The sequence below is a fragment of the Achromobacter sp. 413638 genome (assembly GCF_043119405.1).
GTDB lineage: Bacteria > Pseudomonadota > Gammaproteobacteria > Burkholderiales > Burkholderiaceae_B > Achromobacter.
Genome location: NZ_JBICCO010000043.1, coordinates 1 through 51351, shown reverse-complemented (window position 1 = coordinate 51351; position 51351 = coordinate 1). Strand labels below are relative to the sequence as shown.

44 protein-coding genes and 1 pseudogene are annotated in these 51351 nt (G+C 67.4%); 23 read left to right on the top strand and 22 right to left on the bottom strand.

Features of this window, described 5'->3' with window-relative positions:
• Nucleotides 1–216: 216 nt before the first annotated feature.
• From fdxA to ACEU5R_RS18060, 7 genes are all read right to left on the bottom strand, one after another.
• Nucleotides 217–546, bottom strand: a complete 330-nt coding sequence (gene fdxA, locus ACEU5R_RS18090; protein WP_103274531.1) for a ferredoxin — start codon at nucleotides 544–546, stop codon at nucleotides 217–219.
• Nucleotides 546–1319, bottom strand: a complete 774-nt coding sequence (locus ACEU5R_RS18085; protein ID WP_103274530.1) for an enoyl-CoA hydratase-related protein — start codon at nucleotides 1317–1319, stop codon at nucleotides 546–548. Before ACEU5R_RS18085 ends, fdxA begins: the two co-directional genes overlap by 1 nt.
• Nucleotides 1316–2506: a CaiB/BaiF CoA-transferase family protein gene (locus ACEU5R_RS18080; protein WP_233772446.1), complete on the bottom strand. Its 1191-nt coding sequence runs from the start codon at nucleotides 2504–2506 to the stop codon at nucleotides 1316–1318. The genes ACEU5R_RS18085 and ACEU5R_RS18080 overlap by 4 nt, the downstream gene beginning before the upstream one ends.
• On the bottom strand, nucleotides 2503–3888 hold the full coding sequence (locus ACEU5R_RS18075) for an FAD-dependent oxidoreductase (RefSeq protein WP_392411105.1): 1386 nt from the start codon (nucleotides 3886–3888) through the stop codon (nucleotides 2503–2505). Before ACEU5R_RS18075 ends, ACEU5R_RS18080 begins: the two co-directional genes overlap by 4 nt.
• Before the next feature lie 168 nt (nucleotides 3889–4056).
• On the bottom strand, nucleotides 4057–4896 hold the full coding sequence (locus ACEU5R_RS18070) for an ABC transporter permease (protein ID WP_103274528.1): 840 nt from the start codon (nucleotides 4894–4896) through the stop codon (nucleotides 4057–4059).
• Entirely contained in the window at nucleotides 4896–5714 is an 819-nt protein-coding gene (locus ACEU5R_RS18065; RefSeq protein ID WP_103274527.1) for an ABC transporter ATP-binding protein, read from the bottom strand. Before ACEU5R_RS18065 ends, ACEU5R_RS18070 begins: the two co-directional genes overlap by 1 nt.
• A 3-nt stretch (nucleotides 5715–5717) precedes the next feature.
• Complete coding sequence (locus tag ACEU5R_RS18060) at nucleotides 5718–6746, bottom strand: ABC transporter substrate-binding protein (protein WP_392411104.1); 1029 nt, start codon at nucleotides 6744–6746, stop codon at nucleotides 5718–5720.
• A gap of 313 nt (nucleotides 6747–7059) precedes the next feature.
• Here ACEU5R_RS18060 and ACEU5R_RS18055 point away from each other — a divergent pair, with 313 nt between their 5' ends.
• Nucleotides 7060–8187, top strand: coding sequence for a porin (locus ACEU5R_RS18055; protein ID WP_392411103.1), 1128 nt, complete (start codon nucleotides 7060–7062; stop codon nucleotides 8185–8187).
• Between the two features lie 269 nt (nucleotides 8188–8456).
• Nucleotides 8457–10271 carry a flavin monoamine oxidase family protein gene (locus ACEU5R_RS18050; protein ID WP_392411102.1) on the top strand — a complete coding sequence of 605 codons (1815 nt, stop codon included), beginning with the start codon at nucleotides 8457–8459 and terminating at the stop codon, nucleotides 10269–10271.
• Between the two features lie 165 nt (nucleotides 10272–10436).
• Here the strand turns inward: ACEU5R_RS18050 and ACEU5R_RS18045 are convergent, their stop codons facing one another.
• Nucleotides 10437–11369 (bottom strand): YicC/YloC family endoribonuclease, encoded by a 933-nt coding sequence (locus ACEU5R_RS18045; RefSeq protein ID WP_103274524.1) that lies wholly within the window; start codon nucleotides 11367–11369, stop codon nucleotides 10437–10439.
• Between the two features lie 201 nt (nucleotides 11370–11570).
• On the opposite strand from ACEU5R_RS18045, the gene rph reads away from it, so the two are divergent.
• A complete protein-coding gene (rph, locus tag ACEU5R_RS18040; protein WP_103274523.1) occupies nucleotides 11571–12308 on the top strand; it encodes a ribonuclease PH in 738 nt (245 codons plus the stop codon).
• Between the two features lie 85 nt (nucleotides 12309–12393).
• Here the strand turns inward: rph and ACEU5R_RS18035 are convergent, their stop codons facing one another.
• Together ACEU5R_RS18035 and ACEU5R_RS18030 are read right to left on the bottom strand one after the other, a co-directional pair.
• Nucleotides 12394–13770 carry an MmgE/PrpD family protein gene (locus ACEU5R_RS18035; RefSeq protein ID WP_392411106.1) on the bottom strand — a complete coding sequence of 459 codons (1377 nt, stop codon included), beginning with the start codon at nucleotides 13768–13770 and terminating at the stop codon, nucleotides 12394–12396.
• Nucleotides 13767–14927: an acyl-CoA dehydrogenase family protein gene (locus ACEU5R_RS18030; protein ID WP_392411100.1), complete on the bottom strand. Its 1161-nt coding sequence runs from the start codon at nucleotides 14925–14927 to the stop codon at nucleotides 13767–13769. The genes ACEU5R_RS18035 and ACEU5R_RS18030 overlap by 4 nt, the downstream gene beginning before the upstream one ends.
• Nucleotides 14928–15149: 222 nt before the next feature.
• On the opposite strand from ACEU5R_RS18030, the pseudogene ACEU5R_RS18025 reads away from it, so the two are divergent.
• Nucleotides 15150–16589: pseudogene (locus tag ACEU5R_RS18025) on the top strand (methyl-accepting chemotaxis protein); the annotation flags it as partial.
• 147 nt (nucleotides 16590–16736) lie between these two features.
• On the opposite strand, the gene ACEU5R_RS18020 reads toward ACEU5R_RS18025, so the two are convergent.
• Nucleotides 16737–18593 (bottom strand): EAL domain-containing protein, encoded by a 1857-nt coding sequence (locus tag ACEU5R_RS18020; RefSeq protein WP_392411099.1) that lies wholly within the window; start codon nucleotides 18591–18593, stop codon nucleotides 16737–16739.
• A gap of 170 nt (nucleotides 18594–18763) precedes the next feature.
• Here ACEU5R_RS18020 and rdgB point away from each other — a divergent pair, with 170 nt between their 5' ends.
• From rdgB to ntrC, 5 genes are all read left to right on the top strand, one after another.
• Nucleotides 18764–19387 (top strand): RdgB/HAM1 family non-canonical purine NTP pyrophosphatase, encoded by a 624-nt coding sequence (rdgB, locus tag ACEU5R_RS18015; RefSeq protein WP_392411097.1) that lies wholly within the window; start codon nucleotides 18764–18766, stop codon nucleotides 19385–19387.
• Between the two features lie 35 nt (nucleotides 19388–19422).
• Nucleotides 19423–20640, top strand: coding sequence for a radical SAM family heme chaperone HemW (gene hemW / locus ACEU5R_RS18010; RefSeq protein WP_103274520.1), 1218 nt, complete (start codon nucleotides 19423–19425; stop codon nucleotides 20638–20640).
• A gap of 184 nt (nucleotides 20641–20824) precedes the next feature.
• Nucleotides 20825–22237: a type I glutamate--ammonia ligase gene (gene glnA, locus ACEU5R_RS18005; RefSeq protein WP_103274519.1), complete on the top strand. Its 1413-nt coding sequence runs from the start codon at nucleotides 20825–20827 to the stop codon at nucleotides 22235–22237.
• Nucleotides 22238–22488: 251 nt separating this feature from the next.
• On the top strand, nucleotides 22489–23553 hold the full coding sequence (gene glnL, locus ACEU5R_RS18000; protein ID WP_103274517.1) for a nitrogen regulation protein NR(II): 1065 nt from the start codon (nucleotides 22489–22491) through the stop codon (nucleotides 23551–23553).
• The gene (gene ntrC, locus ACEU5R_RS17995; RefSeq protein ID WP_103274516.1) at nucleotides 23553–25055 is read left to right on the top strand and encodes a nitrogen regulation protein NR(I); all 1503 of its coding nucleotides are present in this window, start codon (nucleotides 23553–23555) and stop codon (nucleotides 25053–25055) included. Before glnL ends, ntrC begins: the two co-directional genes overlap by 1 nt.
• 27 nt (nucleotides 25056–25082) lie before the next feature.
• On the opposite strand, the gene ACEU5R_RS17990 is transcribed toward ntrC, so the two are convergent.
• Nucleotides 25083–26015: a LysR family transcriptional regulator gene (locus ACEU5R_RS17990; protein WP_392411096.1), complete on the bottom strand. Its 933-nt coding sequence runs from the start codon at nucleotides 26013–26015 to the stop codon at nucleotides 25083–25085.
• A 26-nt stretch (nucleotides 26016–26041) separates the two neighbouring features.
• The gene (locus ACEU5R_RS17985) at nucleotides 26042–26179 is read right to left on the bottom strand and encodes a hypothetical protein (RefSeq protein ID WP_392411093.1); all 138 of its coding nucleotides are present in this window, start codon (nucleotides 26177–26179) and stop codon (nucleotides 26042–26044) included.
• Between ACEU5R_RS17985 and ACEU5R_RS17980 the strand changes: the two genes are divergently transcribed.
• Both ACEU5R_RS17980 and ACEU5R_RS17975 read left to right on the top strand, forming a co-directional pair.
• Nucleotides 26178–26876, top strand: coding sequence for a pirin family protein (locus tag ACEU5R_RS17980; RefSeq protein ID WP_392411092.1), 699 nt, complete (start codon nucleotides 26178–26180; stop codon nucleotides 26874–26876). The genes ACEU5R_RS17985 and ACEU5R_RS17980 overlap by 2 nt on opposite strands.
• A 162-nt stretch (nucleotides 26877–27038) precedes the next feature.
• Nucleotides 27039–27944, top strand: a complete 906-nt coding sequence (locus tag ACEU5R_RS17975; RefSeq protein ID WP_392411090.1) for a pirin family protein — start codon at nucleotides 27039–27041, stop codon at nucleotides 27942–27944.
• Nucleotides 27945–28068: 124 nt separating this feature from the next.
• On the opposite strand, the gene prfH is transcribed toward ACEU5R_RS17975, so the two are convergent.
• Both prfH and ACEU5R_RS17965 read right to left on the bottom strand, forming a co-directional pair.
• A complete protein-coding gene (gene prfH / locus ACEU5R_RS17970; protein WP_103276488.1) occupies nucleotides 28069–28692 on the bottom strand; it encodes a peptide chain release factor H in 624 nt (207 codons plus the stop codon).
• Nucleotides 28692–29828: an RNA ligase RtcB family protein gene (locus ACEU5R_RS17965; RefSeq protein WP_392411089.1), complete on the bottom strand. Its 1137-nt coding sequence runs from the start codon at nucleotides 29826–29828 to the stop codon at nucleotides 28692–28694. The genes prfH and ACEU5R_RS17965 overlap by 1 nt, the downstream gene beginning before the upstream one ends.
• Nucleotides 29829–30450: 622 nt before the next feature.
• Between ACEU5R_RS17965 and ACEU5R_RS17960 the strand changes: the two genes are divergently transcribed.
• Nucleotides 30451–31428: a Bug family tripartite tricarboxylate transporter substrate binding protein gene (locus tag ACEU5R_RS17960; protein WP_392411088.1), complete on the top strand. Its 978-nt coding sequence runs from the start codon at nucleotides 30451–30453 to the stop codon at nucleotides 31426–31428.
• A gap of 86 nt (nucleotides 31429–31514) precedes the next feature.
• On the opposite strand, the gene ACEU5R_RS17955 is transcribed toward ACEU5R_RS17960, so the two are convergent.
• The 3 genes from ACEU5R_RS17955 to ACEU5R_RS17945 all read right to left on the bottom strand — a co-directional run bounded on the left by ACEU5R_RS17955 (nucleotide 31515) and on the right by ACEU5R_RS17945 (nucleotide 35180).
• A complete protein-coding gene (locus ACEU5R_RS17955) occupies nucleotides 31515–32297 on the bottom strand; it encodes an ABC transporter ATP-binding protein (RefSeq protein ID WP_369869793.1) in 783 nt (260 codons plus the stop codon).
• Between the two features lie 2 nt (nucleotides 32298–32299).
• Nucleotides 32300–33970: an ABC transporter permease gene (locus ACEU5R_RS17950; protein WP_392411087.1), complete on the bottom strand. Its 1671-nt coding sequence runs from the start codon at nucleotides 33968–33970 to the stop codon at nucleotides 32300–32302.
• Nucleotides 33971–34136: 166 nt separating this feature from the next.
• On the bottom strand, nucleotides 34137–35180 hold the full coding sequence (locus tag ACEU5R_RS17945; RefSeq protein WP_103274509.1) for a Fe(3+) ABC transporter substrate-binding protein: 1044 nt from the start codon (nucleotides 35178–35180) through the stop codon (nucleotides 34137–34139).
• Nucleotides 35181–35551: 371 nt separating this feature from the next.
• Here ACEU5R_RS17945 and ACEU5R_RS17940 point away from each other — a divergent pair, with 371 nt between their 5' ends.
• Complete coding sequence (locus ACEU5R_RS17940; RefSeq protein ID WP_103274508.1) at nucleotides 35552–36328, top strand: ferredoxin--NADP reductase; 777 nt, start codon at nucleotides 35552–35554, stop codon at nucleotides 36326–36328.
• 154 nt (nucleotides 36329–36482) lie between these two features.
• Here ACEU5R_RS17940 and ACEU5R_RS17935 read toward each other — a convergent pair whose 3' ends face one another.
• From ACEU5R_RS17935 to ACEU5R_RS17925, 3 genes are read right to left on the bottom strand one after another with little or no spacing between them, the layout of a single operon-like run.
• The gene (locus tag ACEU5R_RS17935) at nucleotides 36483–37448 is read right to left on the bottom strand and encodes a Bug family tripartite tricarboxylate transporter substrate binding protein (RefSeq protein WP_392411086.1); all 966 of its coding nucleotides are present in this window, start codon (nucleotides 37446–37448) and stop codon (nucleotides 36483–36485) included.
• A 34-nt stretch (nucleotides 37449–37482) separates the two neighbouring features.
• Nucleotides 37483–37866 carry a hypothetical protein gene (locus ACEU5R_RS17930; RefSeq protein ID WP_103274506.1) on the bottom strand — a complete coding sequence of 128 codons (384 nt, stop codon included), beginning with the start codon at nucleotides 37864–37866 and terminating at the stop codon, nucleotides 37483–37485.
• Nucleotides 37863–39221, bottom strand: coding sequence for an acyclic terpene utilization AtuA family protein (locus ACEU5R_RS17925; RefSeq protein WP_103274505.1), 1359 nt, complete (start codon nucleotides 39219–39221; stop codon nucleotides 37863–37865). The genes ACEU5R_RS17930 and ACEU5R_RS17925 overlap by 4 nt, the downstream gene beginning before the upstream one ends.
• A 94-nt stretch (nucleotides 39222–39315) precedes the next feature.
• Between ACEU5R_RS17925 and ACEU5R_RS17920 the strand changes: the two genes are divergently transcribed.
• From ACEU5R_RS17920 to ACEU5R_RS17900, 5 genes are all read left to right on the top strand, one after another.
• On the top strand, nucleotides 39316–40215 hold the full coding sequence (locus ACEU5R_RS17920; RefSeq protein WP_392411085.1) for a LysR family transcriptional regulator: 900 nt from the start codon (nucleotides 39316–39318) through the stop codon (nucleotides 40213–40215).
• A 221-nt stretch (nucleotides 40216–40436) separates the two neighbouring features.
• Entirely contained in the window at nucleotides 40437–40823 is a 387-nt protein-coding gene (locus ACEU5R_RS17915) for a Rid family detoxifying hydrolase (RefSeq protein WP_103274503.1), read from the top strand.
• Nucleotides 40824–40862: 39 nt separating this feature from the next.
• Nucleotides 40863–42953: an ATP-dependent DNA helicase RecG gene (gene recG, locus ACEU5R_RS17910; RefSeq protein ID WP_392411084.1), complete on the top strand. Its 2091-nt coding sequence runs from the start codon at nucleotides 40863–40865 to the stop codon at nucleotides 42951–42953.
• 60 nt (nucleotides 42954–43013) lie between these two features.
• The gene (locus ACEU5R_RS17905) at nucleotides 43014–43964 is read left to right on the top strand and encodes a LysR substrate-binding domain-containing protein (protein ID WP_103274501.1); all 951 of its coding nucleotides are present in this window, start codon (nucleotides 43014–43016) and stop codon (nucleotides 43962–43964) included.
• Between the two features lie 230 nt (nucleotides 43965–44194).
• Entirely contained in the window at nucleotides 44195–44695 is a 501-nt protein-coding gene (locus ACEU5R_RS17900) for a Dps family protein (protein WP_103274500.1), read from the top strand.
• 138 nt (nucleotides 44696–44833) lie between these two features.
• Here the strand turns inward: ACEU5R_RS17900 and ACEU5R_RS17895 are convergent, their stop codons facing one another.
• Nucleotides 44834–45439: an RBBP9/YdeN family alpha/beta hydrolase gene (locus tag ACEU5R_RS17895; RefSeq protein ID WP_392411081.1), complete on the bottom strand. Its 606-nt coding sequence runs from the start codon at nucleotides 45437–45439 to the stop codon at nucleotides 44834–44836.
• Nucleotides 45440–45707: 268 nt separating this feature from the next.
• Here ACEU5R_RS17895 and ACEU5R_RS17890 point away from each other — a divergent pair, with 268 nt between their 5' ends.
• The 5 genes from ACEU5R_RS17890 to ACEU5R_RS17870 all read left to right on the top strand — a co-directional run bounded on the left by ACEU5R_RS17890 (nucleotide 45708) and on the right by ACEU5R_RS17870 (nucleotide 51325).
• Nucleotides 45708–46835, top strand: a complete 1128-nt coding sequence (locus tag ACEU5R_RS17890; RefSeq protein ID WP_103274499.1) for a branched-chain amino acid ABC transporter substrate-binding protein — start codon at nucleotides 45708–45710, stop codon at nucleotides 46833–46835.
• A gap of 281 nt (nucleotides 46836–47116) precedes the next feature.
• Complete coding sequence (locus ACEU5R_RS17885) at nucleotides 47117–47818, top strand: response regulator (protein ID WP_392411079.1); 702 nt, start codon at nucleotides 47117–47119, stop codon at nucleotides 47816–47818.
• On the top strand, nucleotides 47811–49100 hold the full coding sequence (locus ACEU5R_RS17880) for an ATP-binding protein (RefSeq protein ID WP_392411078.1): 1290 nt from the start codon (nucleotides 47811–47813) through the stop codon (nucleotides 49098–49100). Before ACEU5R_RS17885 ends, ACEU5R_RS17880 begins: the two co-directional genes overlap by 8 nt.
• A gap of 198 nt (nucleotides 49101–49298) precedes the next feature.
• Nucleotides 49299–50360 (top strand): serine hydrolase, encoded by a 1062-nt coding sequence (locus ACEU5R_RS17875; protein WP_233772440.1) that lies wholly within the window; start codon nucleotides 49299–49301, stop codon nucleotides 50358–50360.
• 68 nt (nucleotides 50361–50428) lie between these two features.
• Nucleotides 50429–51325, top strand: coding sequence for a MipA/OmpV family protein (locus ACEU5R_RS17870; RefSeq protein ID WP_103274497.1), 897 nt, complete (start codon nucleotides 50429–50431; stop codon nucleotides 51323–51325).
• Nucleotides 51326–51351 lie beyond the last annotated feature (26 nt).

The following is a 51351-nucleotide window of genomic DNA, read 5'->3' as shown; positions in this document are numbered from 1 at the left end:
CGGGGTGGAGGCGTCATCGAGGGACGGCGCGGCCCGCCCCCCCCCCCCCCAACGGGCGACTTCGACAAAGTACTTCAGGACGCTGGCGTGCATGGAGAGTCTTCTGGTTGCAATCCCGGGATTCTGCCCGCGATCCCGGGCGCGCCGGCACTAGCATTGGCCCTAGTGTGCCGTCCCGCGGATACGCCCGCACGAAACTACGGGACGACACACTAGCTACCCGCGCGCCGGATAGGCCGCGACCATGGGATGGTCGCAGGCCGAGGGCTGCACGCCGTCCGCGCCGCCGGGCGAACCCAGGCCGCTTACGTCCGGTCCGAAGAACTCCCGGTTGACCGCCGCGAACACGGCTTCGTGAGGCGGCAGCTCCTGGGCGTCGTGGATCGCTTCGGTCGGACAGACGGACACGCAGATGCCGCAGCTGATGCACTCGTCCGGATGGATGTACAGCGTGCGCCCGCCCTCGTAGATGCAGTCGACGGGGCAGCATTTGACGCAGGCGCGGTCCTTGACGTCGATGCAGCCGGAAGCGATCACGTAGGTCATTATCTTCCCCGCCATTGTGGTTTGCGCTTCTGCTGGAACGCGAGCACGCCTTCGTGCGCGTCCTCGGATTGCAGGGCCGCGACCAGCGCCGGCAGGCGCAGCGCCTGGGCGTCGGCGGGCGACAGGGTGCCGGTCTTGCGCACCACCTGCTTGATGGCCTGCTGCGACAGCGGGGCGCAGGCCAGCAGGGCGTCGACCCATCGTTGCACCGCCTCGTCCAGGCCGGCGCGCGGGACCACTTCGTTGATCAGGCCGAGTTCGGCGGCCTCGCGCGCCGGGATTCGGCGACCGGTCAGCAGCATCGCCATCGCCTTGCGGTAGGGAATCTGCCGCTGCAGCAGCGTCATGCCGCCGTCCAGCGGCATGCGGCCCACCAGCGCCTCCGGCAGGCCGAAACTGGCTTCCTCGCAGGCCACCACGATGTCGCAGCCCAGCACCATCTCGAAGCCGCCGCCCAGCGCGAAACCGTTGACCCGGGCCACGACCGGCACGTTCAGGGTCTCGCGCAACGCGATGCCGCCGAAGCCGCCAGGGCGCGCCGCGCCCCAGTATTCCAGCCCGGTGGTGGTGGGGTTCTTCAGGTCCGCGCCCACGCAGAAGGCGCGCTCGCCTTCGCCGGTGAGCACGACCACGCGGACGTCGTCGCGGCCCTCGATCTCGGTCCAGATGCGTTGCAGCGCGGCCTCGGTGGCGAGGTCGACGGCGTTGAGCACGTCGGGCCGCGCCAGCGTCACCGTGGCGACATGGTTCTCGATTCGCAGATGCACGCTCATGGCGCCTCCTTGGCGGGGGTGTCCGGACCTTGCGCCAGCTCGCGCAGCACGTCCTCGTTATGCTGCCCGAGCCTGGGCGGCGCGCGGCGCAGGCTGACCCGCGCGCTGGACATCGTGATCGGGCTGTTGATGAAGCGCACGCGCTGGCCCTCGCCGTCGCCCTCGATCAGCATCTGGTTGTGCAGCGTCTGCGGGTCGACCAGCGCTTCGCGCAGATCCCGCACCGGCGAGCAGAGGATGTCGACCGCCTCCAGCCGCGCCAGCCAGTGCTCGCGGGTATTGCCGGCGTAGCGCTCGCGGAAGATGGCCTGCAGCGCCGCCTTGTTCTTGAACTGCTGCGTCAGGTCGCAATAGCGCGGATCGGCGGACAGGTCGTCGATTTCCAGCGCCGCGCAGATGTCGCGCAGCGGATTGGGCTTGAAGGCGCCCACCATCACCAGCGGCCCCGTGCGGGTGTCGTACACGCCGCACAGGGGCATGGCCGCCCAGTTGACCTCGGAATCGGCCATCAGGATCATGGCGGCTTCCTGCATCTGCATGGCCAGCATGGAGTTGTACAGGGACACGCTGATCTTCTGGCCCTGGCCGGTACGCGCGCGGTGCAGCAACGCCAGCAGGATGCCTTGCACCATGTGCATGCCGGCCGAATAGTCCGCCAGCGCCGTCGGGTAGACCGAGACAGGCACCGATGCGTCCGAGCGCCGCGCCATCACGCCGGATATCGCCTGGGCCAGCACGTCCTGGCCGCCCTTGAATGCGTAGGGGCCGGTTTCGCCATAGCCGGTGCCGACCGCGTAGATGACGCGCGGGTTGAGCGCCTTGCAATCGTCGTAGCCCAGGCCCATGCGCTCCATGACGCCGGCGCGGAAGTTGTTGACGACGACGTCGGCGCCGGCGATCAGCGCCTTCACCTGGGCCATGTGCGTCGGATCGCGCAGATCCAGCGCCACGCTGCGCTTGTTCCGGTTCAGGCTGCAGAAGATCGGGTTGTCGGCGCCGGCCACGGGTTCGAAGGTGGAGCGGCTGAGATCGCCCGCGCCCTTGCGCTCGATCTTGATGACGTCGGCGCCGTAGTCGCCCAGCGTCTGCGTGCAGACCGGCCCCATCATCACCTGGGTGAAATCGATCACGCGCACGCCGCTCAGCGGCAGGTCTTGTTGCATATCGCGGTTCTCCATGATGCTCATGCGGTTTCGGCCTGGCGTACGTAGGCGGCCAGGGCCGGGACGTCGGCGTTAGGGCCGGTCTGGTCGCCGGGATCGGCGCCCTGGGCGCGCAGCGTTTTCTGCAAGGCGCGCACATCGACATTGCGCGCGGTAACGCCCGCGCTCAGCGCCAGCGCGGCGGCGGTGCCGGCGGCTTCGCCCATCGCCATGCACGGCGGGATCTCGCGGGATATCTTCTGCGCCTGCGAGGTCGCCGAATAGTGCCGGCCGGCCACCAGCAGGTTGTCGATGCGCCTGGGCAGCAGGGCGCGGAACGGGTAGTAGTAGTCACGGCCGCGCGCGATGCTGTCGTCGAAGCGCACGCGCTGCACCACGTCTTCCTTGGTCATCACATACTCGCCTTCCAGCAGGCGGGTCTGGCGCACGCCGGTCTGCGGGGCCACGTCGACGACGAAGCAATGCTCGAAGCCGGGCAGCTTGCCGCGCACGAAGTCGACCAGCGCGTGGATGTGCTGGCGGCCCACGATTTCCGCGCGCGTCAGGTCTTCGACCTTGAGCCCGTCGATGCCGGCCATGTGCGGGCAGTTGCACCAGACCACGCCGGGCAGGGGCGTCTTCATCCACCAGATGCCCCACGAGCCGCCCAGCACGCGCTTGATCTGGCGATCAAGCTCGGCATAGGCCTCGGGCTCCTCGCGCTCGTAACGCTCGGCCGCCTCGGTGTCCACGCCACCCAGGCGGAACACGGTGGTGGTGATGTAGCTGTCGCTGATGTGCGGCGCGCCGGCAGAAGCGGCGACGTCCAGGTCGCCGGTGGCGTCGATCACCATGTCCGCCAGGATCGCCTCGCTGCCGTTCTTGGTTTCGCAGATGACGCCCTTGATCCGGTCGCCGTCGACCAGGGCCTGCGAGAACCAGGAATGCAGGCGTAGCTGCACGCCGGCCTGTTGCACCATTTCCAGCGCCACGCGCTTGTAGGCGTCCGGGTCGAAGGCGGCGGCGAAGCAGATGGGGTGGGGCGTCTTCTGACTATGGAAATCAAAGGTGCCCCAGCGGCCCCAGCGCCGGTACGCAGCGGGATCCTCGCCCCATTCGTCCGAGCGGGGGAAACGCGCCAGCCCCATCGCCGCCATGCGCTCGATCATGTCCAGGCAGTTGCCGCGCACCGAGATCTCGCGCAGATGGCTGTCCCACATGTCGTCCAGCACCAGCACCATGCCGCCGGAAGCCAGGCCGCCCAGATGGTTGTAGCGCTCCAGCAGAATGGTCCGGGCGCCGTTGCGCGCCGCCGCCAGGGCCGCGGACAGTCCGGCGGGTCCGCCGCCCACCACCACTACGTCCGCCTGCGCCGCGACCCGTGCGTCGCGGGCGGGCCGTTCAAGCCAATCGCCGATCTTTGTCATGTCTATCCTCCAGGCTGTGTTCCGAAAAAGTGTGCCGATCACTGGGCCTTCGCGCGCCATCGATGCGTGCGCTTGGGCTGCGGCGATCCCCGCCGGCCAGGGATGCCAGCGTTTCGGGGACCGCGTCCAGCGGGTTTGGGGGTGTCGGGCCGTGCCGCTACATGCCGCTCAATGCGACTGCTCGGGCTTCCATTTGATGAGCCAGCGCTCCACCAGGGTGATGATCAGGAAGAAGCTGCCGGACAAGGCCGCGCACAGGACGATCGCGGCATACAGCAAGGCCGAATCGAAGGCGTAGGTGGCCTGGATGATCATGGCGCCCACGCCTGCCGTGGCCCCGATCCATTCGCCGACCACCGCGCCGATCACCGACATGGAGGCGGCGATGCGCAGCGCCGAGAAGAGATAGGGCAGCGAGTTGTACAGCCGCAGCTTGAAGAAGATCTCGCGCTTGCTGGCCGACAGCACGCGCATCAGCTCCAGCGACTGGGGATTGACGTCTTCCAGCCCGCGAACCATGTTCACCAGCGTGGGGAAGAAGCACACCATGGCGGCGATCGTGATCTTGGGCTCGATGCCGTTGCCCATGATCAGCACCAGGATCGGCGCCTTGGCGACGATCGGGATCGAATTGATCATGCCGGCGACCGGATAGAAAATCTCCCGCAACGTCTTGCTGTGCACGAACACCGTCGCCAGCAGCGCCGCCAGCAGATTGCCGAGCAGGAATCCCCCGGCGGCCTCGAGCGCGGTCGGCATGAGGTTCTGCAGCAGGATGTCGCGCTTGTCGTACAGCGTTTGCAGCACCAGGCCCGGCGTGGGCGCGATGAAGGGCTTGACGTCGAAGATCGCCACCACCGCCCACCAGGCGGCCACGATGCCGAGGATGCCCAGCGCCGGCAGCGAGCGCGAACGCCAGAGGCTGCGGCGACGGCTGGCCCGGTAGGCGTCCGCCTCGGCGTCGACGCCGGGCTTGGCCAGATTCAGCTTCATTTCGGACGCGCTCATCAGCAGGTCTCCAGAACGCGCCGCAGATGCGCGGACAGTTGAACGAATTCCGCCGTGTCGCGGGTGGCCAGGGTGCGTTGCTCCGGCAGCATCACCGGCACGATCTCCTTGACCCGGCCGGGATTGGCGGCAAGCAGCAGCACGCGCTGGCCCAGGAAGGCCGCTTCGTGGATGCTGTGCGTGACGAACAGGATCGTCAGCCCCATCTCGCGCCAGACGCGGCGCAGTTCCTCGTTGAGGCGGTCGCGCGTGATCTCATCGAGCGCGCCGAACGGTTCGTCCATCAGCAGCACGCGCGGATCGCTCACCAGCGCGCGGGCAATCGCCACGCGCTGACGCATGCCGCCGGACATTTCATGGGGGTACGCGTCCTCGCGGCCCTTCAGGCCGACCAGTTCCAGCAGTTCGCGCGGCGTCGCCTTGCCGGCGCGCGAGCGGCCATTGGCAACCTCCAGCGGCAGCTCGACGTTCTGCAGCGCGGTGCGCCAGGGCAGCAGGGCCGCGTCCTGGAACACGAAGCCGATGTCGCGCCGGGCGCGCGCGGCGGACGGGGCGTCGTTGAGCACCTTGATCTCGCCGCGGCTGGGCTGCACCAGGTCGGCCACCACGCGCAGGAACGTGGATTTGCCACAGCCGGAGGGACCAAGCAGGGTCAGGAACTCGCCCGCCGGGACATCCAGGCTCAGGCCCTCGATCGCGGTCGTGCTGCGCCGGTCGCTGAAGAACCGGACATTGATGTCGCGGCAGCTGATCGACAGGTCCGGGCGCGCGCCGGCGGCGCCCGTCCTGGCGGATGGGGATTGAATCGCTTGTTGCATCGTTTACCCCGCCAGTCGCGCGGATTGGGTGGCCTGCAGGATGTCGAGCGTCATGATGTCCTCGACCTTGGGCGTGCGGGCGCGGAACTGCCCGAGCTGGGCATAGGCGGAGATCTGCTCCTGCCATACCGCCGGATCCATGCTGCCCCAGCCCTTGGCCTTGGTCTCGTCGTTGAAGACGTACTCCATGAATACGTCGATCGCGACGCGCTCGTCGGCCTGGTTCAGGCTGGGAAATTCCTTGACCAGCAGTTCCACCGCCTGGTCGCGATTGCGGTTGGCGTGGTGCCAGCCGCTGGCGGTCGCGCGCAGGAAGCGTTGCAACAGGTCGGGATGATCGCGCAACGTGTCCGTGTGCGCGTAATAGGGCAGGGCATACAGGCGCACGCCGGAGTCCCACAGGCTCATATCGACGCGCTCGGCGCCCAGCGCCTTGAGCGCCGAGACGTTGGTCTGCCAGCCGGCCACGGCGTCCACGCGGCCGCTGAGCAGGGGCATCATGTCCGAGCCGATCGGCACGATGCTGACCTGGTTCTCGGGGATCTGGTGCCGGGCCAGCATGGCCTTGAGCAGCACCATGCCGGTTGCGTGTATGCCGATGCGCTTGCCGATCATGTCCTGAGGCTTGCGGATCGGGTTCTTGCCCAGCGAAAAGAAGGCGTAGGGATGGCGCTGCACGCCGACGGCGAAGCACTTGATCGGGAGTCCCTCGGACACCGCCAGCATGACCGATGGGCTGGACGAGACCTGTCCGGTCTGCCCACGGCCCGAGGCCACGATGGCCACGCCATCGATATTGGGCCCGCCGGGCTCGATCTTGAGATCGATGCCTTCCCGTTCATAGAAGCCCAGCCGCTTGGCCACCACTTCGCCCACTTGCCCGCCGCCGGGAACCCAGCCCAGCTGCATGCTGATCGCCGAGCGCTGGGCGGCGGCCGCACGTACCGATAGCAGGGCGCCCAGTCCTCCCATCACGAGCGAGGCCTGCATCAGGCGCCGCCGCTTGGGATCGTTCAAATCCAGATCTTTCATTGCCCTTGTCTCCTTGGTTTTATGTGCCCGCCGCAGGCCTTGCGCGGGTGCCGGCTGTGCCGGTCGATGCGTTGTGAAATGCATTCTGGCCTTCGGGCAGTGCGCTGACAAGAACCGTTTTTCGAGCAATGCCGATGCCAAAATTAGAGCGCTCCGCAGCGGTCCGGCGCGTGTCGCGCGGCATGCGCCAGATCGCCGGGTGCGCGAAATATTCGAGTGGCCGTGGCAAAAATCTATGCTTCCTGCGGTGACTTTCCTGAGCCGACAATCCACGCAAATCTCGCCAACAAGAGATGCCAGGAGGAGACCCCACATGTTTTTCGCAGTCATGAAACGTAGCGTCATCGCGGCCGCGGCCGCGTCGCTGGCATGCGCCTCGGCGCATGCTGAGAACTCCAATGTCACGCTGTACGGCCTGCTGTCCACCGGCGTCGCCTACACCAACAACCAGGGCGGCAATTCCAGCGTGAAGGCGGTCAACGGCCCCATGCAGACGCCGCGCTGGGGACTGCGCGGCGTGGAAGACCTGGGCGACGGGCTGTCGACGGTCTTCGTGATGGAAAGCGGTTTCTCCATGACAAACGGCACCGCGTCGCAGAATGGCCGGATGTTCGGACGCCAGGTCTATGTCGGCCTGCAGTCGAACGACTACGGCACCATCACGCTGGGACGCCAGTACGACCTGGCCAATGCCGTACTGTGGCCCTATGAGTCCGCCACGCAATTCGCGGCCTATGGCACGCATATCGGCGACAGCGACAACGTGTTCAATACCTTCCGCGTCAACAACACGGTGATCTACAAAAGCCCCGTGTACGACGGGTTGCAGGTCTCGGGCATGTACAGCCTGGGCGGCCAGACGCAGTCGCAGTCGAACAATGCCTACGCGCTGGGCCTGAATTACCAGCGCGGAGGGCTGTCGCTGGGCACGATGTATGAAGTGGTGAACACGCCCAACAGTCCCACCAACCAGGATGGGGCGGTGGTGGCGGACTATGGCTTCAGCTCGCCCTTCGTCAAGAGCCCCGGCGGCGCGGGCGTGGACCGTCAGCGGATCTTCGGCGCGGGCGGCGCGTACAAGTTCGGCGCGCTGGGCGTATCGCTGCTCTATACGCATGTGCGCTTCGACTACCTGGACCGGACCCGGCTGGGGCTGAACAACGCCGAAGTGTCGACCACCTACAACCTGTCGCCGCGCCTGCTGCTCGGGCTTGCCTATATTTACACCTGGGGCGCGTACACGCCGTCGGACACCCGTCCGAAATGGCATCAGATCAATATTGGCGCGGACTATTTCCTGAGCAAGCGGACGGACCTGTATGTGACGGGCATCTATCAGCGCGCGGCCGGCGACGCGCAGTTCGCGCAGATCTATACGCTGTTGCCCTCATCGGGCAGGAGTCAGGTCTCGACGGTGGTGGGCATGCGGCACAGGTTCTGAGCTCGCCGGTTTCCGGTCCGGGGGGCATGCTTGATAGCAGGCAATTTCCTTGCCGGACCGGATTTGGCCTGGTTAATCATATTGATGTGCGTGAATATAATATTTGATGCGCCTAGATATTATGATTCTAACGGCGGTTATGTTTTATTATCAGAATAATCAATAATCATTTTAGATTCATTTTCCTGGTGTGTGGACCTAGCATAGGATCAGGTCGCTGGTGATATGCCGGCGTCTGTTCTGCCATTATCAACCTCAAGGAAAATGCAATGTCTTCCATACCCGCGCGCACCCTCAGAACCCCTCGGGCAAGGAGCACGGATGTCACCGCGCTCATCCCGGATTTTCCCTTTGAATATGGAAAGTTCCTGGACCGATCCGGCAGGAACGCACTGTGCACTGTTGCCAATGCCCATTATGGCAAGCAGGTCCTGGTCGTGGGCGCCGGAGTATCCGGAATGGTGTGCGCCTACGAACTGATGCGCATGGGCCTGCATCCCGTGGTGCTGGAGGCATCCGACCGCATTGGCGGTCGCCTGTATTCAAAGAAACTGGGAAACCCGGGCGATGGGGTTATCTGCGAACTGGGAGGCATGCGATTTCCCGTATCGGCCAAGGCGCTCTTTCATTATTTTGAAAAGGTGGGCGTGAAAGCCAATATGGGGGATTTTCCAAACCCCGGGACGGAAGCCGCGATCAGCACCGTTGTCGACTACCTGGGCGAGCCACCCCTCTATTACGAGGCCACGGGCAACGATTTTCCGAAGCCTCCCGAGTACGCCCAGATAGAAGAAGAATTCTTCACGACTTTTCTCGGCGGCGAGCCCTTCCATTTCGCCGAGATGGAAGCGGCCATGACGGAAGGCTCCATCGATCTCGTCAAGATAAAAACGCTCTGGAACAAGATCGTCGACGATAACGGCGCAACCTGGGACGACAAGAGCTTCCTTCGCGCCCTGCAGGAACTGTCCGGCTGGGACGAGGCGCAGATCAATCTGTTCGGCCAGATCGGCTTTGGAACGGGCGGGTGGAACACTGATTTCCCCAACTCGATCCTGGAACTGCTGCGTGTCATCTATGGCGGCCTGGATGCCGATCACCGGCTGGCCTATGACGGGGCCTCCAGCATGCCCGAGCGCTTGTGGTCCATGCCCGCGAGCACGCTGGGCGATGACGTGGCGCACTGGCCCGCGGGTACCAGCGTGGAAACGCTGACCCGGCAGGCGATGCCCGATCCGTTCTGCAAGGAAGTCCGGCATATCGCGCCCAAGCCGGGCGGTGGCTTCACGGTGAAGTTCGTCGACACGCGTACGCAGGAGGCGTTCAGCCGGGAATTCGACTGCGTTGTCTACACGCCCCATGTGCGCGTGCTCGACAAGCTGCGCTATGCCGATGGCGCCGCGAGCGTCGAGCAGATGAATCCGCTGCTGCCCGAGGGAACGTGGGAGGCGGTGATGAATACCCATTACATGCAGTCGACCAAGATCTTCGCGTCGACGACGACGCCGTTCTGGGAGGAACGCGATCCCGTCGACGGCAAGCGGAAAATGAGCGTCACCCTGTCCGACCGGCTGACCCGGGGCACCTACCTGGTGGACTATGGCCCCAGCCTGGGCGCCTATCGCGGCAGCGGAATGTTCCTTTCCTATACATGGAATGACGATGCGCTCAAATTCCAGGGGCATCTTCCCGCCCCGGAAACGCTGTGCACCAATCTGCTGGAATCCATCTATCCAAAGGCCGACATCAGCGGTTTTTACGCAGGCTCGGATACCTTCGCGAAAATGAGTTGGGAAAATGAGCCCCATTATCTTGGCGCGTTCAAGATGAATTTGCCTGGGCAGTATGAATATCAGCGGAGGATATTCTCCCAATTCATGCAGGGCATTGAAGACAATGCGCCGTATGGATTCATCCTGGCGGGCGACGATGTGTCGTGGACGGGAGGGTGGGCCGAAGGGGCCGTGACCACAGCGATCAATGCGGTTCACAAGGCCGCCGTCCTGTTTGGCGGCGGCAGCCAGACTGGCAATCCCGGCCCGATTGATGCTTGGGATACGCTCAAGCCCATAGTGCGGTCTTGATCCGCCGTTTGCATTGAACCCGAGGCCGCTCACGGCCTCATGGCGATCGCTTGGGATGGTTTTCTTCTGGCCTTGTGCACCGGGGCGTGATGCCTCGGTGCATTTTTTTGCCGTGTGCATGCGTCGCTGCCCGGAGGAGCGGCAGTTCTCGCCAACCGCCGCGCCTTACTCGATGTTCTGCGCCTGTTCCCGCATCTGCTCGATCAGCAGCTTCAGATCCATGGCCGCGCGCGTCACGTCCATGCTGCCGGCCTTGGAGCCCAGCGTATTGGCTTCGCGGTTCATTTCCTGGAACAGGAAATCCAGCCGCTTGCCGGCGCTGCCGGCGTTCTTCTTGCCCGACGCCGGCTTGCCGCCGCCGTCGCCCAGCAGGTGGCGCAGTTCTTCCAGATGCGAGCGCAGTCGCGACAGCTCTTCAGCCACGTCGATGCGCAGCGCGAACAGATTGGCTTCCTGGGCCAGCCGTTCGGACAGCTCGGCGCCCGAGATGTGATTGAAGCCGCCGGGGAAGGCGGTTTCCACGCTCTCGCGCAGCTTGGCGGCCAGCTTCTCGCGATGCTCGGCCAGCAATTGGGGCAGGTGGCTTTCCACGGTCTCGACGATGCGGCCCACGCCGTCGGCGCACTCGCGCATCATCGCGGCCAGGCGCTGGCCTTCGCGCTCGCGGCCTTCTTGCAACTGCGTCAGCGCCTGTTGGGCAGCCTGCAGGCAGGCGGCGCCCCAGACCTGGGGATCGAGCGCGTCGTTGCCGCGCTGGCCAGGCCAGTTGAACAATTCCACCAGGCGGGGCGAGGCGATGTCCGGCAGGATTCGGCGCGCGGCCTGCAGCTGCTCGGACAGCGTTTCGAGCCAGGCCGGGTCGAGCCGGGACATGTCGGCGCTGGCATTGCGCGTGAAGGACACGCGGATCTCGACCTTGCCGCGCGCCAGTTGCGCCGTCAGCAGTTCGCGCAGCGGCGTTTCCACATGGCGCAGCTCGTCGGGCAGGCGGAAATACAGGTCGAGGAAGCGGCTGTTGACGCTGCGCAGTTCGAGCGCCAGCGTGCCTTGCTCCAGGTCTGCCTTGGCGTTGCCGAAGGCGGTCATGCTGCGGATCATGGTGTGTCTATCCTGTTCTTTGCCGGAGGGATGGCGCGTCGCGGCCGCCTGCACAGGGCGTTCGCGGGCGCGCGAGCGCCAATATCGCGGCAGGATACTCCATGCCGCCGCTTTTTGCGGTGTTACCGGGCAGGGCGCCGGGTTTCGTCCGGACGCAAGCCCTTACAATGCCGCCATCTGAATTCTTGCCTTGGAGTCATCGTGACCACAACCCCCGCCATTGCCCGCCCGTCCGGCCGCGCCGTCGACGAATTGCGCCCCTTCAGCCTGGAGCGCGGCTTCACGCGCTATGCGGAAGGCTCCGTGCTGGTCAAGGCCGGCAATACGCATGTGCTGTGCACGGCGAGCGTGCTGGAGAAAGTGCCGCCGTTCCTCAAGGGCAAGGGCGAGGGCTGGGTCACCGCCGAGTACGGTATGTTGCCTCGCGCCACGCACACGCGCGGCGATCGCGAGGCCGCGCGCGGCAAGCAGAGCGGCCGCACCCAGGAAATCCAGCGCCTGATCGGCCGCAGCCTGCGGGCGGTGTTCGACATGCGCGCGCTGGGCGAGCGCACGCTGCACCTGGACTGCGATGTGCTGCAGGCCGATGGCGGCACGCGCTGCGCCAGCATCACCGGCGCCTGGGTGGCGGCGTCCGACGCGATCGCGCTGCTGATGAAGCGCGGCGACCTGGCCGCCAGCCCGATTCGCGACGCGGTGGCGGCGGTGTCCGTGGGGCTGGTGCAGGGCCGCCCGGTGCTGGACCTGGATTACGAGGAAGATTCGGCCTGCGACGCCGACGTCAACGTCATCATGACGGGCGGCGGCGCGTTCGTGGAAGTGCAGGGCACGGGCGAGGGCGCGACCTTCACCCGCGCAGAGCTGGACCGTATGCTGGAGCTGGCCGAGGGCGGCATCGCCGGGCTGGTGCGGGCACAGCGGGCCGCGCTGGCCGGCTGACTCAACCTTTGAGCGGGCTGGCGCGCGATGCGTGGCCAGTCCGCGACAGCCCAGGCCCGTTCCGGGCTGGGCCGTCCCGCCGGCTTCAACCCAGCAGCTGCCCCAGGGTCTGCGCCTTTTCAAGGCTCCACACCGTGTCGATCAGCGTGCGCAGTTCGCCTTCCGTGGCGGCGTCGGCGTAGCGTCCCAGGCGCAGCGTCTTGTCTTCGATCTCGGCGCGGGACAGCGTGTTGCCGGGATCGCCCTTGGGTTCGTCCACGCGGCTGCGCAACTGGCGCCCGTCGCGGGTATGGACCGTGACCTTGCCGATCCAGCGCTGCGGGTAGGCGGCGTCCACTTCGGGATCCAGCTCCATTACGACGCGTTGGCGGAACGCCGCCACCCGTTCATCGTCCAGTCCGGCGTCGAATTCCGCCAGCCCGGCGCGGCCCTGCAGCGCAACCAGCGCCAGCACCGTGCCCATCGAGAACTTGGATTGATGCACGGTGCGCGGATCGGTCACCGGCCCCAGCACGTCGATCGCGCCCTGGTGCACGTGCGTGACCACGCGCTCGATATCGTCCGGGCTCAGTCCATGCTCGCGCAGCGCCTGTTGCAGCGCATCGGCCGCCGGATGCGTGTGGCGGCAGGAGGCGTGGTACTTGAACGAGGTTTCGGCCAACGCCCAGCGCGTGCCCAGCCGGTCGCACAGCTTGGACGGATCGGCGTCGCGCGACATGCCCGCGGCCATGCCCTGGGGGCCTTCCAGGATGTGGCGGGCGCCGGTGAATCCGTCGCGCGCCAGGTAGGCGGCGGTCAGGCCGTCGGCGGCGGCCTTGGCGGTGTGCAGCTGCTTGGAATCGGCGGCGTCGCGCAGGAATTCCCATAACCCGGCCGCCTGGGTGCCGGCCGAGCCCAGCGCGTGCAGCATCTGCCCGGCGTCCAGGTTCAGCAGCCGGCCCACGGTGACGGCGGCGGCGATGGTGCCGGCGGTGCCGGTGGTGTGAAAGATCTTGTAGTGCGAACGGCCGAGAAATTCGCCGACGCGGATGCCGACCTCGTAGCCGGCCACGGCGGCGGTCAGCAGGTCGCGTCCCGAGCGCCCCAGCGCCTGGGCCACGGCCAGCGCTGGCGGGAACACCACGGCGGCGGGGTGGAACACCGAGCCGTTGTGCACGTCATCCTGCTCGACCACGTGCGCGGCGGCGGCATTGACCATGGCCGCGAACAGCGGCGTGGTGCGCCGGCGGGTGATCAGCACCTCGCTGGGGCCGTCGGCCGGGCCCATGGCGGCGGCATAGCGCTCGATCGCCAGCACCGCTGGCGCCGAGGCGCCAGCCAGGATGGAGGCCAGGCAGTCCAGCAGCAGATCCTCGGCGCGCCGCAGCACCGGCGCGGGAATGTCCTCGTAGCGCAGCCCGGCCGCGAAGGCGGCCAGCTCGGCGCTCAGGTGGGGGGTGTGGGAGGCGTTTGTCATCGTCAGAAGGAGCGGGGCAGGCCCAGAATGTGTTCGGCCACGTAGGACAGGATCAGGTTGGTGGAGATCGGCGCCACCTGATACAGACGGGTCTCGCGGAACTTGCGCTCCACATCGTATTCGTTGGCGAAGCCGAAGCCGCCGTGGAACTGCAGGCAGGCGTTGGCTGCTTCCCAGGAGGCGTCGGCGGCCAGCAGCTTGGCCATGTTGGCCTGCGCGCCGCAGGGCTCGTGGGCGTCGAACAGGCGGCAGGCTTCGAAGCGCATCAGGTTGGCGGCCTCGACGTTGACGTAGGCGCGCGCGATGGGAAACTGCACGCCCTGGTTCTGACCGATGGGGCGGCCGAACACGGTGCGCTCCTTGGCGTAGGCCGCGACCTTGTCGATGAACCAGTAGCCGTCGCCGATGCATTCGGCGGCGATCAGCGTGCGCTCGGCGTTCAGGCCGTCCAGGATGTACTTGAAACCCTTGCCTTCCTCGCCGATCAGGTTCTCGACCGGGATTTCCAGGTTGTCGAAGAACAGTTCGTTGGTCTCGTGATTGACCATGTTGGGAATCGGGCGCACCGTCATGCCGTGCTTGATCGCGTGGTGCAGATCCACCAGGAAGATCGACATGCCCTCGGACTTGCGCGTCACCTGATCCAGCGGCGTGGTGCGCGCCAGCAGGATCATCAGGTCGGAGTGCTGCACGCGCGAGATCCAGACCTTCTGGCCGTTGATCACGTAGCGGTCGCCTCGGCGCACGGCGGTGGTCTTGATCTTGGTGGTGTCGGTGCCGGTGGTGGGTTCGGTCACGCCCATCGACTGCAGGCGCAGCTCGCCGGTGGCGATGCGCGGCAGGTATTCGCGCTTCTGCGCCTCGGAGCCGTGGCGCAGCAGCGTGCCCATGTTGTACATCTGGCCGTGGCAGGCGCCGGAATTGCCGCCGCTGCGGTTGATTTCCTCCATGATGACCGAGGCCTCGGTCAGGCCCAGGCCGGAGCCGCCGTATTCCTGGGGGATCAGCGCGGCCAGCCAGCCGGCCTCGGTCAGCGCGCGGACGAATGTCTCGGGATAGCCGCGTTCTTCGTCGATCTTGCGGAAGTACTCGCCGGGGAACTGGGAACACAGGTCGCGCACGGCTTCGCGGATGTCCTGGTAGGCGTGGGTGGCTTGGGGCATGGGGGCTTCTTGGATCGTGATGGATGGAAATTCGGTACAGGATGGACTGTGCCGCAAGGCGCCGGGGCTGCCAATTCACAATTCATTAACACGGCCTTGCTCCGCGCCTAAGCGCGCGATCATGACAAGGGTTTGTCATGCAAGGGGCCGGGTTGTGTCAAGAATTTGCCAAACTGCGTCCGCATAATCATCCGCGATGTGCCCTGGAGGCAGGGCGATAGGATGAATATGCGGAAGAATCTGAGAGTCACCACGGCCTTGTCGGCGATCCTGGCCTTGTTCGTGGTGCTGTTCGCGGCGGCCGCCGCCGCGGGCATCGCGGTGCTGCGCGACAATCGCGCCGATATTGAAGCGCTGGGCAAGGGCAGCATCGAGCGCGCCAGCGACCTGGCCGACATGACCAGCCGGCTGTTCCAGGCGCGCGCGGCGCTGACCGATGCCAAGACGGCGATGGAAGGCGGGCTGGAAGAGGCGCGCAATGCCTCGCTCAAGCAGTCCGAGACCCTGCTCAAGCAGGCCGCCGACAGCCTGGCGCGGCTGCGCGCCAATCCGGACGCCAGCGCGCAGGGTGCGCCGCTGTTCGACCAGATGCTGGCCGCCTATGCGGCCTTCGCCGACCAGACCCTGGCGCCCATGCAGAAGGCGATACAGGGCTGGAACGGCATCGAGGTGAATCGCCTGGTCGACAAGGTGCTGCCGGGCAGCGGCAGCGCCTACGTCAGGCAGGCCGAGGCCTACCAGGCCTATGCCCGCCAGCGCGGCGAGGCGGCGGTGGCCGGCGCCAGCGATACCCTGGCCAGGGTCATCCTGGTGGCGGCGGTGGTGCTGGGGCTGGTGGTGCTGCTGGCCGTGCTGATCCGGCTGGCGTTCCGGCGCGGCATCCTGCGCCCGCTGAACGAGGCCGGCGCGCATTTCGACCGCATCGCCGACGGCGACCTGACCGGCGCGATCGCGCTGCGTGGCGACAACGAGATCGGCGTGCTGTATTCGGCCATGCGCCGCATGCAGACCGGCTTGACCGAGGCGGTGGCCTCGGTGCGCCACGGCGTCGAGGAGATCCATACCGGCTCGGGCGAGATCGCCGCGGGCGGCGCCGACATGTCCGACCGCACCGCGCGCCAGGCAGGCTCCTTGCAGGAAGCCGCCGCCAACATGACGCAACTGGCGCACACCGTGCAGCTGACCGCTGGCAACGCCGACCAGGCCAGCCGCCAGGCGCAGAGCGCCACGCAACTGGCCCAGCGCGGCGGCCAGGCGGTCGACGAAGTGGTGCAGAGCATGCGCGGCATCGCCGACAGCGCGCGGCGCATCGGTGAGATCGTGGGCGTGGTCGACAGCATCGCCTTCCAGACCAATATCCTGGCGCTGAACGCGGCGGTCGAGGCAGCGCGCGCCGGCGAGCAGGGCAAGGGCTTCGCCGTGGTCGCGGGCGAGGTGCGTTCGCTGGCGCAGCGCAGCGCGCAGGCGGCCAAGGAAATCAAGGGCCTGATCGACGATTCGGCGGCGCGGGTCGAGGCCGGCGTGCGTCAGGTGGGCCTGGCCGGCGACACGATGCGCGACATGATGGTGTCGGTGGACCGCGTGACGCAGATCGTGGCCGAGATCTCCAGCGCCACGGCCGAGCAGGCCGCGGGCATCGCCTCGGTCAACCTGGCCGTGGCCGACGTGGAGCGCTCCACGCAGGAGAACGCCGCCATGGTCGAGCAGACGGCGGCGGCGGCTGCCGCGCTGGAAAGTCAGGCGCAGGCCCTGCGGCGCGCCGTGGCGGTGTTCCAGATCGCCGAAGGCGAGGACGAGGCGCGGCAGGCCTCAGCCGCCGGCGAGCTGCGCCAGGGATCCGCCGCCATAGCGCTCGCTCACCAGCGACAGGTTCCCATGCTTGACCTTGTGCTTGACGTGCGCGGCGGCCGACGCGATGTCCTCCGGGCGGATGCGCTCGCATAGGGAAGGCGTGACCGTCAGCGCGCCCACGCCGAGGGTCACGAAGGGGAAGAAGCGCGGCACGCCGTAGCGGTCCTCGGCCTCGATGCCGCCGTTGCGGCGGCCTTCGTCGTCGTAGAGGTCCATGGCACGGTCGTTGAATTCGGCGATGATGCGCTGCACCCGCTCCATCCAGTCGGGGCTGCGCAGCAGCACCACGAAATCGTCGCCGCCGACATGACCGACGAAGTCGCGCAGCGGATCGCAATGCCGCTTGATGACCTCGGCGGTCAGCAGGATCATGTCGTCGCCGCGCCAGTAGCCATATACGTCGTTGAAGGGCTTGAAGTTGTTCAGGTCGCCATAACAGACGGTGAAGTCCTCGGCGTCGTCCAGCAGGGTGGCGATGTGCCGGCTGATGGGGATGTTGCCGGGCAGCGAGGTCAGCGGGTTGGCGTAGCGGGCGGCCTCGATGCGCATCTCGGTGACCGAGCGCACCAGCGTCTCGCCGGTGGCCAGGCCGTCGTAGCGGCCGTCGCGGGTGATGATCAGCCCGTCCATCAGGTAGCGCTGGTCTTCGGAGATCAGTACGTGGCTGAGCTGGTCGATCGATACGTTCAGATCGACCAGCACCGGCTCGCCGTTCATGAAGGTGGAGCAGGTGTCCCGGCCGAACAGCTCGCGCGTGTAGCGCTGCGCGTAGTGCTCGGAGAAATCGCGGCGGTTGATGATGCCGACCGGACGGTTGTCGGCGTCGATCACGGCCACGGCGTGCAGGTGCTTGTGTTCCATGAACAGGCGGTGCACGTCGTCATTGGTGTGCTTGTCCAGCAGGGCGGCGGGCGCCTCGACCTTCAGGCTGGCGGCGGTGCCGCCCGCCGAGCGTTGGGCCAGCGGCGTGGGCGTGCGCACCCGCAGCGAATCGCGCAGCGGCTGCGTCAGCTCGGTCAGCAGCGCCTCTTCGGGGCGGCCCAGCAGCCAGCCCTGGGCGTAGCGGATGTCCAGCTCGCGCACCACGGCCAGGTCCTCGGCCGTCTCGATGCCTTCGGCCACGATGGCGGTGCCCAGGTGCTGGGCGACCTTGAGGATGGCGCGCACCATGTTCTGCTTGCGGTCGTCCTGGCCGATGCCACGGAAGAAGTAGCGGTCGATCTTGACCAGATCGGGCTGCATCTCGGCCCACAACTGCAGGTTGGAATTGCCCACGCCGTAGTCGTCCAGCGCGATGCGCATGCCGTAGTCGCGCAGGCAGGCGAAGGCGCCGCCCAGCGCGGCCATGTGCTCGGACAGCGGATCCTGCTCGGTCAGCTCGACGATGATGCTGGTGGGTTCGAGCGCGCAATCCTTGAGCAGCCGCAGCGGCATTTCGTCGCCCCACAGCGTCCAGTAATGGATCAGGGCGGAGCCGGACAGGTTCAGGAACAGCTTGCCCTGGGCACGTGCTTCATGGAAGCCATGGGCGCCGGCGCGGAAGCTGGCCAGTTCCAGCTGGGGATGCAGGCCCTGGCGGCGGGCCTCGGCAAACAGGGCGTCGGGAAAGTGCAGCGCCGAGTCCAACGGGCCGCGGATCAGGCTTTCATGGCCGTAGATGCGGCTTTGGGCCAGGTCGATGACGGGTTGGAAGCGGGGTTGCAGGAGGCGTTCGCGCAAGATGCCGGCCAGACTGGCGTGACCAGACCCCACTGCCGGAATGGAATGGGGAGCGCCGGCCGCAACCGGCCGGGGCAAAGCGTGAAGAGAGTTCATCGCCGGTGCGTCAGATACGATCAGTGACAAGATTATCCATAGTGACAACAAAATATGTCTGTCTTGTTGCGCGATTGCCATATTCATCATTCTTCCTGCGCTGGCGCAACAGCGGCATGGCACGCCGGGGCGGGCAGGGCGGCGGCGGCCGGCTCCCTTACAATGCCGCCATGACTTCCCCCAAGATTCCCGAATCGCTGCGCCGCGTGGTGCTGGCGTCCAACAATGCCGGCAAGCTGCGTGAGTTTTCCGCCTTGTTCGCCCCGCTGGGCATGGAGCTGGTGCCCCAGGGCGAGCTGGGCGTGCCCGAGGCCGAAGAGCCGCACGTCACCTTCATCGAGAACGCGCTGGCCAAGGCCCGCCACGCCAGCCGCCTGACGGGGCTGCCGGCCCTGGCCGACGACTCCGGCCTGTGCGTGGCCGCGCTGCAGGGCGCGCCGGGCGTGTATTCGGCGCGCTACGCCAAGCTGCATGGCGGCGAGAAATCCGACCTGGCCAACAACGCGTTGCTGGTCCAGAAGCTGGCCGGCCTGGCCGACCGGCGCGCCTGGTACGTGGCGGTGCTGGCGCTGGTGCGGGCCGAGAACGATCCGTGTCCGCTCATCGGCGAAGGCCATTGGCATGGCGAGATCATCGACCAGCCCGAGGGCGCCAACGGCTTTGGCTACGATCCGCATTTCTACCTGCCCGACCTGGGCCTGACCGCCGCCTCGCTGGACCCGGCCGAAAAGAACAGCGTCAGCCACCGCGCCCGCGCGCTGCGCGAGCTGCTGGGCAAGCTCAACCAGGCCTGAGCGGCGCGTCGCCCTTCCTGCATCCGCATCGCAGCATGTCCATCACCATTCCCATCCGCGCTGAATCGGGCGCTTCGCGCCCGCGCCTGGCGACGGGCTCCGCCCTGACCAGCCTGCCGCCACTGTCGCTCTATGTGCACGTGCCCTGGTGCGTGCGCAAATGCCCGTACTGCGACTTCAATTCGCACGCCGCGCCGGGAGAGGGCATTCCGGAACGCGCCTACCTGGACGCGCTGCGCAGTGATCTGGAACAGGCGCTGCCCGGCATCTGGGGCCGGCAGGTCGTGTCGGTGTTCATCGGCGGCGGTACGCCCAGCCTGCTGTCGGCCGCCGGGCTGGACGAGCTGCTGGCGATGTTGCGCGCCTGCCTGAACCTGTGGCCGGACGCCGAGATCACGATGGAAGCCAACCCCGGCACCGCCGAGGCCAGCCGCTTCCGGGACTATGCCGCCAGCGGCGTGACGCGCTTTTCGCTGGGCATCCAGAGCTTCGATGACGTCCAGCTCAAGAAGCTGGGCCGCATCCACGACGCCGCCCAGGCCCGCGCCGCGATCGAGATGGCGCAGCGCGCCGTGTCGCGCGTCAACCTGGATCTGATGTTCGCCTTGCCGGGCCAGACGCTGGCGGCCTGTACGGACGATCTGCGCCAGGCGCTGGCCTTCGGCACCGAGCATCTGTCGCTCTATCACCTGACGATGGAGCCGAACACGGTGTTCGCCAAGTTCCCGCCCGAGGATTTGCCGGACGACGATACCAGCGCCGCCATGCAGGACCTGGTCGAAACCGAGCTGGCCACGGCGGGCCTGGCGCGCTACGAGGTGTCCGCCTACGCCCGGTCGGGCGCGCGTTGCCGTCATAACCTGAATTACTGGGAATTCGGCGACTACCTGGGCATCGGTCCGGGCGCGCATGGCAAGCTGTCTTTCCATGATCGCATCGTGCGCGAGGCGCGCCTGCGCAACCCGGAATCCTGGATGCAGGCCGCCGCCGCGCGCGACGGCAGCCATCTGGCCGAAAGCCGACAGGTCGGGCCGGACGAGCTGCCCTTCGAGTTCATGCTGAACGCCTTGCGCCTGAAGGACGGCGTGGCGGCGACCCTGTTCAGCGAGCGCACCGGCCTGTCGCTGGCCGTCATCGCGCACCAATTGGAGGCAGCGGCCAAACGCGGCCTGCTGGACGCCGATCCCACCCGCCTGCAGGCGACCTCCCTGGGCTGGCGCTTCCTGAACGATCTGCAGGAAATGTTCCTGTAGCAAAAAAGCACCAAGATGGGGCGTTCATGCCCCATTTTTTGCACCATATTGGTGCTACATTTTCCTTCTTACTCGCCGTTGTCCCCGGGGATTCCCTGAGGCCAAACCTGGCACGCTTATTGCTTCCCTCTTTCATGCCAGTCGAGCGGCAGCGCCCTCGACCCTTTTATCTAATGGAGATGACATGGCAAGCCCGAAAGACGTCCTGAAACAGATCGCCGACAACGAAGTCAAATTCGTCGACTTCCGCTTTACCGACACCGTGGGCCGCGAGCACCACGTGTCCGTGCCCACGAGCGCGATCGATGAAGACAAGCTGGAAAGCGGGCAAGCCTTCGACGGTTCGTCGATCGCCGGCTGGAAGGGCATCGAAGCCTCGGACATGCTGCTTATCCCCGACCTGTCCACCGCCAACATGGATCCGTTCCGCGAAGAGCCGACGCTGATCCTGTCCTGCGACGTGGTCGAACCTTCGGACCTGAAGGGCTATGACCGCGATCCGCGCTCGCTGGCCAAGCGCGCCGAAGCCTACCTGAAGTCCTCGGGCCTGGGCGATACCGCCTACTTCGGTCCGGAACCCGAATTCTTCGTGTTCGACGGCGTGACCTGGAACACCGACATGTCGGGCACCTTCGTCAAGATCAAGTCGGAAGAGGCCTCCTGGTCCACCGGCCTGGACTTCGAAGGCGGCAACACCGGCCATCGTCCCTCGGTCAAGGGCGGCTACTTCCCCGTGCCCCCGGTCGATTCGTTCCAGGACATGCGTTCGGAAATGTGCCTGCTGATGGAACAGATGGGCGTGCCGGTCGAAGTGCACCACCACGAAGTGGCGGGCGCCGGCCAGCTGGAAATCGGCACCAAGTTCAGCACGCTGGTGCAGCGCGCCGACTGGACGCAGATCACCAAGTACATCATTCATAACGTGGCTCACGCCTACGGCAAGACCGCCACCTTCATGCCCAAGCCCATCGTCGGCGACAACGGTTCGGGCATGCACGTGCACCAGTCCATCTGGAAGGACGGCCAGAACCTGTTCGCGGGCAACGGCTACGCCGGCCTGTCGGACTTCGCGCTGTACTACATCGGCGGCATCATCAAGCACGCCCGCGCGCTGAACGCCATCACCAACCCGGGCACCAACTCGTACAAGCGCCTGGTTCCGCACTACGAAGCCCCGGTCAAGCTGGCCTACTCGGCCCGCAACCGCTCGGCCTCGATCCGCATCCCCTACGTCGGCAACCCGAAGGGCCGCCGCGTCGAGGCGCGCTTCCCGGACCCCCTGGCCAACCCGTACCTGGCCTTCTCGGCCCTGATGATGGCCGGCCTGGACGGCGTGCAGAACAAGATCCACCCGGGCGATCCGGCCGACAAGAACCTGTACGACCTGCCGCCGGAAGAAGACGCCAAGATCCCGACCGTGTGCGCCTCGCTGGAAGAAGCGCTGGAAGCCCTGGACAAGGACCGCGAGTTCCTGACCCGTGGCGGCGTGTTCAGCAACGACATGCTCAACGCCTACATCGACCTGAAGATGGGCGATGTGAACCGTCTGCGCATGACGACGCACCCGATCGAGTTCGACATGTACTACAGCCTATGAGGTGACGCCCACCCCCGAAGCGCCTTCGGCGCTTCCCCCTCAAGGGGGCGCAGCCAGCGGACCGGCAAAGCCGGCTCCGCGCTGCCTGGGGTGGGGAGGGCTCTGCCGAGTCGTGGCGTTGTCTCCTCCCTTGAGTCGTTTGTCTCCATCGGGTTTGCGGCGGGCCGGCCTGGCCGGCTTTGCCGCGCTCCGGATGGAGTTGTGTTGATTTCTTGCGTTGCGGGTGGCGCGTAGCGCGATGGGTAACTGAGATGAATGTAGAAGCTCTAGACCTGCTCGCCACGTCCGTTTTCCTGGTGAACGGGCGCGGCCACATCGAATACGCCAATGCCGCCGCCGAGGATCTGTTCGGGCGGTCGCGCAAGCAGCTGTGCGGGCAGTCGGCCGCCACGCTGTTCGACAGCCCCGAGCACATACAGTCCTCCATCGATCGCGCCGCCGGCGGCCGCTATGCCGACGTCAGGCAGCTGGCGTTCCTGCGCCGCGCCATGGAATCGGTGGAAGTGTCGGTCACGACCGTCGGGCTGACGGGCCAGCGCTGGCCCGTGCTGATCGAGGCGCGCGAGATCGAGCAGCGCGTGCTGGCCGATCGCAGTCATCGCCTGGTCGAGGAGATCGAGGCGCACCGCGAATTGCTGCGCAATCTCGCGCATGAAGTGAAGAATCCGCTGGGCGGCCTGCGCGGCGCCGCCCAGTTGCTGGAGGCCGAGCTGCCCAACGCGGCGCTGGCCGAGTACACCCAGGTCATCATTTCCGAAGCCGACCGCCTGCAGGCGCTGGTGGACCGCCTGAGCGGACCGCAGCGCGTGCCGCTGAACGCGCGGCCGGTGAACATCCACGAGATCTGCGAGCGCGTCTGCGCGCTGATACAGGCCGAGTTTCGCGACGAGATCACGCTGCTGCGCGACTACGACGCTTCCGTGCCCGACCTGAAGGGCGATGCGGCCCGGCTGATGCAGGCGGTGCTGAACGTGGCCCGCAACGCCGCGCAGGAACTGGTGGCGCGTCCCAGGGACGCCGGCGTGGAGCATGGCCTGGTGACGCTGCGCACGCGGGTGGCGAGGCAGGTCATGCTGGCGCACCGGCAGCACCGGCTGGCGCTGGTGCTCTCGATCATTGACAACGGTCCGGGCGTGCCCGAGCACATCCGCGACCGCATTTTCCATCCGCTGGTGACAGCCCGTGCCGGCGGCACGGGACTGGGCCTGAGCCTGGCTCAGGACTTCGTGCAGCAGCACGGCGGCATCATCGAATTCGAATCCCGGCCCGGGCGCACCGAGTTCCGCCTGGTCCTTCCGATGGAGCCCGCACACTGATGAAACCCGTATGGATCGTCGACGATGACCAGGCCATCCGCTGGGTTCTTGAAAAGGCCCTGGCGCGCGCTGGCATCCCCACCCGCAGTTTTTCCCAATCGGCCGACGTGCTGGATGCCTTGGCGCGCGACGTCCCGTCGGCGCTCGTGTCGGACATACGCATGCCGGGCGGCAATGGGCTGGAGCTGTTGCGCCAGCTGAAGGAACGCCACGCCGGCCTGCCCGTGATCGTGATGACGGCCTTTGCCGACCTGGACAGCACGGTATCCGCCTTCCAGGGCGGCGCGTTCGACTACCTGGCCAAGCCCTTCGATGTGAACGAGGCGGTGGCGCTGATCCAGCGCGCGATGCAGGAGTCCTCGCAGCAGGATGAGGCCGCGCCCGGGCAGGACGAGACGCAGAACAACGAGCGCTGGATGATGACGCAGTCCTCGTCCACCGCCATGCAGGAAGTCTTTCGCGCCATCGGCCGGCTGGCCCAGTCCAAGGTCACGGTGCTGATCACGGGCGAGTCCGGCACCGGCAAGGAGCTGGTGGCGCGGGCGCTGCACGGCCATGGCGTGCGCGCCGGCGGCCCCTTCGTCGCGCTGAACGCCGCGGCGATTCCGCGCGACCTGCTGGAGGCCGAGCTGTTCGGCCACGAACGCGGCGCCTTCACCGGCGCCAACACGCTGCGCCGCGGTCGCTTCGAGGAAGCGCACGGCGGCACGCTGTTCCTGGACGAGATCGGCGACATGCCGATCGAGCTGCAGACCCGCCTGTTGCGCGTGCTGGCCGAAGGCAGCTTCTACCGCGTGGGCGGCGCCCAGCCGGTGCGCGTGGACGTGCGCATCGTCGCGGCCACCCACCAGCCGCTGGAGCAGCGGGTGGAGCAGGGCCTGTTCCGCGAGGATCTGTTCCACCGCCTGAATGTGATCCGGCTGCGCCTGCCGCCCTTGCGTGAGCGCACCGAGGACATTCCGGCGCTGGCCAATCACTTCCTGACGGCCAGCGCCCGCGCGCTGGGCGTGCCGGTCAAGCGCCTGACGCCCGAGGCGCTGGCGGTGCTGACCCGGTTCGACTTCCCCGGCAACGTGCGTCAGCTGGAGAATTTCTGTCACTGGCTGACCGTGATGGCGCCGGGGCAGACGGTGGAACCCGCCGATCTGCCGCCCGAAATCCGGGCGGTGGATTCGCAGCAGGCATCCGGCGCGCCGGCGACGCAGCGCCCTCCCGTGGCCGCCATCGGCACGGTGTTGCCGACCGCGATGCCGGCGCAGGCCGAGCCGGATGCGGCGACGCCGCGCAACTGGCAGGATCCCTTGTTGCGCGACGCGCAGCATCGGCTGGAGCGCGGCGAGCCTGCCGTCATGGCCACGCTGACGCGCCAGTTCGAAAAGATCCTGCTGCAAAGCGCGCTGGATGCCAGCCGTGGCCGACGGGTCGAGGCCGCGACGCGGCTGGGCATTGGCCGCAACACCATCACGCGCAAGCTGCGCGAGCTGGGCATCGAGGACGACTGAGGCACGGGCGCGGCATCGCGCCCGCCTTCAACCCAGCCCGAGCAGGCTTTCGCACAGCCGGGGCGACTTGAGCTTTTCCAGCCACCACTTCAATGCCTCGCCCGGCGGCTCCGCCCGCCACGCATAGGCCACATGCTCCGTCAGGGGCATGCCTTCCTCCGTCTCGCAGATCGTCAGGAGGCCTTGCGCCAGATACGGCGCGGCCAGCGTCACCGGCAGATAGCCGCAGCCCAGGCCGCGCACCTGCGCGTCGATCTTGGCCTGCATCGTGGGCATGACCAGCACGGGCTGCTCCGACAGGATCCCGCGCGTCTGCGGCGGCAGGCCGCGGCTGGTATCGGCCACCACCACCGCGCTATAGCGGTTGAGATCGGCCGGGCCCAGCGGGCGGTCCAGCGCCGCCAGCGGATGGCTGGCCGCCACGCAGAACGCGAACTGCACCTGGCCCATGGCCTGCGAGCGATACGGGCCGGTCGGCTCGCCGGCCGCGCCGGCGCCGACGACCAGATCGGCGCGGCCGGAGGTCAGCGCGTCCCAGTTGCCGCTCAGCACCTCGGTGGAAAAACGCAGCGCGGTGGCGCTGCGCAGCGCCTGGAATTCCTCGATCAGGTCATACAGCGGGCGCCATGGCAGCACGGCGCTGACCGCGATGCGCAGCTCCACCTCCCAGCCCGTGGCGATGCGTTTGACGCGGCAGGCCAGGTCGTCGAGCGATTGCAGGACGTGGCGGCCTTCGCGCAGCAGCGCCTCGCCGGCTGGGGTGAGCCGCGCGCGCTGCCCGCTGCGGTCGAACAGCAGCACGTCCAGTCCGTCCTCCAGCTTGCGGATGGCGTAGGTCACCGCCGAGGGCACCTTGCCCTGTTCGCGGGCGGCCTTGGCGAAGCTGCCGTGGCGCGCGATGGCGTCCACCAGGGTCAGCAGCTCGGGGGTGATGGGCTGGGAGAGCGGGGTCGTGGTCATGCATTCAAAAATTATGAACGTTGTCTTCAAAAACGGGCGACAAAGCAGGCTGCCGTCAGGCGCAGAATATCACTCATGCCGGTTGTGCAGCCAGAAACCGAACGGCGATTCCCGCCAGCAGGTACGGCACAACCATTCATTTTATTGAAATAGGAGTCAGCCATGCTTACCATCCGCCGCAGCGCCGAACGGGGCCATGCCAACCACGGTTGGCTCGACTCGTTCCACACCTTTTCTTTTGCCAACTACTACGACCCGGCGCACATGGGCTTTGGCGCGCTGCGCGTGATCAACGATGACCGCATCGCCGCGGGTCGCGGTTTCGGCACCCATGGGCACCGCGACATGGAGATCATCACCTATGTGCTCGACGGCGCCGTCGCCCACAAGGACAGCATGGGCAGCGGCTCGACCATCCGGCCGGGCAACGTGCAGCGCATGAGCGCGGGCCGGGGTGTGCTGCATTCGGAGTTCAACCCGCTGCCGGATGCCGAAACGCATCTGCTGCAGATCTGGATCGAGCCTGACGTGGCCGGCATCGCGCCGGAGTACGAGGAGCGTGAATTCAGCGATGCGCAGAAGCGCGGCCGCCTGCAGGCGCTGGTGTCGCCGGATGGCGCCGAGGGCTCGATGAAGATCCATCAGGACGCGCGGCTGTACGCGGGCCTGTTCGAGGGCGATGAAAGCGCCGAGCTGCCGCTGGCGGCGGGGCGTCGTGCCTGGGTGCACGTGGCCCGGGGCGAGATCGTCGCCAATGGCCAGACGCTGAAGGCCGGCGATGCGCTGGCGCTCAGCGATGAGGTCGCCGTGAAGCTGTCGAACGGCAAGGACGCCGAAGTGCTGGTGTTTGACTTGAAGTAGAAGACCCCCCCGAGCGCTTGCGCGCTCCCCCAGGGGCGCCGCTACGGACCGGCGGAGCCGGATCCGTGCGGCCCCGGTGGGGGGAGGGCGTGCCACTATTGATGGGTGGCGTGTGTTACTAAGATGGAATGCAGTTGCAGGATTCAATTGGGAGAAATGACCATGACGACCTTGTCTGATGACGGCGCGAGCCAGATTGAAACGGTGGTGGTGCCGCGCAGCAGCGATCTGGGCGGATTCGAGGTTCGGCGGGCGCTGCCTTCGGCGCAGAAGCGCACCGTCGGGCCTTTCGTGTTCATGGACCATATGGGGCCGGTCGAGTTCAGGGCCGGCAGCGGCATCGATGTGCGGCCGCATCCGCATATCGGGCTGTCCACGGTCACGTATCTGTACGAAGGGTCGATGGTGCATCGCGATGGCGCGGGGCATACGCAGACCATCCTGCCGGGCGAGGTGAACTGGATGACGGCGGGCCGGGGCATCGTGCACTCGGAGCGCTCGTCGCCCGAAAGCCGGCAGGCTGATCAGCGGCTCTGTGGCCTGCAGATCTGGGTGGGGCTGCCCAAGCAGCACGAGGAGACCGATCCCGGTTTCGTCCATTACGGGCTGGACGCGCAGCCGGTGGTGGAAGGCGAGGGCGTGCGCGCCCAGGTGGTGGCCGGCGAGCTGTTCGGCAAGACTTCCAGCGTCAAGACGCTGTCGCCGCTGTTCTACGGGGATATCCAGATGCGCGCGGGCTCGACCCTGGTGCTGCCGGCCGAGCATGAAGAGCGTGCGGCCTATCTGGCCACGGGTTCGATCGAGGTCGAGGGGCAGGTGTTCGAAAGCGGCCGCCTAGTCGTGTTCGCGCCGGGCAGGCCGGTGCAGATCCGCGCGGTGAGCGATGCGCGCTACGCGGTGCTGGGCGGCGAACCGCTGGACGGTCCCCGCTTCCTCTGGTGGAACTTCGTGTCCAGCAGCAAGGATCGCATCGAGCAGGCCAAAGAGGACTGGCAGCGCGATCGTTTCGGCCAGACGGTGCCGGGCGATGAGACGGAGTTCATTCCCTTGCCGCCGCCCAAGGCCTGACGGGCATGAGAGATGCTTCCCTGTACAGCGTGCGCCTGCCGCAGAGGGGCTGACGGTTTTGAAAAAACGGCCGGTGACTCGCGTCCCGGCCGTTTCACGCCTGTGCAAGACGCCTGGGCGCGGACTACGCGCCGTCGGCCGGCTCGAAGGCGGCGCCCTTGAACACCCGCTTTGGACTGCCGCGCTCCACCTCATGATGGAATTGGCGGCGGCGGGCGCGTTGCGCCGCGTCCCGCGCCTGCTCGTGGCTGGCCAGCCGATGCGCGATCAACAGCACGGCGAGGCGCTTGTTGGCATGCTGGCTGCGCTCGGTCTGTACCTTCACGCTGATGCCGGTGGCGACGTGCGTGGCGCGCACGGCGGATTCCGTCTTGTTGACGTGCTGGCCGCCAGGTCCGGACGAGCGTGTCGTTTCAAAGCGTATGTCGGCGGCCAGGCTGGGCGCGGGCGCTTCGCAGCGCAAGACGCCGATGAACCAGTTCTTGCGCGGATGGGACGGACGGTAAGGGCTGGGGCAGGTCCATTGGATCGAGCCCTCCCAGTTCGCCGCCAGCGACGCCGCGCCGTCGCCGTCCAGGCTCAGCAGCACGGAGCGGTAAGTGCCGGCCTTGCCGCCGCTTTCGCTTTCGACTATGTCCACATCGACCGAGCGTGCCTGCGCTTCGCGCGACAGTCGCGCCAGCGCCTTGGCCACTGCCAGGCAGCACTCGTCCGGCCCCTGGGCCGAGGATAGTTGCAGCAGGATCATCAGCAGCATCCTCCCCGGGTCTTGTAGGTCAGCACCGGGCGCAGTTTGGCCAGCACCGTCAGCAGGCCGGCCTGTTCCAGGCTGGCGATGATGCTGTCCACCGGCTTGTAGGCTTCGGGCGCTTCTTCGTAGATCAGCTGCTTGTCCTCGCAGATGACGTGGCTGCCCAGCCGGGTCTTGGCGAGTTGCGCGGGGCTGTAGCGCTTGAACAGCCGGTCCTTGCACTCGCTGCGCATCCACTTGCGGCCCGCGCCATGCGCCAGCGAGTACAGGCTGGCCGCGCTGGGAACCGGCGCCACCAGATAGCTGAAGTCGCCGCGCGAGCCCGGGATCACGACCAGCCCGCCATCGGACGGCGTGGCGCCCTTGCGGTGCAGCCAGCCCTGTTCGCCCTGGACCTCGGCGCGCGTGACCAGGTTGTGGTGCACGTCCAGCACCTGTTCGCCTTCCGTGCCGAGCCGGTCCAGCATGCGGCGAGCGACCAACTGCCGGTTGGCCTGGGCGTAGCGCAGGGCGGCGTCGTGCCGGGCCAGGTAGGCCTGGCAATCAGCGCTGTCTTCGGCAAGGCCGTCGTGGCCGTGCCGCTGGACATGCTCTTCCAGGATGGCGCGGCCCAGGCCACGCGACCCGCTGTGGACCAGCAGGACGAGTCGGTCCAGATCCAGCCCCAGCGCGTCGACCGCCTGCGGGTCGCAGACGGTGTCGATGCGCTGCAATTCGGCGAAGTGGTTGCCGCCGCCTATGGTGCCCAGCGCCTGCCGATGGCCGACATCGGCGGGCGCCAGCTCGTCCACCAGCGGCTGCCAGCAGTCATTCAGCGGTCCGTCGATATCGCCGAGCCGCTTTTCCAGCTTGGCCGTCGCGGCCTTGCGGGCGTCGATGCCGGTGCTCCATAGCGACATGCCGCAGCCGATATCGCCGCCGATCAGGGCAGGGTACAGGCGTCCGGTGGAGAAGAAGGCGGCGCCCACCGGATAGCCGCGACCCGGATGCAGGTCGGGCATGCCGGCGACGCGGCGCATGCCGGCGAGCCTGGCGGTCGTGTGTAGTTGCTGGATCGCGTTGCCTTCGATCCAGGTGTCGTCCGAGGCGATCAGCGTGACGCGCTCGGACAGTGCTTGAATGCAATTGCCCATGGAATTTCCATAATCAGGTCTTGGAAAGGGCTTGCTTCCATCGGCATCGGTGCCGCAAGGCGCGGCCACGGCTCACCGGCGCGGCGTATGGCGCGGACGCGGCGATCGCGGCGCACTGCCAGGCAGTGGCCGTGCGGGCGTGATGCGTATGAAAGACCCTGTATGGCAGGACCGGACCAGGGCAGTGCGAATGTCTTGCCGGCTAGTCTGCGGCAAGAAGAATTCAGTCGGGCTGGACGCGGCCTGCAAGGCGGGAAGTCTGTTGTTGTTGCATGATGATTCCTCCTGTGCAGTTCGGTTGATGGGGGTGAGGACGTCGCGCGGATGGCCATACGTGGCGTGGGTGGCGTGCGCGGCGCGGCTTCCTCGGCGGACGTTCGTTGGCGCCGATAAGGGGCGTTGCGCGGGCGTCAGGCCGGAAAGAGCGCAACTCTATCATTGAACTTCGCGGCCTGTCTCGCGGTTGCGGCAAGCCAGGGCCTCATGCGCGTCAATACGTATGAATTGCGCCACAGTGCGCGCGTGCGCGCGGCGCGGCCAGGGCTGGCGCCGCGCAGTATGATGCGCCTCCGGCATCGAGCACAACGCGATCGCCGCGAGACAACAACGGGATGGAGACATCATGCAACGCTTTACCTTGAGCGCGCTGCGCGGCCTGGCCGCGCTGGCGCTGGTCCACGGCGCGGCCGCCGCGCAGGCCGCCGGCTATCCGGCCAAGCCCATCGTATTCATCGTGCCCTACACCGCGGGCGGCACCACCGATCTGGTGGCGCGCACCGCGGGCCAGAAGGTCGCGGAGAAACTGGGCCAGCCCGTCATCGTCGAGAACCGTCCGGGCGCGGGCGGCAACATCGGCATGGACGCCGTGGCCAAGGCCGCGCCGGACGGCTACACCATCGGCTTCGGCGCCATTTCCACCAATGCGCTCAATCCCTTCGTCTATCCGTCGATGCCGTTCGATCCGACCAAGGACTTCACCGGCATCAGCATGCTGGGCGCGTCCTCGGTGGTGCTGGAGACCGGCCCCTCGATCAAGGTCGACAGCGTCAAGGATCTGGTCGCCTATGCCAAGCAGCATCCGGGCACCGCGTTCGGCACGCCGGGAACGGGCACGTCGATGCATCTGGCGGGCGTGATGTTCGATCAGCTGACCGGCGCCGGCATGCAGCACATTCCCTACAAGGGCAGCGCGCAAGGCATCAACGATCTGCTGGGCGGCCATCTGCCCATCATGTTCGACAACCTGCCGGCCTCGTTGCCGCATATCAAGTCGGGCAAGGTCCGCGCGCTGGCCGTGACCGGCAGCAAGCGCGCGCCGGCTCTACCGGACGTGCCGACGCTGGCCGAGCTGGGCTATGGCGCGGCCGTGGTCGATCCGTGGTTCGCGGTCTATGGTCCCGCCAAGATGCCGCCGGAGATCACCAAGACCCTGAGCGAGGCCTTCCAGGCCGCGCTGGCCATGCCCGAGGTCAAGACCAAGCTGGAGCAGGCGGGCTTCATGCCGTATGGCTCGACGCCGGAAGAGGTGGAAAAGCTGACACGCAACCAGCACGAGGCCTTCAAGGCCTTGTCGCAGAAGGTGAAGCTGTCGGCGGATTGACGCCGGGACGGAAGTGACGGCGGCCTGGATGGGCGCGCCGTTCTCGCGGGCGGCCCGGACCCTGGTCCTGGCCGCCCGCGTTGCGTTCAGCGGCCGCGCGCGAAGACCTGCTCGCGCTGCTCTTCCAGCGCCTCGCTGCGGATGAAGTCGCGCACGAAGGCGTCGGCCGGGTGATGATGCAGGTTGTATGGCGTGTCCCACTGCGCGATGCGGCCCTTGCTCATCACGCCGATGCGGTCGGCGATGGCGAAGGCCTCGGCCTGATTGTGCGTGACCAGGATGGCGGTGTGGCCGGTGGCCTTCAGGATCTCGCGCACCTCGAAGGCCAGCCGCTCGCGCGTGTCCACGTCCAGGTTGGAGAAAGGCTCGTCCAGCAGCAGCAGCTCGGGCGAGGGCGCCAGCGCCCGGGCCAGCGCCACGCGCTGCTGCTGGCCGCCGGAGATCTCGTGCGGATAGCTGGCAGCGGCATGGTTCAGCCCCACCAGTTCCAGCATTTCCTCGACTCTCCGCGCGCGCGCCGCGCGGTCCAGCCTGCGCAGGCCGAAAGCCACGTTCTGCGCCACCGTCAGGTGCGGGAACAGCGCGTAGTCCTGAAACATCATGCCGACCCGGCGCGACTCGGGCGCGACCTGCATGTCCGGGGTGGAGATGACCGTGCCGTCCAGCAGGATGCGGCCGGCGCGCAGCGGTTCGAAGCCGGCGATGGCGCGCAGCACTGTGGTCTTGCCGCAGCCGGATTCGCCCAGCAGGCAGCCGATGTGGCCGGCGGGCAGCGACAGCGTCAGGTCCCGCACCACGTCGCGCACGCCCTTGGGCGTGTCGTAGGCCAGCGAGATATGGTCGATTTCGAGCAGATCGGACGACAAGATGTTCAATGTCCCATTTTCAGATTGGTGCGCGCCAGCAGGATGACGGGCAACAGGCCCGCCAGCACGATGGCCAGCGCGGCGACCGCGCCTTCCTCGTAGGTGCCCCGGGCCGCCTCGGCGTACAGCCAGGTGGCCAGCGTGTCGAAGTTCATCGGGCGCAGCAGCAGGGTGGCGGGCAGTTCCTTCATGGCGTCCACGAACACCAGCAGCGCGCTGGCCGCCAGGGCCGGACGCAGCAGCGGCAAGTGGACGCGGCGCAGCGTGCCGGCGGACGTCTCGCCCAGCATGCGCGACGCCTGTTCCAACGACGGCGGAATGCGGGCCAGGCCCGCTTCGATGGCGCCGGTGGAGATAGCGAGGAAGCGGATCGCATAGGCGCACACCAGCGCGCCCATGGAGCCCATCAGCAATAGACCGCCGCCGCCGAACAGGCGGCCCACGGCGGTGTCGATCCAGACGAAGGGCGTGAGCAGCCCGATGGCGAGCACCGTGCCGGGCACGGCGTAGCCCAGGCTGGCGATGCGGCCGCAGGCGCGTCCGGGATTGAAGGCGGCGCTTTCGCGCAGCGTGCGTCCGGCCCAGGCGACGGTCAGGCCGCACAGCAGGGTCACGACGGTTGCGCAGAAGGCCACGGTCAGCGTATTGCGCAGCCCGACCAGCAGCTGGCCCGACACGCCGCCGACCAGATGCAGGCGCTTGTAGGTTTCCACCACCAGGTACAGCGCAGGGGCGACGAAGCCCAGCAGCACGGGAATCCAGCCCAGCGCCGCGGCGACCAGCGCCGCCGGACCGCGCAGGCGGCGCGGCTGCATCGGGCGCATGCGCTGGGTGTTGGCGTAGCGCTGGCGCTTGCGTCCATGCCGTTCCAGCAGGATCAGGCCGACGACGATGGCCAGCATGGTCAGCGCGATCTGGGCCGCGCCGGCCAGGTCGGAACGCGTGACCCAGGTGGTGTAGACCGAGACGGTCAGCGTCTGCACGCCCAGGAATTCCGAGGCGCCGATATCGTTCAGCGTTTCCAGCAGGGCCAGGCTCATGCCGACCACGATGGCCGGACGCGCCAGCGGCAGCGCCACCCGGAAGAACACGCCGGCGCGGCCGGCGCCGAGGCTGCGCGCGGCTTCCAGCAGGCTGGCGGCCTGCGTCATGAACATCACGCGCGTGCTCAGGTACACATAGGGATACAGCACGAAGCCCAGCACGAAGATCGCGCCCTGGATCGAGCGCAGGTCGGGCAGGCGGAACTGGCGCGGGCTGTCGTAGCCCAGGATGGCGCGCAGGCCGGTCTGGATGGGGCCGATGGGATGCAGCAGGTCCAGGTAGGCGAAGGCGATGATGTAGGTGGGCACGGCCAGCGGCAGCAGCAGCGCCCAGGTCAGCGTGCGGCGCGTGGGGAACTCGTAGGCGGTCACCAGCCAGGCCGAGCCGGTGCCCAGCAGGGCCACCAGCGCGCCCACGCCGGCCAGCAGGATGAGGGTGTTGGCCAGCGCCTGGGGCAGCACGTAGCTGGCCAGGTGTTGCCAATGGGCCAGGTCGCCGCCCAGCGCCCACCAGCCCAGGGTCAGCAGCGGCGCGAGCACCGCCAGGGCAATCAGGGCGGCGCCGGCGAGCCAGCCGGCGCCGCGTTCCGTCCAGCGCAGCCGCAGCGGCCGGGACAGGGATTCAGTGTGCATGCTTGTACGTCGATAGCTTCAAGTTCTGGCGTCCGGCGCGTCCGGCTTCCTGAGCGGCAAGGCCTGCCGTCGTCCGCCGGGCATGGAGCCGGGGCGGGCGAGGGCAGGCCTGGAGACCGCCGGGACCGCGCGCCGGAGCCGCGCCCGAGGGCGCGGCCACCGTGCATCAGTTGTCGAAGCCGACCTTGTCGACCAGCTCGCTGGCCTGCTTGCGATGCTTGGCGATTTCGGTCAGGGGCAGCGGGTCGATCTTGAGCTCGCCGAAGCTGGCGATCACGGGGTCGAGCTTCACGCCCTTGCGCACTGGGTATTCATAGTTGGCCTGGGCATACAGCGCCTGGGCGGGCTCGGACACCAGGTAATCCAGCAGTTTAATGGCGTTGGCCTTGTTGGGCGCATGCGCGGCCACGGCGGCGCCGCTGACGTTGACGTGCGTGCCGCCGCTCTTGGCGTTGGCGAAGGTCGGACGGATCACCTTGATGGCGTCGCCCCACTTGCGGGCGTCGGTGCCGGCTTCGGCGTTCTTCATGTGGCCCACGTAGTAGGCGTTGGCCAGGCCGATGTCGCAGATGCCGCCCAGGATGTCGCGGGCCACGTCGCGGTCGCCGCCGGCGGCCTTGCGGGCCAGGTTGGCCTTCACGCCGCGCAGCCATTTCTCGGTGGCTTCGGCGCCGTCGTGCGCGATCATGGAGGCGATCATCGCGGTGTTGTAGGGGTGCTGGCCGGAGCGGATGCAGACCTTGCCCTTCCACTTGGGATCGGCCAGGTCTTCATAGCGGAAGGATTCCAGCTTCAGGTCTTTTTCGACGTACAGCACGCGGTCGCGCAGCGACAGGGCGTACCACTTGCCGTCGGCGCCGCGCAGGTTGGCGGGGATGACGGATTCCAGCGTTTCGGACTTGACCGGCTGGGTCACGCCGCCGTCGACCAGGTCCAGCAGGTTGCCGATGTCCACGGTCATCAGCACGTCGGCCGGCGACTTGGCGCCTTCGGCCTTGACCCGCTCGAGCAGGCCGTCCTTGACGAAGACGGTGTTGACCTTGATGCCGCTTTCCTTGGTGAAGGCGTCCAGCAGCGGTTGGATCAGCTTGGGCTCGCGGGTGGTGTAGAGGCTGACTTCCTCGGCGGCCTGGGCCTGCACGGCGAAGGCGGCGGCGCCGGCCAGGGCCAGGACGCGCAGCAGGGAATTCAGTTGGGGACGCTTGGACATGAAACAACTCCGGCAAGAGGGCGCGGGAAGGGCTGCCTTCCTGCGAGGTGTGCCTGCGGCCTGAGCACATGGCCGGGCCGCATAACGAAAATGATTATCAAATGGAAGTGCGACGATACCAGGAAGATTTCCACCGTTCAACTGCGCGTAAGGAGGTGTGACCGGCGCTTGATCCCCATCAATACGGCATAAGCGTATTACGGAATAATGAGAGCAATTATCATCGAGACCCTGTAGAATAGGGTCAACCCTAATGCCGACCGCCGCCTTTTCACTCTTGCCAGCTTTTGAGTGCGGCTCGGAAACCATCCTCGCGGAGCGCGGACGGGCCGCAAGCCCGGCAACGCCGAACCGCCCATAATTGATACGACATGGCTGCTTTCAATACTGAGCGCGTGCTGAGCGTGCACCACTGGAACGACACCCTGTTCTCCTTCACCACCACGCGTGACGCGGCCTTGCGGTTCCACAACGGCCACTTCGTCATGATCGGCCTGGAAGTCGAAGGCAAGCCGCTGCTGCGGGCCTACAGCATCGCCAGCGCGAACTACGAAGAAAACCTCGAGTTCCTGAGCATCAAGGTGCAGAACGGCCCGCTGACGTCGCGGCTGCAGCATCTGAAGGAAGGCGACACCATCCTGGTCAGCCGCAAGCCCGTCGGCACGCTGGTGGTCGACGACCTCAAGCCCGGCAAGCACCTGTTCCTGTTCGGCACCGGCACCGGCCTGGCGCCCTTCATGAGCATCATCAAGGATCCGGACGTCTACGAACGCTTCGACAAGGTCATCCTGGTCCACGGCGTGCGCTGGGTCAGCGAGCTGGCCTATGCCGACTTCATCGGCAACGAGCTGCCCAATAACGAATTCTTTGGCGAGATCGTGCGCGACAAGCTGGTCTATTACCCGACCGTCACGCGCGAGCCTTTCCGCAATCAGGGCCGTATCACCGAACTGCTGGAAAACGGCAAGCTCTGCCAGGACATCGGCATTCCCCAGATCAACCCCGAGACCGACCGCGCCATGATCTGCGGCAGCCCGCATATGCTGGCCGACATCAGCGCCATGCTGGACGCGCGCGGCTTCACCGTGTCCCCGGGTGTGGGACAGCCGGGTGACTACGTGGTGGAACGCGCGTTCGTCGACAAATAAAGCGCCGCGCCGATCCCGCCGCACAGCGTGTTCGCCGAAGTACAAAAAGCCCATCGCATGCGATGGGCTTTTTGCTGGGCGCGGCGTATATCCGACCCACGCCGCGCGGCCGGTACGCGGAGCACCGGGCGCCGCGCATGCCGGCGCGTCGTGCTCACTCGGGCTGGATCCCCGCCTTCTTGATGATGTCTCCCCATTTCGCCGCTTCCGCCTGCTGGAAGCGGGCCAGCTCTTCGGGCGTGGAGCTGGCGGGGTCGGTGCCCGTCTGCGCATAGAACTGCTTGGCCGGCCCGCTTTGCGTGGCCTTGACCAGCAGTTCGTTCAGGCGCCTGGCCACGTCCGGCGGCGTGCCCGCCGGCGCGTAGGCCGCGAACCAATAACCCATTTCATAGCCCGGCACGCCGGCTTCCGCGATGGTCGGCACCTCGGGCGCCAACGGCGAGCGGGCTAGTCCCGTGACGCCCAGGGCGCGCAGCTTGCCGGACTTGACCTGGGGCAGGCCGGTGGCGGTGTCGGTGATCATCATGTCGATCTGGCCGCCCAGCAGATCCGTGACGGCCAGCGGATTGCTCTTGTAGGGTACGTGCAGCAGCTGCACATTGGCCATCTGTTGCAGCAGCTCGCCGGCGATGCGGCTGCTGGAGCTGCCGCTGCCGAAGCTGAGCTTGCCGGGCGACTGGCGCGCCTGCGCGATAAAGTCGCCGACGCTCTTGGCCGCCGAATTCGGATTGACCACCATGATCTGGCCGCCCTTGCCCAGCAGCGTCAGCGGCGCATAGTCCTCGACGGGCCGGTAGGTCAGCGTCTTGTACAGATGCTGGTTGGCGGCGTGCGTGGTGTTGGTGGTGATGAGCACGGTATAGCCGTCGGGCGCGGCGCGCGCGGCGGCGGCCGCGCCGATCATGGCGCTGGCGCCGGGCTTGTTCTCGATCACCACGGCCTGGCCGGTCTGCTCCGTGACGCCCTGGCCGATGGCGCGCCCGATCTGGTCGGTGGCGCTGCCGGCCGCGAAGGGCACGATGAAGGTGATGGGCTTGGCGGGGAAGGACTGGGCCGAGGCGGCCAGCGGCAGGGCGGCTGCCAGCAGCAAGGCGAGCCGGTTCCGAAGGGGCGTGCGCATCGTGTGTCTCCTGTGTGTGTTCTTGTAGGGTGGATCAGGCGGCCGCTGGGCGGTCGCCAGGTATGTCGGGCAGACGGGCGGCCAGCGCGGGGCTGACCTGCACCGTCATGTCCAGCAATCGGAAGGACAGGCTCTTGCCGTGAGCGTCCAGGTTGAGCGCGTCGTTGACGCCGCCATCCAGCGCGTTTTCCAGCACGAAGTTCATCGCGTGCAGGCTGGGCAGCAGGTAGCGGACCACGCGGCGCGGATGGCGGCTGGCGAACCAGGCCGCCACGCGGGCTTCGCTGACCTGGGCGGCCAGGATCGCGTAGCATTCCGGGTCCCAGGCGATCAGGCTCAGGTTCGAGATGTCGCCCTTGTCGCCCGAACGGCCATGGCCGAGGCGATACAGGGGCACGCTGACGAGGTCGGCGCTCATTGCGGGATCTCCTCCAGGAAGCGCCAGCCGGCGCGCACCGCGTCGCGCGGGATGGTGCAGGACATCATGTTCAGGCGCGGCCGCAGGGCGGTGCGCACGCCGCCGCCGCCGGCCGGGCCGCAGGTGTAGAGCGCGGTCACTTCGCGCAGCAGCCGTTCGGCCTGGGCGCGCTCGGCGTGCGTCGCGGCCAGGCGCAGGCGCACGTCGCGCGCCCGGCCTTCAGGCAAGCCGGCCAGCATGTCGCCGCCGTCGTCGCCCAGCACGCTGACCACGCCGATGAGATCGGCGCGCAGTCGCAGCGCCGCGCCCAGGCGCCGGCGCACGATGTCCGCCGCCTGCCGGGCACGCGCTTCGGCCTGCACGCCGGCGTAGGAAATCTCCGCCTCGGCCAGCCAGCCGCCGCGATAGCAGACGTTGACCTTCAGTTCATCGGGACGGGCATGACCGGTGACGCCTTGCACCGCCACGCGGTCGGCGCCCAGCTCGACCACGCGGGCCTGGCTCAGGTCGGCGGTCACGTCCGGCGTCAGATAGCGGGCGGGATCGTGGACTTCGTACAGCAGCTGTTCCTTGGCCGTGCGGGCATCGACCATGCCGCCGGTGCCGTCGGCCTTGCCGATGACGAACTCGCCATCGGACTGGATCTCGGCGATGGGGAAGCCGGCTTGGTGCAGATCGGGCACGTCCTTCAAGCCCGGCACGCTGAAGTAGCCGCCCGTGACCTGCAGGCCGCATTCCAGCATGTGGCCGGCGATGGTGGCGCGTCCCAGACGGGGCCAATCGGCCGCGTCCCAGCCGAAATGGGCCAGCGCCGGTCCCAGCGTCAGCGAAGGATCCGCCACGCGGCCGGCGACCACGATCTGCGCGCCCGCGACCAGCGCCTGGGCGATCTCGGCCGCGCCCAGGTAGGCGGTCGCGCTGACCACGTCCAGGCCGTCCAGCGCCCCGCCCAGCCGTTGGCGCAGCAGGTCGCGCTGCCCGGGCGCGTCCAACGCATCGCCGTGCACCACCGCGATACGCGGCGCGGCCAGGCCCTGCCGCGCGGCCAGTTCCGCGATGCGCCGCGCCGCGCCCTGCGGGTTGGCCGCGCCGAAATTGCTGACGATGGCGATGCCGTGGCGCTGGCAGTCGCCCAGCACGGGGCCGACCAGATCATCCAGCAGCGGCTCGTAGCCAAGGCGCGGATCCTCGTTGCGCGCCAGCTGCGCCAGCGCCAAGGTGCGTTCGGCCAGCGTCTCGAAGATCAGCGTGCCGCCGCCGCGCGCGGCCAGCGTGCGCACCACGGCGGGCGCGCCGTCGCTGCGGTCGCCGGAGAAGCCGGAGGCGCAGCCGATATGAAGGGGAGAGCGGGGCATGGCGTTCATGGACGGGCACAGGTTGGGGGCCACTATAGGCAGCGTCCAGTCATCCGTAAAATAGAAATATCGGATCAATTCATAGAGAAAAGCCATGAATCTCTCTGCCCGCCAGCTGCGCGCCTTCGTGGCCCTGGCCGACGAGAAGCACTTCACGCGGGCGGCGCAGCGCTGTCACCTGACGCAGCCCGCCTTCAGCGCCCTGATCCGCCAGCTGGAAGACAGCGCCGGCCTGCGCCTGTTCGACCGCGACACACGCAACGTCGAGCTGACGGCGGAAGGGCGCGTGCTGGAGGCCTCGGCGCGCCGCCTGCTCGCCGACATGGAACTGGCCATGGATGATCTGCGCGACCACGCCGCGCGGCGCCGGGGCCGGGTGACGCTGGCCGCGTTGCCGTCGCTGGCGGCGGGCTGGCTGCCCGGCCTGCTGGCGGGCTTCCGTGAGCGGCATCCCGGCATTTCGATCGACCTGCGCGACGCCCTGCTGGATCCCTGCCTGGACATGGTTCGCAGCGGGCAGGCGGATTTCGCGGTGGCCTCGGAGCGGCCGGACATGAGCGAGCTGGCGAGCGAATTCCTATACGCCGACCGCTATTTCCTGGTGTGCCGTGGCGATCATCCATTGGCTCAGGTGGAGCAGGCGCGATTGCGCGACATCGCGCGCTATCCTCTGATCCAGCTGGCGCGCGGCAGCAGCGTGCGCAAGCACCTGGACGTGGCATTAGGCGCGGCCGCGCCACCGCCGGTGTTCGAGGTGGAGCATCTGGCCACTGTGACCGGCCTGGTCAGGGCGGGGCTGGGCGTGTCGGTGGTGCCGGCGATGACATTGTTCCATTTCGGCGGCGAGGACTTGCGCATCGTGCCGCTGGCCGGACGCGCGCTGACGCGGCCCCTGCACTTGGTGCGGCGCGAGGGGCGCAGCCTGTCGGTGGCGGCGCAGGCCTTGTATGACCTGCTGCGGGAGCGGCGCGTCGAGCTGGGTGGAGAGGGATAGACTGGCGGGAGGCCCTGTGGGACGGGCACAGGCCGTACATCATGCTGTCATCGGCGTGGGTAACATGACAGGGCCGCGGCCTTGCCGCCATCGTTTGCCGCGTCGCTTCAGTGGTGGACCCGCCGCGCACCGTGGCGGCAAGCCGGAGCTTTCGCAATATGCTATTGGTGATTAAAATCCGATAGTTCAAGCATCTGTACGACCTTACAAGGATTCCGCCCATGAGCAAGCAAATCATCCACACCGACGCCGCGCCCGCCGCCGTCGGCCCTTACTCGCAAGCGGTCGCCGTCAGCGGCGGCAAGACGGTCTATCTGTCCGGCCAGATCGGCCTGGAGCCCGGCACCGGCGATCTGGTGTCCGAGAACTTCGACGCCCAGGTCCGCCAGGCGTTCGCCAACATGCAGGAAGTCATCAAGGCGGCCGGCGGCACGCTGGACAACGTCGTCAAGCTGACCCTGTTCCTGACCGACCTGGGCAAGTTCGCGGCCGCCAACGCCATCATGGCCGAGATCATTCCTCAGCCTTTCCCGGCGCGCTCCACCATCGGCGTGGCCAGCCTGCCCAAGGGCGCGCAGTTCGAGGTCGAGGCCATCCTGGTCCTGTAAGCACCACCGGGGCATTTCATTACCGAGGCGCGTTCCTCCATGCCGGCCGCCGCAGCGGCACCCAAGCGCGCGAGCGCTGCCAAGGGCGGCGCCGGCAAACCGCTGACGGATACGGAGCGCAAGCTCCGCAATCTGGGTCTGGTGTCGCCCGAAGACTTCGTGCTGCATTTGCCGCTGCGCTATGAAGACGAGACCCGCGTGGTTCCGATCGCCTCGTTGCGGCCGGGCTTTTCCGCGCAGGTCGAAGGCGAGATCACCAAATCCGAGGTCCTGTACCGCCCCAGGCGTCAGCTGACGGCCACGCTGGCCGACGACAGCGGTGAGCTGCAATTGCGCTGGCTGAATTTCTACCCTAGCCAGCAGAAGCAGGTGACCGTGGGCAAGCGTCTGCGCGCGCGCGGCGAGGTCCGCGGCGGCCTGTTCGGCCGCGAGATGGTGCACCCGCGCATGGTCAACGCCGATGCGCCGCTGCCCACCGCGCTCACTCCCGTCTATCCCAGCACCGAAGGCCTGCCGCAGCTGACGCTGCGCCGCGCCATCGCGCAGGCGCTGGATCGCGCCGACCTGTCCGACACCCTGCCGCCGGTGGCGCGCGAGCGCTATGCGCTGCCGCTGTTCGAGCCCGCCATCCGCGCGCTGCACACGCCGGCGCAGGGCGAGTCGGAGCAGGCGCTGCTGGAACGGGTTCACCCGGCATGGCGGCGCATCAAGTTCGACGAGCTGCTGGCGCAGCAACTGTCGTTGGCCGCCGCCCGGGCCGCGCGGCGCGTCAAGGAAGCCGCGCCGCTGCCGCCCAGCGACGCGCCGGACGGGGTGGTGGCCCGGCTGTACGAAACCCTGCCGTTCAAGTTGACTGGCGCGCAGCAGCGCGTCGTGCGGGAAATCGCCGCGGACCTGGCGCAGCCGTATCCGATGCATCGCCTGTTGCAGGGCGACGTGGGCAGCGGCAAGACCGTGGTCGCGGCCATCGCCGCGGCCCAGGCCATCGCGGCCGGGGCCCAGGTGGCGTTGATGGCGCCCACCGAAATCCTGGCCGAACAGCACTTCCGCAAGCTCGCCGCGTGGTTGCAGCCGCTGGGCGTGAACATCGCCTGGATGACCGGCAGCCTGACGGCCAAGGCGCGGCGCGAGGCCGCCGCCGCCGTGGCCGAGGGCAGCGTGCAGCTGGTGGTCGGCACGCAGGCGCTGATCCAGGACCATGTCGAATTCCACCGGCTGGGCCTGTCCATCGTCGACGAGCAGCATCGCTTCGGCGTGGGCCAGCGCCTGGCGCTGACCAAGAAGGGCGAAACCGTGCGCGGCCGCATCGTGCCGCACCAGCTCAACATGAGCGCCACGCCCATCCCGCGCACGCTGGCCATGACGTTCTTCGCCGATCTCGACGTGTCGGTCATCGACGAGCTGCCGCCCGGCCGCACGCCGGTGGTGACCAAACTGGTTTCGGACGCGCGCCGCGAGGAGGTCATCGCGCACATCGCCCAGGCGGCGCGCGCCGGCCGTCAGGCCTACTGGGTCTGCCCGCTGGTCGAGGAAAGCGAGGCGCTGGAATTGCAGACCGCCGTCGATACCTACGAAGGCATGCGGGCCGATCTGCCGGACCTGCGCATCGGCCTGGTGCATGGCCGCCTGCCGCAGGCCGAGAAGGCGGCGGTGATGCAGGCGTTCCGCGAAGGCGAGGTCGACCTGCTGGTGGCCACCACCGTCATCGAGGTGGGCGTGGATGTGCCCAATGCGTCGATGATGGTGATCGAGCACGCCGAGCGCTTCGGCCTGGCCCAGCTGCACCAGCTGCGCGGGCGGGTAGGGCGCGGCACTGCCGAATCGGTCTGCGTGCTGCTCTATCAGACGCCGCTGTCGCAGATCGCGCGCGAGCGCCTGCGCGCCATGTTCGAGACATCCGACGGCTTCGAGATCGCCCGGCGCGACCTGGAGCAGCGCGGCCCCGGGGAATTCCTGGGCACGCGGCAGTCCGGCATGGCGCTGCTGCGCTTCGCCGACCTGGAGACCGACGCGGCCATCGCCGAGGATGCGCGCGACGCGGCGGTCTGGCTGCGGGCCGAGCATCCCGACGCGGTCCAGGCGCACCTGGCGCGCTGGATGCGCGGTCGCGAGGACTTCCTGCGCACCTAGATGAACCACCCTAAACTTTTCGCCGACGGCCCGCTGGCCGCCGCATAACCCGGGGGGCGTATGACTCTCACCGAACTCAAGTACATCGTGGCGGTGGCACGCGAGCGCCATTTTGGTCGGGCTGCGGAGGCCTGTTTCGTCAGTCAGCCCACGCTTTCCGTCGCCATCCGCAAGCTCGAGGACGAGCTGGGCGTGACCCTGTTCGAACGCGGCGGCGCCGAGGTCGGCGTGACGCCGATCGGGCAGCGCATCGTGGCGCAGGCGCAGAAGGTGCTGGAGGAAAGCGCCAGTATCAAGGAGATCGCGCGCCAGGGCCACGATCCGCTGGCCGGGCCGCTGCGCGTGGGCGTGATCCATACCATCGGTCCCTACCTGCTGCCGCGCCTGGTGCCCGAGCAGATCCGTCGCACGCCGCAGATGCCGCTGCTACTGCAGGAAAACTTCACCGTGCGCCTGGTCGAGTTGCTGCGCCAGGGCGAGATCGATTGCGCCATCATGGCCTTGCCTTTGCCGGAGGCCGGCCTGGTCATGCAGCCGCTATACGATGAACCCTTCGTGGTGGCCGTGCCCAACGACCATGAACTGGCGAAGCAGGCCGCCGTCGACGCGCAGGACCTGAAGCAACAGACCATGCTGCTGCTGGGCAGCGGCCATTGCTTCCGCGACCAGGTGCTGGAGGTCTGTCCCGAGCTGTCGCGCTTTTCCGCGGCCAGCGACGGCATCCAGCGCACCTTCGAGGGCTCGTCGCTGGAAACGATCCGCCACATGGTGGCGGCGGGCATCGGCGTCACCGTGCTGCCGGTGACCGCTGTGCCGGAGCAACCTCCCTCGAACAGCCTGCTGCGTTACTTGCCGTTCGAAGGCCAGGTGCCGGAACGCCGCGTGGTGCTGGCCTGGCGCCGCAGCTTTCCGCGACTCGCGGCGATCGAGGCGCTGGCGCAGGCCGTCTATGAATGCGGGCTGCCGGGCGTGCAGATGCTGGCGGGCGAGGTCACGGCAGAACAGGATTAGCCCACCCCCGAGCGCTCCCGCGCTCCCCCCTCAAGGGGGCATGCCCACGGACCGGCGGAGCCGGCTCCGTGGCATCCCGCGGGCAGTTCCTGGCTGCGGAGCGTGATTCGCGATTGCAGCGTTTAGCTCTTGCGTGGCTTGAGCCGCATCAATGTTGGGTCGGTGTGCGGTCCCAAGTCTGTCGTAGCAGCAGTGTTATCCTTGCTCAGTCCATTCAACAGGAGTCATCGATGGCCAAGTCCTCCAAGAAGACCACCAGTGTTCCGCGCATCAACATCGGCATTTCCGACAAGGATCGCGCCGCGGTTGCGGGCGAGCTGTCCAAGCTGCTTGCGGATTCGTACACGCTGTACCTGATGACGCACAACTTCCACTGGAACGTCACGGGGCCAATGTTCAATACGCTGCACCTGATGTTCATGACGCAGTACACCGAGGAATGGAACGCGCTGGACAGCATCGCCGAGCGCATCCGGGCGCTGGGCCACTACGCGCCGGGCACGTACCGCGAATACGCCAAGCTGTCGTCGATCGCCGAGCCGGACTCGGTGCCGGAAGCGCTGGAAATGGTGCGCCTGCTGGTCAGCGCCAACGAGTCGGTCGCCAAGACCGCGCGCGCCGCCTTCGAGAAGGCCGACGCCGCCAATGATCAACCCACGGCCGATCTGCTGACGCAGCGTCTGGACGTGCACGAGAAGAATGCCTGGATGCTGCGCAGTCTGCTGCAGTGATTCGGCGCGAGCCGCGATAGCGCGGCCGATCAACCCCGCCACGCACCCTCGCGTCGCGGGGTTTTTTTGTGGACCCCCAGGATGGACAACTCCGTCCGGGGGAGAAGGCGTGTATCGGCGAACGCCGTGTGGCGCGTTTCAGCCCTGGTGCGACAAGGGGCGCACGGGTACCGGCGAGATGCGCTCGGGCGGCGGCGAGACCCGCCACGACGAGCGCCGGCGTAGCGCGCCCAGCAGTTTCAGGCCCTGGGGCCAATCGCCCAGCCCGCTGTCGGCGTTGATGTGGCCGGCGCCGGGCACGACCACCAGGCGGCTGCCCCAGTGTTCCGCGAACAGGCGCGCGCGCTCCAGGCGGCAATAGGGATCGTTGTCGCTGGCCACCACCACGCTCTGGAAGGGCAGCGAGGTCCGGGGGATCGGCGCGAAGCCGCGCAGACAGTCCGGGGCGTCGGCGCGTTCCACGTCTGCCGGCGCCACCAGCAGGGCGCCCGCCACCTTGGCGCGCAGCGGCACCGGCAGCGCGGCGCAGGCCAGGCAGCCCAGGCTGTGCGCTATCAGCAGCACCGGACTGCGGGCCTTGTCCACTTCGGCCGCCACGGCGGCGGTCCATTCGGCGCAGGACGGCTGTTCCCAGTCCCGCTGCTGCACCCGTATCGCGTGCGGCAAGGCGTCCGCCCAGCGGGATTGCCAGTGATCGGGTCCGGAGTTTTTCCATCCGGGGACGATGATCGGTTGGAGTCTCATGGCGGCCATGATGCCGCGCCGGCTTAGTAACGCAAACGAATAAATCCTCTTTTACATATATCCCTGAAGGCATAAGGGAAATGCGGGAAAGTGATGCGTCCCATCAAGTTTTCCGCACAAAAAAAGGCGGGCCGGAGCCCACAATGACAGTGATCTTTCAGTGTATGCTTTGCCGTGCAAACGCATAGCAGCCGGGCGGAATTCACTGATAAAGCCGGCCTACGCCCGGTGAAAACCAACGATTACATGCCAATAGAGGAGTCCACTCATGAAGCCAGCATTCCGTCTGACCCCGGTCATCGCCGCCTTGGGTGTTGCCGCAGGGTTGACGTTCGCAGCGGGCGCGCAAGCCCAGACGATCAAGATCGGCGTGGTCGGCCCGACCACCGGCCCGGTCACCCAGTACGGCGACATGGTCCGCGAAGGCGTTGACACGGCGGTCGAGCGCATCAACGCCGCCGGCGGCGTCAATGGCAAGAAGCTGGAAACCGTCGTCATCGACGACGGCTGCGAACCCAAGCAGGGTCCGGTGGCCGCCAACCGCGTGGTCAACAGCAAGATCGGTTTCGTGGTTGGCCACGTCTGCTCGGGCGCGACCATCGCCGCCGCCGACGTCTACAACAACGAAGGCGTGGTCATGGTGACCCCGTCGGCCACCTCGCCGGCGCTGACCGACGGCAAGAACTACGAGTTCATCTTCCGCACCATCGGCCGCGACGACCAGCAGGGCCCGGCCGCCGCCAAGTTCGTCCTGGAAAAGCTCAAGCCGAAGAAGGTCGCCGTGCTGCATGACAAGCAGTCCTACGGCCAGGGCATCGCCACCGCGGTCAAGAACGACCTCGAGAAGGGCGGCATCCCGGTCGCGATCTTCGAAGGCATCAACGCCGGCGACAGCGACTACTCCGCCGTCATCACCAAGCTCAAGAGCGGCGGCGTGGACTTCGTCTACTACGGCGGCTACCACCCCGAAATGGGCCTGCTGCTGCGCCAGGCGGCCGAACAGGGCGTGAAGGCCAAGTGGATGGGTCCGGAAGGCACGGGCAACCCGGACATCAACGCCATCGCCGGCGACGCCGTCGAGGGCATGCTGCTGACGCTGCCGGCGGACTTCAGCCAGAGCGCCGCCAACGCCGAGATCGTGAAGGCCTTCCAGGCCAAGAAGCGCAACGCCGCGGGCGCGTTCCAGATGACCGCCTACACGGCCACCCTGGCCATCGCCGACGGCATCAAGGGCGCTGGCAGCGAGGATCCGGCCAAGGTCGCCAAGTTCCTGCACGCCAACACGCTCGACACCCCGATCGGCAAGATCTCCTGGAACAAGCAGGGCGACCTGACGAACTTCCAGTTCGACGTGTTCACCTGGCACAAGGACGGTTCCAAGACCGTCTACAAGTAAACCGGCGCATGCCGGAACCGTCCCCGGACCCGCAGCGCGCGGGTCCGGGGAAGGGCTCGCGACGGGCCGGAAGCCTAGCGTTCCGGCCCGTTTCCTATTGGGCGGCCAGGCGGAGCGTCGTGCCTGTCCGAGGGCGGCCCGCCCTCGCGGACGGTGGGCCGAAACCGCCGATTTGGCTCGGTCCGTCCGGACTCGGGAACCGGGCCGGGCCGCTATGGTCGAACGCCGATTCCCGACTTTTGCGTAGAATGCGGCGCAATTGAACTCTTTTTGTGGACATCATGACCAAGGCCCTGCTAGTCGAAGACGATCCCAAGCTATCGCGCCTGATCGCCCAGTTCCTGGAGCGACATGGGTTCAACGTGGCGCAGGCCTATCGCGGCGACCACGCGGTCGAGGCGTTCCGCAGGCACGATCCGGCCATCACCATCCTGGACCTGATGCTGCCGGGCCGCGATGGCCTGCAGGTATGCCGCGACCTGCGCGCGTTCTCTTCCGCGCCCATCCTGATGCTGACCGCCCGCGAGGACGATCTGGACCAGATCCTGGGCCTGGAGTCGGGCGCGGACGATTACGTCATCAAGCCGGTCGAGCCGCGCGTGCTGCTGGCGCGCATCCGCGCGCTGCTGCGCCGGCACAGCCAGCTGGACGAACCGCCGGAGCGTCTGGAATTCGGCCCGCTGGTCATCGACCGGCGCACCCGCGCCGTGGTGCACGCGGGCGCGGAGGTCGACCTGACCACCATGGAATTCGAGATGCTGTGGGCGCTGGCCAGCCAGGCCGGGCAGGTGCTGACCCGCGACGACCTGCTCAATGCCGTGCGCGGCATCGAGTTCAATGGCCTGGACCGCAGCGTCGACGTCTGCGTCAGCAAGCTGCGCCGCAAGCTGGACGACGACCCGCGCGATCCGGCGCGCATCAAGACCGTGTGGGGCAAGGGCTATCTGTTCTCGCCCAAGGCACACGAGGGCGAGGATGCTTAAGTTCGTCCTGCGGCTCTTCGTGGTGCTGGCGGTAGGCTTCGTGATCTCCAACGAGATCGTGGACCGTTCCGCCAACTACCTGTTCGAGCCGGTCAGTGATGCCTATACGCGCGAATCGGTGCGCGGCCAGATCCACAGTCTGGTGCAGGAGCTGTCGCGCATCGAGCCGGCCTCCCGGCAGACTCACATCGACGACCAGCTCGCGCCGTACTACGGCCTGCGACTGCGGGTCGTGAACGCGCGCGATTACAACGCCAGCGACAAGGAACGGCAGGCCATCCGCGCGGGCGATTTCTTCATCCGCGACAAGATGCAGACCTTCGTGGCCGGCATCCCGGGCGCGGGCGGCCAGTGGCTGGAGCTCAAGCTGCCGCCCGAACCGTCGATCGGACCCTGGGTGATCGCGGCGGTCTATTCCGCGCTGGGCCTGCTGCTGTGCGCGTTCATGCTGGTGTGGGCGCTGCCCATCTGGCGCGACCTGGAGGCGCTCAAGACGGCGGCGCAGCGCATGGGCCAAGGCGACCTGCAGGCGCGCGCCCGGCTGTCGCGCCATTCCAGCATCGGCAATCTGGGTGAAACCTTCAACCAGATGTCCGAGCGCATCGGCGCCCTGATCAGCAACCAGCGCGAACTGACCAACGCCGTCTCGCACGAGCTGCGCACGCCCATCGCGCGCCTGTCGTTCGAGCTGGACATGATGGGCCGCGAACGGGACGAGGCCGCGCGCGCGCGCCTGATCGAGGAAATGAAGAACGACGTGGCCGAGCTGGACAGCATGGCCTCCGAGTTGTTGATGTATGCGCGGCTGGAGCACAGCGACGGCCTGGCGCTGCAGGCGCAGGACGCGCGCGGCTGGCTGGACTCCGTGGTCCAGCATGCCGATTTCGAGGCTGGCCAGCGCGGCGTGCGTTGCGAGGTGGCGCTATGCCAGGTGGCGCAGGTGCACCTGAACCAGCGCTACATGACGCGGGCCCTGCTGAACCTGCTGCAGAACGCCATCCGCTACGCCGGTGGCAATATCCGGGTGAGCCTGGTCTCGCCCGCGCCGCGCGAGTATGTGCTCATGGTGGACGATGACGGTCCCGGCATTCCTCTGGCGGACCGCGAGCGCATCTTCGAGCCGTTCATCCGGCTGGACGAAAGCCGCGACCGCGGCACCGGCGGTACCGGCCTGGGGCTGGCGATCGTCAGCCGGGTGGCGCGCTGGCACAACGGCACGGCCGAGGTGGTGGACAGCCCGCTGGGCGGGGCCCGTTTCATCATCAGCTGGAAGGCAGCCTGAGCGCTGCGACGCTGCCCGGAAGGCCGCTCTGGACGGGCATCTTCAATAAACTTCACAAACATCCTGTCCAATCTTTACAAACTCCATACAAAGCAGGAAAGAACGGAGCTTGACCCATCGATAGCATGACGGCAGTTCTCATCAGAGGCTTTGCCGCACGTCATGTTCCCGTTTGCCCGTACCCTTGTCCTAGGCGCATTGCTGGCTTTTGCCGGCGGTTGCCAGGGCGTGCCGCCGGCCAAGCCGCCGGCCATATCCAAGGGCGACTATCACGCGGTGGTGAGCTATCTCACCAAGCGCATTTCCCATGACCTGAGCGCGCTGGACGTGCCCGGGCTGTCGATCGCGCTGGTCGATGATCAGAAGCTGGTCTGGAGCGCCGGGTTCGGCTATGCGGATGAGGCGCGCCACCGCAGCGCGTCCAGCGACACGCTGTACCGCGTCGGTGCGATTTCCAAGCTGGTGACGGCGGCGGGCGTCATGCGCGCCGCCGACGACGGGCGCCTAGCGCTGGACATGCCCGCGGCGCAGGCGCTGCCGCAGTGGGAGATCCAGCCGCGCCGCGCGGCCATGCAATGGCTGGGTGCGCATCCGGTCACCGCGCGCAGCCTGCTGACGCTGCGCCCGGACACGCCCGAGGACACCATGGGCAGGGCACGTTCCGACATGGGCTATGCCTTGCTGGGCGACATGGTGGCGCACGCGGCCGAAGAGCCCTTCGACACCTATATGCGTCGCGCGATCCTGCGCCCGCTGAACATTTCCCGCGCCGGCTACCAGGCCGATGAGCGCATGCTGGAGCTGCGCGCCGCCGGCTATCGGCGCGGCAAGCCCTGGTCGGAAGCGCCTCTGGACAACGCGGCCGCCGAGGGGTTGTGGATGAGTTCGTCGGAGATGGCGCGCTTCAGCAGCATGCTGTTCGCCGAAGGCCGCTACCGCGATACCCGAGTGCTCAAGGCCGAGTCCGCGCAGGCGATCCTGAACCTGGAAACCGTGGCCGATGGCATCAGCCTGCCTTGCCGGCTGGCCCTGTCCTGGCTGGTCGCGCCCTGTGACGAGGACGGCGTCGCGGGCGACGCGATGCGTTCGCACAGCGGCGCTACCGAAGCCTTTCATTCCCGCTATGTACTGGCCCCGCGCGACAAGCTCGCCGTGCTGGTCATGAGCAATGCCGATACGGCCGAGCCGCTGGTGGCATCGGTTTCGACGCTGGCCATGACGCTGATGCGCCAGGCCAAGTACGGCGACGACGTCCGCTAGATTTGACGCCGCGTGCCGCGCGGCGGCTGTAAGCAGTACCTCCTCAACCTCGTTTCCCTGGAAGCTCTATGAAGCGATCTACCCTGTTAGTCCTCAAGCCGCGCCGCGTGGCCGCCGCATGCACCCTGGCCCTGCTGCCTGTCATTTCGATGGCGGCCGAGGATGGCGCCGGCAACGCTTCCGGCAAGCGCGGCGCCACATCTCGCGAACTGGAGGTCGCCAGGGGTGGCGCCACCGGCATGGTGCAGGACCAGTGGTCCTTCTACGGTACGGTGGGTGGCGCCTATGTGCCGCGTTACAGCGGCAGCGACGAGAGCGTCGCGGTGCCCGTGTTCGGCTTCGGCGTGCGCAGTCCCTACGGCATTTTCCTGAACACCGACCATGGCCTGGGTTGGGAAACCAACACGATGGGCAGCACGTTCCGCATCTACGTTGGCCCCAGCGCCTCGCGCAAGGACCACAAGAAGGGCCTGGAAGGCTCGAACGCGCTGCGCGGCATGGGCGACATCAAGAGCCGCGCGCAGGTTGGTTTCGACGCGGAGACCGACGTCGGCCCGGTGACACTGTCCGCCTCGGTGCAGCACGCGTTCAAGAAGGGTGACGACCGGGATACCGGCAGCGCTTACACGCTGTTCAACCTGGGCGCCAGCGCCAAGGTCTATGACGGTCCGGCCGGCAAGATCGGCCTGTCGCTGAACAGCACCTTCGGCGACGGCAACTACATGCGTACCTGGTACGGCGTCAGCGGCCGCCAGTCGGCCAAGTCCGGCTATCGCAAGTACGAGGCCGAGGGCGGCCTGGAAAGCATCGCGCTGGGCGCGGTGTGGTCGTATCCGCTGAGCAAGTCCTGGACGCTGACGGCCGCCGCCGAGGCGCGCCGCCTGTTCGGCGACGCCAAGGACAGCCCGATCGTGAAGGAACGCAATCAGTACTCCGTCGGCACGATGGTCACGTACACGTATTGATGGAAGAGGGCGGGGGGTTCCGCCCC

What these genes read in the sequence shown, in the direction of transcription:
- fdxA (WP_103274531.1), bottom strand. Translation starts at nt 546, where the DNA reads ATGACCTACGTGATCGCTTCCGGCTGCATCGACGTCAAGGACCGCGCC.
- ACEU5R_RS18085 (WP_103274530.1), bottom strand. Translation starts at nt 1,319, where the DNA reads ATGAGCGTGCATCTGCGAATCGAGAACCATGTCGCCACGGTGACGCTG.
- ACEU5R_RS18080 (WP_233772446.1), bottom strand. Translation starts at nt 2,506, where the DNA reads ATGAGCATCATGGAGAACCGCGATATGCAACAAGACCTGCCGCTGAGC.
- ACEU5R_RS18075 (WP_392411105.1), bottom strand. Translation starts at nt 3,888, where the DNA reads ATGACAAAGATCGGCGATTGGCTTGAACGGCCCGCCCGCGACGCACGG.
- ACEU5R_RS18070 (WP_103274528.1), bottom strand. Translation starts at nt 4,896, where the DNA reads ATGAGCGCGTCCGAAATGAAGCTGAATCTGGCCAAGCCCGGCGTCGAC.
- ACEU5R_RS18065 (WP_103274527.1), bottom strand. Translation starts at nt 5,714, where the DNA reads ATGCAACAAGCGATTCAATCCCCATCCGCCAGGACGGGCGCCGCCGGC.
- ACEU5R_RS18060 (WP_392411104.1), bottom strand. Translation starts at nt 6,746, where the DNA reads ATGAAAGATCTGGATTTGAACGATCCCAAGCGGCGGCGCCTGATGCAG.
- ACEU5R_RS18055 (WP_392411103.1), top strand. Translation starts at nt 7,060, where the DNA reads ATGTTTTTCGCAGTCATGAAACGTAGCGTCATCGCGGCCGCGGCCGCG.
- ACEU5R_RS18050 (WP_392411102.1), top strand. Translation starts at nt 8,457, where the DNA reads ATGTCTTCCATACCCGCGCGCACCCTCAGAACCCCTCGGGCAAGGAGC.
- ACEU5R_RS18045 (WP_103274524.1), bottom strand. Translation starts at nt 11,369, where the DNA reads ATGATCCGCAGCATGACCGCCTTCGGCAACGCCAAGGCAGACCTGGAG.
- ACEU5R_RS18030 (WP_392411100.1), bottom strand. Translation starts at nt 14,927, where the DNA reads ATGCCCCAAGCCACCCACGCCTACCAGGACATCCGCGAAGCCGTGCGC.
- ACEU5R_RS18020 (WP_392411099.1), bottom strand. Translation starts at nt 18,593, where the DNA reads ATGAACTCTCTTCACGCTTTGCCCCGGCCGGTTGCGGCCGGCGCTCCC.
- rdgB (WP_392411097.1), top strand. Translation starts at nt 18,764, where the DNA reads ATGACTTCCCCCAAGATTCCCGAATCGCTGCGCCGCGTGGTGCTGGCG.
- hemW (WP_103274520.1), top strand. Translation starts at nt 19,423, where the DNA reads ATGTCCATCACCATTCCCATCCGCGCTGAATCGGGCGCTTCGCGCCCG.
- glnA (WP_103274519.1), top strand. Translation starts at nt 20,825, where the DNA reads ATGGCAAGCCCGAAAGACGTCCTGAAACAGATCGCCGACAACGAAGTC.
- glnL (WP_103274517.1), top strand. Translation starts at nt 22,489, where the DNA reads ATGAATGTAGAAGCTCTAGACCTGCTCGCCACGTCCGTTTTCCTGGTG.
- ntrC (WP_103274516.1), top strand. Translation starts at nt 23,553, where the DNA reads ATGAAACCCGTATGGATCGTCGACGATGACCAGGCCATCCGCTGGGTT.
- ACEU5R_RS17990 (WP_392411096.1), bottom strand. Translation starts at nt 26,015, where the DNA reads ATGACCACGACCCCGCTCTCCCAGCCCATCACCCCCGAGCTGCTGACC.
- ACEU5R_RS17980 (WP_392411092.1), top strand. Translation starts at nt 26,178, where the DNA reads ATGCTTACCATCCGCCGCAGCGCCGAACGGGGCCATGCCAACCACGGT.
- ACEU5R_RS17985 (WP_392411093.1), bottom strand. Translation starts at nt 26,179, where the DNA reads ATGGCTGACTCCTATTTCAATAAAATGAATGGTTGTGCCGTACCTGCT.
- ACEU5R_RS17975 (WP_392411090.1), top strand. Translation starts at nt 27,039, where the DNA reads ATGACGACCTTGTCTGATGACGGCGCGAGCCAGATTGAAACGGTGGTG.
- prfH (WP_103276488.1), bottom strand. Translation starts at nt 28,692, where the DNA reads ATGATCCTGCTGCAACTATCCTCGGCCCAGGGGCCGGACGAGTGCTGC.
- ACEU5R_RS17965 (WP_392411089.1), bottom strand. Translation starts at nt 29,828, where the DNA reads ATGGGCAATTGCATTCAAGCACTGTCCGAGCGCGTCACGCTGATCGCC.
- ACEU5R_RS17960 (WP_392411088.1), top strand. Translation starts at nt 30,451, where the DNA reads ATGCAACGCTTTACCTTGAGCGCGCTGCGCGGCCTGGCCGCGCTGGCG.
- ACEU5R_RS17950 (WP_392411087.1), bottom strand. Translation starts at nt 33,970, where the DNA reads ATGCACACTGAATCCCTGTCCCGGCCGCTGCGGCTGCGCTGGACGGAA.
- ACEU5R_RS17945 (WP_103274509.1), bottom strand. Translation starts at nt 35,180, where the DNA reads ATGTCCAAGCGTCCCCAACTGAATTCCCTGCTGCGCGTCCTGGCCCTG.
- ACEU5R_RS17940 (WP_103274508.1), top strand. Translation starts at nt 35,552, where the DNA reads ATGGCTGCTTTCAATACTGAGCGCGTGCTGAGCGTGCACCACTGGAAC.
- ACEU5R_RS17935 (WP_392411086.1), bottom strand. Translation starts at nt 37,448, where the DNA reads ATGCGCACGCCCCTTCGGAACCGGCTCGCCTTGCTGCTGGCAGCCGCC.
- ACEU5R_RS17930 (WP_103274506.1), bottom strand. Translation starts at nt 37,866, where the DNA reads ATGAGCGCCGACCTCGTCAGCGTGCCCCTGTATCGCCTCGGCCATGGC.
- ACEU5R_RS17925 (WP_103274505.1), bottom strand. Translation starts at nt 39,221, where the DNA reads ATGCCCCGCTCTCCCCTTCATATCGGCTGCGCCTCCGGCTTCTCCGGC.
- ACEU5R_RS17920 (WP_392411085.1), top strand. Translation starts at nt 39,316, where the DNA reads ATGAATCTCTCTGCCCGCCAGCTGCGCGCCTTCGTGGCCCTGGCCGAC.
- ACEU5R_RS17915 (WP_103274503.1), top strand. Translation starts at nt 40,437, where the DNA reads ATGAGCAAGCAAATCATCCACACCGACGCCGCGCCCGCCGCCGTCGGC.
- recG (WP_392411084.1), top strand. Translation starts at nt 40,863, where the DNA reads ATGCCGGCCGCCGCAGCGGCACCCAAGCGCGCGAGCGCTGCCAAGGGC.
- ACEU5R_RS17905 (WP_103274501.1), top strand. Translation starts at nt 43,014, where the DNA reads ATGACTCTCACCGAACTCAAGTACATCGTGGCGGTGGCACGCGAGCGC.
- ACEU5R_RS17900 (WP_103274500.1), top strand. Translation starts at nt 44,195, where the DNA reads ATGGCCAAGTCCTCCAAGAAGACCACCAGTGTTCCGCGCATCAACATC.
- ACEU5R_RS17895 (WP_392411081.1), bottom strand. Translation starts at nt 45,439, where the DNA reads ATGAGACTCCAACCGATCATCGTCCCCGGATGGAAAAACTCCGGACCC.
- ACEU5R_RS17890 (WP_103274499.1), top strand. Translation starts at nt 45,708, where the DNA reads ATGAAGCCAGCATTCCGTCTGACCCCGGTCATCGCCGCCTTGGGTGTT.
- ACEU5R_RS17885 (WP_392411079.1), top strand. Translation starts at nt 47,117, where the DNA reads ATGACCAAGGCCCTGCTAGTCGAAGACGATCCCAAGCTATCGCGCCTG.
- ACEU5R_RS17880 (WP_392411078.1), top strand. Translation starts at nt 47,811, where the DNA reads ATGCTTAAGTTCGTCCTGCGGCTCTTCGTGGTGCTGGCGGTAGGCTTC.
- ACEU5R_RS17870 (WP_103274497.1), top strand. Translation starts at nt 50,429, where the DNA reads ATGAAGCGATCTACCCTGTTAGTCCTCAAGCCGCGCCGCGTGGCCGCC.